At 57.4% G+C, this 57,671-nt stretch carries 54 protein-coding genes and 2 pseudogenes (1 of these 56 running past the window's edge); 16 read left to right on the top strand and 40 right to left on the bottom strand.

What is annotated here, in order from left to right; translation table 11 throughout:
* Positions 1–863, top strand: partial view of a cation:proton antiporter gene (locus KDN35_RS14185; RefSeq protein WP_212133034.1) — the 3' portion only. 304 nt of this gene lie to the left of the window's left edge; 863 of the gene's 1,167 nt are visible here — the last part of the coding sequence; its start codon lies beyond the left edge, outside the window; it ends in the stop codon at positions 861–863.
* Between the two features lie 63 nt (positions 864–926).
* Here KDN35_RS14185 and rpmG read toward each other — a convergent pair whose 3' ends face one another.
* A complete protein-coding gene (gene rpmG / locus KDN35_RS14180; protein ID WP_171566106.1) occupies positions 927–1,076 on the bottom strand; it encodes a 50S ribosomal protein L33 in 150 nt (49 codons plus the stop codon).
* 229 nt (positions 1,077–1,305) lie between these two features.
* Here rpmG and KDN35_RS14175 point away from each other — a divergent pair, with 229 nt between their 5' ends.
* The 4 genes from KDN35_RS14175 to KDN35_RS14160 all read left to right on the top strand — a co-directional run bounded on the left by KDN35_RS14175 (position 1,306) and on the right by KDN35_RS14160 (position 6,041).
* Entirely contained in the window at positions 1,306–2,466 is a 1,161-nt protein-coding gene (locus tag KDN35_RS14175) for a CdaR family transcriptional regulator (protein WP_171566105.1), read from the top strand.
* A gap of 112 nt (positions 2,467–2,578) precedes the next feature.
* Complete coding sequence (locus KDN35_RS20110; RefSeq protein ID WP_283092145.1) at positions 2,579–3,448, top strand: sugar diacid recognition domain-containing protein; 870 nt, start codon at positions 2,579–2,581, stop codon at positions 3,446–3,448.
* Positions 3,445–4,587, top strand: coding sequence for a glycerate kinase (locus KDN35_RS14165; protein ID WP_212133033.1), 1,143 nt, complete (start codon positions 3,445–3,447; stop codon positions 4,585–4,587). Before KDN35_RS20110 ends, KDN35_RS14165 begins: the two co-directional genes overlap by 4 nt.
* A gap of 26 nt (positions 4,588–4,613) precedes the next feature.
* Positions 4,614–6,041 (top strand): GntP family permease, encoded by a 1,428-nt coding sequence (locus KDN35_RS14160; RefSeq protein WP_212133053.1) that lies wholly within the window; start codon positions 4,614–4,616, stop codon positions 6,039–6,041.
* A gap of 87 nt (positions 6,042–6,128) precedes the next feature.
* Here KDN35_RS14160 and KDN35_RS19950 read toward each other — a convergent pair whose 3' ends face one another.
* Positions 6,129–6,320: a hypothetical protein gene (locus tag KDN35_RS19950; RefSeq protein ID WP_249179113.1), complete on the bottom strand. Its 192-nt coding sequence runs from the start codon at positions 6,318–6,320 to the stop codon at positions 6,129–6,131.
* Between the two features lie 12 nt (positions 6,321–6,332).
* Positions 6,333–7,094, bottom strand: coding sequence for a hypothetical protein (locus KDN35_RS14155; protein WP_249179112.1), 762 nt, complete (start codon positions 7,092–7,094; stop codon positions 6,333–6,335).
* A gap of 271 nt (positions 7,095–7,365) precedes the next feature.
* On the opposite strand from KDN35_RS14155, the gene KDN35_RS14150 reads away from it, so the two are divergent.
* From KDN35_RS14150 to KDN35_RS14140, 3 genes are read left to right on the top strand one after another with little or no spacing between them, the layout of a single operon-like run.
* Positions 7,366–8,727: a VCBS repeat-containing protein gene (locus KDN35_RS14150; protein WP_171566100.1), complete on the top strand. Its 1,362-nt coding sequence runs from the start codon at positions 7,366–7,368 to the stop codon at positions 8,725–8,727.
* Positions 8,728–8,764: 37 nt separating this feature from the next.
* A complete protein-coding gene (locus KDN35_RS14145; RefSeq protein ID WP_212133032.1) occupies positions 8,765–9,475 on the top strand; it encodes a response regulator transcription factor in 711 nt (236 codons plus the stop codon).
* Positions 9,462–10,853, top strand: coding sequence for a sensor histidine kinase (locus KDN35_RS14140; RefSeq protein ID WP_171566098.1), 1,392 nt, complete (start codon positions 9,462–9,464; stop codon positions 10,851–10,853). The genes KDN35_RS14145 and KDN35_RS14140 overlap by 14 nt, the downstream gene beginning before the upstream one ends.
* Before the next feature lie 122 nt (positions 10,854–10,975).
* Here KDN35_RS14140 and KDN35_RS14135 read toward each other — a convergent pair whose 3' ends face one another.
* Entirely contained in the window at positions 10,976–11,608 is a 633-nt protein-coding gene (locus KDN35_RS14135) for a nitroreductase family protein (protein ID WP_171566097.1), read from the bottom strand.
* Between the two features lie 169 nt (positions 11,609–11,777).
* Between KDN35_RS14135 and KDN35_RS14130 the strand changes: the two genes are divergently transcribed.
* On the top strand, positions 11,778–12,524 hold the full coding sequence (locus KDN35_RS14130; protein WP_212133031.1) for an SDR family NAD(P)-dependent oxidoreductase: 747 nt from the start codon (positions 11,778–11,780) through the stop codon (positions 12,522–12,524).
* 105 nt (positions 12,525–12,629) lie between these two features.
* Here KDN35_RS14130 and KDN35_RS14125 read toward each other — a convergent pair whose 3' ends face one another.
* The 30 genes and pseudogenes from KDN35_RS14125 to KDN35_RS13985 form a co-directional block, all read right to left on the bottom strand.
* The gene (locus KDN35_RS14125; protein ID WP_171566094.1) at positions 12,630–14,288 is read right to left on the bottom strand and encodes a b(o/a)3-type cytochrome-c oxidase subunit 1; all 1,659 of its coding nucleotides are present in this window, start codon (positions 14,286–14,288) and stop codon (positions 12,630–12,632) included.
* A gap of 14 nt (positions 14,289–14,302) precedes the next feature.
* Complete coding sequence (locus KDN35_RS14120; RefSeq protein ID WP_171566093.1) at positions 14,303–14,770, bottom strand: cytochrome c oxidase subunit II; 468 nt, start codon at positions 14,768–14,770, stop codon at positions 14,303–14,305.
* Between the two features lie 30 nt (positions 14,771–14,800).
* The gene (locus tag KDN35_RS14115; RefSeq protein ID WP_171566091.1) at positions 14,801–14,953 is read right to left on the bottom strand and encodes a cytochrome c oxidase subunit 2A; all 153 of its coding nucleotides are present in this window, start codon (positions 14,951–14,953) and stop codon (positions 14,801–14,803) included.
* Between the two features lie 180 nt (positions 14,954–15,133).
* Positions 15,134–15,790 carry a response regulator gene (locus KDN35_RS14110; protein ID WP_171566090.1) on the bottom strand — a complete coding sequence of 219 codons (657 nt, stop codon included), beginning with the start codon at positions 15,788–15,790 and terminating at the stop codon, positions 15,134–15,136.
* Entirely contained in the window at positions 15,762–16,856 is a 1,095-nt protein-coding gene (locus KDN35_RS14105; RefSeq protein WP_171566089.1) for a PAS domain-containing sensor histidine kinase, read from the bottom strand. Before KDN35_RS14105 ends, KDN35_RS14110 begins: the two co-directional genes overlap by 29 nt.
* A 171-nt stretch (positions 16,857–17,027) precedes the next feature.
* Positions 17,028–18,269, bottom strand: coding sequence for an outer membrane protein assembly factor BamB family protein (locus tag KDN35_RS14100; RefSeq protein WP_171566088.1), 1,242 nt, complete (start codon positions 18,267–18,269; stop codon positions 17,028–17,030).
* A gap of 186 nt (positions 18,270–18,455) precedes the next feature.
* Positions 18,456–18,931, bottom strand: a pseudogene (locus tag KDN35_RS14095) (sporulation protein YunB); the annotation flags it as partial.
* A gap of 165 nt (positions 18,932–19,096) precedes the next feature.
* Complete coding sequence (locus KDN35_RS14090; protein WP_212133029.1) at positions 19,097–20,089, bottom strand: copper amine oxidase N-terminal domain-containing protein; 993 nt, start codon at positions 20,087–20,089, stop codon at positions 19,097–19,099.
* Positions 20,090–20,664: 575 nt separating this feature from the next.
* A complete protein-coding gene (gene yunB / locus KDN35_RS14085) occupies positions 20,665–21,369 on the bottom strand; it encodes a sporulation protein YunB (RefSeq protein ID WP_171566086.1) in 705 nt (234 codons plus the stop codon).
* Positions 21,370–21,399: 30 nt separating this feature from the next.
* A complete protein-coding gene (locus tag KDN35_RS14080) occupies positions 21,400–24,183 on the bottom strand; it encodes a calcium-translocating P-type ATPase, SERCA-type (protein WP_212133028.1) in 2,784 nt (927 codons plus the stop codon).
* A 26-nt stretch (positions 24,184–24,209) separates the two neighbouring features.
* A complete protein-coding gene (locus KDN35_RS20105; RefSeq protein ID WP_256379887.1) occupies positions 24,210–24,344 on the bottom strand; it encodes a hypothetical protein in 135 nt (44 codons plus the stop codon).
* A gap of 48 nt (positions 24,345–24,392) precedes the next feature.
* Complete coding sequence (gene ytaF / locus KDN35_RS14075; RefSeq protein WP_171566084.1) at positions 24,393–25,052, bottom strand: sporulation membrane protein YtaF; 660 nt, start codon at positions 25,050–25,052, stop codon at positions 24,393–24,395.
* Between the two features lie 93 nt (positions 25,053–25,145).
* Positions 25,146–26,162: a galactose/methyl galactoside ABC transporter permease MglC gene (gene mglC / locus KDN35_RS14070; protein ID WP_212133027.1), complete on the bottom strand. Its 1,017-nt coding sequence runs from the start codon at positions 26,160–26,162 to the stop codon at positions 25,146–25,148.
* 15 nt (positions 26,163–26,177) lie between these two features.
* Positions 26,178–27,698 carry a sugar ABC transporter ATP-binding protein gene (locus tag KDN35_RS14065; RefSeq protein WP_171566082.1) on the bottom strand — a complete coding sequence of 507 codons (1,521 nt, stop codon included), beginning with the start codon at positions 27,696–27,698 and terminating at the stop codon, positions 26,178–26,180.
* 83 nt (positions 27,699–27,781) lie between these two features.
* Entirely contained in the window at positions 27,782–28,825 is a 1,044-nt protein-coding gene (locus tag KDN35_RS14060) for a galactose ABC transporter substrate-binding protein (RefSeq protein WP_171566081.1), read from the bottom strand.
* Positions 28,826–28,847: 22 nt separating this feature from the next.
* The gene (locus tag KDN35_RS14055) at positions 28,848–29,147 is read right to left on the bottom strand and encodes a hypothetical protein (RefSeq protein ID WP_212133026.1); all 300 of its coding nucleotides are present in this window, start codon (positions 29,145–29,147) and stop codon (positions 28,848–28,850) included.
* Positions 29,148–29,157: 10 nt separating this feature from the next.
* A complete protein-coding gene (locus tag KDN35_RS14050) occupies positions 29,158–30,054 on the bottom strand; it encodes a Cof-type HAD-IIB family hydrolase (protein ID WP_171566078.1) in 897 nt (298 codons plus the stop codon).
* A gap of 13 nt (positions 30,055–30,067) precedes the next feature.
* Entirely contained in the window at positions 30,068–31,750 is a 1,683-nt protein-coding gene (treC, locus tag KDN35_RS14045) for an alpha,alpha-phosphotrehalase (protein ID WP_171566077.1), read from the bottom strand.
* Positions 31,751–31,845: 95 nt separating this feature from the next.
* Positions 31,846–33,258 (bottom strand): PTS system trehalose-specific EIIBC component, encoded by a 1,413-nt coding sequence (gene treP, locus KDN35_RS14040; RefSeq protein ID WP_171566076.1) that lies wholly within the window; start codon positions 33,256–33,258, stop codon positions 31,846–31,848.
* A 104-nt stretch (positions 33,259–33,362) separates the two neighbouring features.
* Positions 33,363–34,073 (bottom strand): trehalose operon repressor, encoded by a 711-nt coding sequence (gene treR, locus KDN35_RS14035; RefSeq protein ID WP_171566075.1) that lies wholly within the window; start codon positions 34,071–34,073, stop codon positions 33,363–33,365.
* 159 nt (positions 34,074–34,232) lie between these two features.
* Positions 34,233–35,159 carry a substrate-binding domain-containing protein gene (locus KDN35_RS14030; protein ID WP_212133025.1) on the bottom strand — a complete coding sequence of 309 codons (927 nt, stop codon included), beginning with the start codon at positions 35,157–35,159 and terminating at the stop codon, positions 34,233–34,235.
* A 42-nt stretch (positions 35,160–35,201) separates the two neighbouring features.
* A complete protein-coding gene (locus KDN35_RS14025; protein ID WP_249179110.1) occupies positions 35,202–36,959 on the bottom strand; it encodes a cache domain-containing sensor histidine kinase in 1,758 nt (585 codons plus the stop codon).
* Positions 36,956–38,611: a response regulator gene (locus KDN35_RS14020; RefSeq protein ID WP_212133024.1), complete on the bottom strand. Its 1,656-nt coding sequence runs from the start codon at positions 38,609–38,611 to the stop codon at positions 36,956–36,958. The genes KDN35_RS14025 and KDN35_RS14020 overlap by 4 nt, the downstream gene beginning before the upstream one ends.
* Before the next feature lie 186 nt (positions 38,612–38,797).
* Positions 38,798–39,757, bottom strand: a complete 960-nt coding sequence (locus KDN35_RS14015) for a sporulation protein (protein ID WP_171566071.1) — start codon at positions 39,755–39,757, stop codon at positions 38,798–38,800.
* Between the two features lie 37 nt (positions 39,758–39,794).
* Positions 39,795–40,673 (bottom strand): arginase family protein, encoded by an 879-nt coding sequence (locus KDN35_RS14010; protein ID WP_304414798.1) that lies wholly within the window; start codon positions 40,671–40,673, stop codon positions 39,795–39,797.
* A 98-nt stretch (positions 40,674–40,771) separates the two neighbouring features.
* Positions 40,772–40,972, bottom strand: coding sequence for a copper chaperone CopZ (gene copZ / locus KDN35_RS14005; protein WP_029100895.1), 201 nt, complete (start codon positions 40,970–40,972; stop codon positions 40,772–40,774).
* Positions 40,973–41,164: 192 nt separating this feature from the next.
* A complete protein-coding gene (locus KDN35_RS14000; RefSeq protein WP_212133023.1) occupies positions 41,165–41,326 on the bottom strand; it encodes a hypothetical protein in 162 nt (53 codons plus the stop codon).
* A pseudogene (locus tag KDN35_RS13995) lies at positions 41,323–43,620 on the bottom strand (heavy metal translocating P-type ATPase); the annotation flags it as partial. The pseudogene KDN35_RS13995 and the gene KDN35_RS14000, both read right to left, overlap by 4 nt.
* Before the next feature lie 155 nt (positions 43,621–43,775).
* Positions 43,776–44,693: a pseudouridine-5'-phosphate glycosidase gene (locus KDN35_RS13990; protein ID WP_212133021.1), complete on the bottom strand. Its 918-nt coding sequence runs from the start codon at positions 44,691–44,693 to the stop codon at positions 43,776–43,778.
* Between the two features lie 3 nt (positions 44,694–44,696).
* On the bottom strand, positions 44,697–45,797 hold the full coding sequence (locus KDN35_RS13985) for a carbohydrate kinase (RefSeq protein WP_212133020.1): 1,101 nt from the start codon (positions 45,795–45,797) through the stop codon (positions 44,697–44,699).
* A 257-nt stretch (positions 45,798–46,054) separates the two neighbouring features.
* Here KDN35_RS13985 and KDN35_RS13980 point away from each other — a divergent pair, with 257 nt between their 5' ends.
* From KDN35_RS13980 to KDN35_RS20210, 7 genes are all read left to right on the top strand, one after another.
* Positions 46,055–46,210, top strand: coding sequence for a hypothetical protein (locus tag KDN35_RS13980; RefSeq protein ID WP_171566066.1), 156 nt, complete (start codon positions 46,055–46,057; stop codon positions 46,208–46,210).
* 171 nt (positions 46,211–46,381) lie between these two features.
* A complete protein-coding gene (locus KDN35_RS13975; protein WP_171566065.1) occupies positions 46,382–46,828 on the top strand; it encodes a MarR family winged helix-turn-helix transcriptional regulator in 447 nt (148 codons plus the stop codon).
* A 119-nt stretch (positions 46,829–46,947) separates the two neighbouring features.
* Positions 46,948–47,574 carry an FMN-dependent NADH-azoreductase gene (locus KDN35_RS13970; protein WP_171566064.1) on the top strand — a complete coding sequence of 209 codons (627 nt, stop codon included), beginning with the start codon at positions 46,948–46,950 and terminating at the stop codon, positions 47,572–47,574.
* 78 nt (positions 47,575–47,652) lie between these two features.
* Positions 47,653–48,039: a DoxX family protein gene (locus KDN35_RS13965; RefSeq protein WP_171566062.1), complete on the top strand. Its 387-nt coding sequence runs from the start codon at positions 47,653–47,655 to the stop codon at positions 48,037–48,039.
* 62 nt (positions 48,040–48,101) lie between these two features.
* Positions 48,102–48,884 (top strand): pirin family protein, encoded by a 783-nt coding sequence (locus KDN35_RS13960; RefSeq protein WP_171566061.1) that lies wholly within the window; start codon positions 48,102–48,104, stop codon positions 48,882–48,884.
* Positions 48,885–49,159: 275 nt separating this feature from the next.
* Positions 49,160–49,702 (top strand): serine hydrolase domain-containing protein, encoded by a 543-nt coding sequence (locus KDN35_RS20215; RefSeq protein WP_212133019.1) that lies wholly within the window; start codon positions 49,160–49,162, stop codon positions 49,700–49,702.
* 36 nt (positions 49,703–49,738) lie between these two features.
* Positions 49,739–50,197: a serine hydrolase family protein gene (locus KDN35_RS20210; RefSeq protein WP_212133018.1), complete on the top strand. Its 459-nt coding sequence runs from the start codon at positions 49,739–49,741 to the stop codon at positions 50,195–50,197.
* Positions 50,198–50,253: 56 nt separating this feature from the next.
* On the opposite strand, the gene KDN35_RS13945 is transcribed toward KDN35_RS20210, so the two are convergent.
* From KDN35_RS13945 to KDN35_RS13920, 6 genes are all read right to left on the bottom strand, one after another.
* On the bottom strand, positions 50,254–51,771 hold the full coding sequence (locus tag KDN35_RS13945; RefSeq protein WP_212133049.1) for an acetyl-CoA hydrolase/transferase family protein: 1,518 nt from the start codon (positions 51,769–51,771) through the stop codon (positions 50,254–50,256).
* A 163-nt stretch (positions 51,772–51,934) separates the two neighbouring features.
* Positions 51,935–52,606 (bottom strand): LytR/AlgR family response regulator transcription factor, encoded by a 672-nt coding sequence (locus KDN35_RS13940; protein ID WP_212133017.1) that lies wholly within the window; start codon positions 52,604–52,606, stop codon positions 51,935–51,937.
* A gap of 176 nt (positions 52,607–52,782) precedes the next feature.
* On the bottom strand, positions 52,783–54,255 hold the full coding sequence (locus tag KDN35_RS13935; protein WP_212133016.1) for an alanine/glycine:cation symporter family protein: 1,473 nt from the start codon (positions 54,253–54,255) through the stop codon (positions 52,783–52,785).
* Between the two features lie 263 nt (positions 54,256–54,518).
* A complete protein-coding gene (locus KDN35_RS13930; protein WP_171566055.1) occupies positions 54,519–54,839 on the bottom strand; it encodes a hypothetical protein in 321 nt (106 codons plus the stop codon).
* Between the two features lie 155 nt (positions 54,840–54,994).
* Positions 54,995–56,446, bottom strand: coding sequence for a sensor histidine kinase (locus tag KDN35_RS13925; RefSeq protein ID WP_212133015.1), 1,452 nt, complete (start codon positions 56,444–56,446; stop codon positions 54,995–54,997).
* Positions 56,446–57,141, bottom strand: a complete 696-nt coding sequence (locus KDN35_RS13920) for a response regulator transcription factor (protein ID WP_212133014.1) — start codon at positions 57,139–57,141, stop codon at positions 56,446–56,448. Before KDN35_RS13920 ends, KDN35_RS13925 begins: the two co-directional genes overlap by 1 nt.
* Between the last annotated feature and the right edge of the window lie 530 nt (positions 57,142–57,671).

Here is a 57,671-nt window from a genome sequence, read left to right as displayed (position 1 = left end):
GCGCCGCCGTCGGCATGTCTCCGCTGGAAGCGGTCTTCCTCGGCCTGTTGCTTTCCGCCACCAGCGTCAGCATTTCCGTGCAGGCTCTCAAAGAGATGGGCAGGCTGCAGTCAAGAGAAGGAGCAACCATCCTGGGTGCCGCAGTCATTGACGACGTACTGGTCATCCTCGCCCTGGCGTTTGTGATGAGCTTTACCGGCGGCGATGTCAATCTCGGCATGGTGGTTGTGAAAAAAGCGGTGTTTTTTGCCGTCGCCTTGCTGCTCTCCTGGAAAGTGGTGCCTTGGGTGCTGAAGCGGTTTGCTCCGCTGCAGGTAACCGAGTCTGTCGTATCCGCCGGACTGATCATTTGCTTCACGTTCGCCTTCCTGGCCGACTATGCGGGAGTCGCCGCCATCATTGGCTCCTATATCGCCGGCGTGGCCATCAGCATGACCCCGTACAAGCAGAAGATGTGTGAAAAAGTGGAAACGCTCAGCTATTCGGTGTTTGTCCCGGTGTTCTTCACCTCCATCGGGGTCACGGCGTCATTTGCGGGCATTGGCGAACATCTCGGCCTGATTGCCGGCCTCAGCATCCTTGCAATCCTGACCAAACTGGTCGGCGGCGCGCTCGGCGCGAAGCTGTCTGGTTTTACCTGGGGCAGCTCCCTGGGCATCGGCGCGGCGATGGTGTCCCGCGGGGAAGTGGCGCTGATCATCGCCTCCATCGGACTGGAAACCGGGTTGCTGGCCGAAGACATGTTTGCCGCCGTCATCGTCGTCGTTCTCGTGACGACATTGGTGACGCCGCCGCTGATGAAGCTGTTTTTCACCCAACAAAAGCTGGCGGCGGAACGCCCCGTGTTGAGACGAGAAGCGTAATCCGCCGCCGAAAGCCGGGACAGCAGTCCCGGCCAATTTTTTTGGTCAATGACGCGATTCGTTCTACTTCGTTTCCCGATGCACCGTCCGCCGCTTCAGCCGCGGCGAATACTTCATCAGCTCCAGCCGCTCCGGGGTGTTTCGCTTGTTTTTCGTCGTGATGTAGTTGCGGTCTCCCGTCTCCGTGCACTGCAGTGTCACTGTTACGCGCATGGTTTGTTCCTCCCTCTTGTGTTTTTCGGCCTGCCTTGATCAGCCATGTCTTGCAACTCCTTACGCACCTGTAAATCGTAACGAATACGATTTATCCAGTATTCTACCCCAATGGCAAACTGTTCGTCAAAACAAAACGTAATCTTTCCGATCTAAAACGTGTGGGAATCCTTACCCGATACAATGAATAGACCCATACTCTATGTCCAGCGGAAGGAGCCCGCGGAAGATGAAATTGACTCAATCCCTCGCCGACCGGATTGTCAAACGCACAATGGAAGTGACCAACCTGAACATCAATGTCATGGATAAGGACGGCGTCATCATCAGTTCCAGCGATCCATCGCGCATCCAAACCTTTCACCAGGCAGCCCGCCAGGTGATTGCCACCGGGGAGGAAATGCTCCTCGGCGAAGAAGATTGCCAAAAATGGACGGGAACAAAGCCCGGCATCAACATGCCCATTCGCTTTCAGCAGGAGATTGTCGGCGTGATCGGCATATCCGGCGCCCCGCAGGAAGTGGTTCCGTTTGGCAAAGCGGTCAAGATGATGACGGAAATGATGCTGCAGCAGGCGTATCTGACGGAACAGATGGAAATGGCGGAGCGCTCCGTCAATTTTCTGGTGCAGGAGATGATTTCCGGGACGCTGGACCCTGCGCGCGAAGTGGTAATGTCCCGCGGTGCCCTGCTCGGTCTGGATTTGTCCCGTCCCCGCTCGGTCGTGATCATCCAGGCAACCGGCTTGAAGGACGGAGATGAATGGCATGCTGACCGCAGCTTCCCCCGCAAGGTTGCCGCCTGCTTCCGCAATTCCGATCAGGTCTGCGTCTCCGTGACAAAGCGGAACTGCTGGATCGTCGTCACTGACTTGAGCGGTCTCCGCAGCAAAGAGCAGATCAGGCAGTATTTGCACGAGGCCGCCCACAAACTGCTGGAAGCAGCCCCCGCCTCCCTGCGCAGCCGCCTGCTGATCGCAATGGGGCGCGGCTATGAGGACGTCTATGAGCTGGAACTGTCGTTCAAGGAGGCCATGCAGGCCCTGCAGGTGCTGGAACGCTTCCCCGCCAAGGGGGCAATCGGCCATATTGACGACATGACGCTGGAACTGCTGCTGCTCGAAACACCCCCCGCCACCCGGCAGGTGGTGGTCCGTGACGTTCTCAAGGATCTCGTCAAACACGACGAACTGTTGGAAACGCTGCACGCTCTGTTTTCCGCCGATCTCAACCTGACGGCAGCGGCTCAAGCGCTCAACATCCATCGCAACACGCTCCTGTACAGGTTGGACCGGATTGAGGAGATGCTGGGACGCAATCCACGCCGCTTTGCCGAAGCGGCCAAAATCAAGCTGGCGCTGGAACTGCACCGCCTCTCCCAAACTGGATAATTCTCACAGAAATCTGACAGCATTCGACACGCTTTTTTGGTGGTTTTGCAAAATGTAATCGCCTTCCCAATTCTTGTATAGTAAATGGTAACATCAGACAAACATGAGAGGAATGACTATGAATACTGATTCGTTTTTACAGGATGGTTTTTTCGACGAAATTGTACAAATTTTGCACGAGGAGACCGGTCAGCACATCAACATCATGGGTGAGGGAGGTGTGATTCTTTCCTCCACGCGCCCGGAACGCATTGGCACCGTTCACGAGGCCGCCAAAAAGATCATGCTCGGCTTGATTGACGAAGCCCTGGTGACGGAAGAGCAGGCACGCCAACTGGAGGGCGTGCGTCCAGGCTCCAACCTGCCGATCGTGTACAACGGCAAGCGCATCGGCGTGATCGGCATGTCCGGCAATCCGGACGAGATGCTGCCGATCGTCCGCGTCGCCGCCCGGACCGTCGTACTGTGGCTGAAAAACCGCGAACAGATCACGGAACAGCAGAAGGCCTCCCAGCAGGTGTACGAACACCTGCACAACATGGCGGCCACGATTCAACAGATTTCCGCCAGTTCCGAAGACTTTGCCGCAGCCAGCCGAAACGCCCTGCAGGTGGTGACCAATGGCGAAGAACAGATCAAACAGATCACGGACGCGCTAAAGATGATCAAGGAAATCGCCGACCACAGCAACCTGATCGGCTTAAACGCCGCCATCGAAGCCGCGCGGGCCGGCGAAGCGGGCAGAGGCTTTCAGGTCGTCGCCACCGAAGTTCGCAAACTGGCATCTGTCTGCCAAAACACTGTCAAGCAGATTCAGGAGATTCTTCGCCAGGTGCACGTCACATTCGGCAGCATCAGCGAACAGGCCAAAGCAAACGACGACAAGGCACAGGAACAATCCATCGCGCTGCAGGCGCTGGTCAAATACGTGGACGACATTGAACAGATGATGGAAACCCTGGCCAAGGGAGGAACAGCATGAAGATTGTCATCGCACCTGATTCGTTTAAAGGAAGCCTTACCGCCAAACAGGTGGGAGATGCCATCGCGGCAGGCGTGCGCAAAGCGCTGCCGGACAGCGACATCGTCATCAAGCCGATGGCCGACGGCGGTGAAGGCACCCTTCAGTGCCTGGTGGACGCCACCGGCGGCAAGATTTTGCAGGCCACGGTCAAAAATCCCCTCGGTCGACAGATCACGGCGGAGTTCGGGATTCTCGGAGACGGGAAAACGTGCGTCATCGAGATGGCAGCCGCTTCGGGTCTCTACCTGATCGACGCGTCCGAGCGCAATCCGCTCGTGACCACCACCTACGGGTTCGGCCAATTGATCAAGGCCGGGTTGGACCTGGGCTGCCGCCGCTTTATTCTGGGGATCGGCGGCAGCGCTACCAACGACGGCGGGGCCGGCATGCTGCAGGCGCTCGGGTTCGCCCTGCTGGACGGGGACGGCCAGCCGCTCGCCTTTGGAGGAGGTGAACTTCATAAACTGGAGCGAATCGATTCGAGCAGTGCCGATCCACGGCTGTCAGAATGCGTGTTTACCATCGCCTGTGACGTGGACAACCCGTTTGTCGGTCCAAACGGCGCTTCCCATGTATTTGGCCCGCAAAAGGGAGCCACGCCCGAGATGGTCAAACTCCTGGACGACAACCTGCGCCATTTTGCGGATGTAATTGAACAAACCCGCGGCATCGCCATCCACGACCTGCCGGGGACCGGTGCGGCTGGTGGCGTGGCAGGCGCCCTCCTCGCCTTTCTGAACGGCGAGCTGAAGTCCGGCATCCAGATTGTCAGTGAAACCACCCGGCTGGCCGAAGCGATGGAAGGCGCCGATCTGGTGTTTACCGGCGAAGGGCAGGTCGACCATCAGACGGCACAGGGCAAAACACCCTGTGGGGTGGCAAAGTTGGCGCAGCAGCGCGGGATTCCCGTCATCGTCCTGGCGGGTTCCATCGGCACTGGGATCGAGGCGCTGTACAAGCATGGCGTCACCGCAGTAGCCAGCATCATCAACAAGCCAATGACGCTGGAACAGGCAATGGCGCAAACCGCCGGACTGCTGGAACAGGCAGCCGAACAACTCACGCGCATATTCGCAACCAAGGGAGGATTGTCATGAGTCCTGAAGTTATTCAGTTGGGACCAATCATTTTGCTTCTTCTGCTGCTGGCGATTGTCTTCATCGTCTACGCGACCGCCAAGTGGAAGCTCCATCCGTTCTTATCCATCATTTCCAGCACATATCTTTTCGCATTGGCGACCAACTTTGTCGGCTCCCTCAGCGGTGTCGAGGAACCGATTATCGCCGACATCGGCAAAGAGATTGCCGGCGGATTCGGCAGCATCATCACCAGCATCGGTCTGGTCATCATCTTCGGAACAATGATCGGCAAAATCCTGGAAAACTCCGGTGCCGCCGTCAAAATGGCGGAAGTGGTGCTGCGCCTCCTGGGCGACCGCCATCCGGCGTTGGCCATGTCGATCATCGGTTGGATCGTCTCCATCCCGGTCTTTTGCGATTCCGGATACGTCATTTTGTCGTCCCTGAAAAAATCGCTGGCGAAAAAGACAGGCGTTAGCGTCGTTACCCTGGCAGTCGCTCTGTCCACCGGCCTGTACGCCACCCATACACTGGTGCCGCCGACACCGGGTCCCATCGCCGCCGCGACCAACGTCGGCATTGGACCGGACGGCCTGTTCTGGGTAATCGTCATCGGTCTTTTCGTCTCCATCCCGGTCGCGCTCGCCGGACACATCTGGGCCCGCAAAGTGGCGGCCAAGCTCCCGGTGGAACTGGATGAGGCTGTGGAAAGCTTTGAAGAGTTCAAAGCCCGTTTCGGCCAACTGCCATCTGCCTTCGCCTCGTTTGCGCCAATCGTGGTTCCGATTGTCCTGCTGGCCCTCGGTTCGTTTGCCAACTTCCCGGTGGGAGTCGATGCCCAAGGCAACAATGAAGTGCTGATCACCGGCTTTGCCAACACACTTCTCACCTTCCTGGGCGCCCCCGTGAACGCGCTGTTTATCGGTTTGCTCTTCGCTATTTTTGGACTATTGCCACAACGCAATGAGGAAACGCTGACCAAGTGGATGGGCGAGGGCCTGCTGGACGCTGCTGTCATCATCATGATTACCGGTGCGGGCGGATCGCTCGGCGCGGTCATCAAGGCTACTCCCATCGCCGATTACGTGAAGACGCTGATCGACGGCAATGTCGCCTTTGTCGGCGTGGGCGCGCTGATCATCACCTTCCTGATCGCCGCCGTCCTCAAAACGGCTCAGGGCAGCTCAACCGCCTCATTGGTCATTACCTCAACAATCATGCTGCCGCTCCTGCCATCCCTGGGCCTGGATGCGATGATGGGCACTGTTCCCATCGGGCAGATGCTGACGGTCATGGCCATCGGCTGTGGTGCCATGGTGGTCAGCCACGTGAACGACTCCTATTTCTGGGTGGTCACCCAGTTCTCCAAAATGAGCCTGTCCACCGCCTACCGTGCCCAAACCATGGCCACGCTGGTTCAAGGCTTGGTCGGCATCGTGGTGGTATCCATTTTGGGAATCATTTTCCTGTAATCTTTGCCACAACAAACATCCCTCTCTTCTCCCGCAGGAAAGAGAGGGATGTTCGTTTGCAGACACAGCCTCAGGGTGCGCCTGCTGTCATTTCTGTTTCTTCGGCGTCACCTTCTGGAGGCCGATCGCTTCTCCGTAACGACCGATGACAGGCTGGTAGACGGCCGGATTGTTCACCGTCTGCTGGTCGATCAGCGCCGCCGGGCGGTTGTCTTTCCACGTCATCACGCTGTAGACCTTTCCCGTTTCCGTTGGCATGGTGATCAAAATGTCGTTCACGCTGTCCTGATTTTAGCGGCCGATGTGCAGTTTCGGCAGATACGCCCGATCCCATTGGCCTACGGATGCATACGTCTGCTGGTTGGTTTTCCCCTCGCGGACGACGAGACGCAGATTGTCGGCCAGCAGGTTCATGGACGCGCCCATTTTGTGCCCCACCAGCAGCACGTGGTCGCGCACTCCATCCCCCGTCACATCGGCGTACCTGGTGTCCAGCACAAAGGTGCTGTCATTGTCCATGCTAAATCCTGTGTTGACGTCCACTTCGGGGGACGGCAAGTTGTCCCAATCGCCTTTGTCGATGGTGAGTCCGACGAGCTGCGGTTTCTGGTTGACCAGTGTCCAGACGCTGGTGGCCACGGCGATCCGGTCGTACCCGTCCACGCCATACAGGACCTGGCGGCCGAGATAGCGGATACTCCCGTCCGCCTCGTAGTACGGGACCAATTGGACCAGCTTTTCGGCAAAGCCTTTGATCGGTTTGCGCAGCTTGCCGTTGGCCTGGTAGACACCGTACCTCACATATCCGTCCTTGTTGGGACTCACGTCAACGGTGGTGACGCCTTTGAGATGGCTGCTTGTCACCTGTGCCCGAAATCCATCTACAAATGTTATCCCAAACGTAATCGAGTGCTCAGGCTGAATGCGCACCACGGTGGCAAACGCTTGCGGATTCACCGCCTTCGCATGAACCGGCTCCACATTCGGTCCCGGCGCCAAGAGAATCGCACCGCCGCAAAGCACGGCCGATACGGTCTTGCACCACGCTTTCATCACTTCTTCCTCCCTTTGTCATCCCTGCTGATGTGTTTGGCATCCTGCCGTCTGTAAAAACAGATTGCAGAACAGTCAGTTTCTCTAATCCGTCAATGAGCTGACTCTGTTTTCATAAACGGTGGCAGTTGCCAAATTGTTGCAATTCGGCATGTACCTTTTTCACCCTCGGCAGTGGATCAATGTCACCGGTTTGCAACTCTTTTTCCTTCCAATCCGGCTACAATAAGGGCAGATTTGCCAACACTGCATAGAAAGGAACGAAACCACCATGAAAAAATCGTGGCTGTTGCCAACCGCTCTCGCTGTTTTCACTAGTGCCTGCGGCCTGAACGACACGCCAAATGCATTGATGCGGGCGCCGTTGGCAGATGCCAACCAACAATCGATCAACCAAACGGTTATGCAGTTTTTGCCGCCCGGCTCACAGCTGACGGTGCCGCTTCACCCTGAAGAGGCCAGCGCGGTCAACCTGCAGGACCTGACCGGTGACGGCAATCCCGATTTGATCGCGTTTTACAAAACGGAAAAAACGGATTACGAAATTGGCGTGCTTGTCCTCAGTCAAAAAGAGGGAAAATGGAAAAAGACAGCGTCCTTGACCGGAATCGGCAGCGAATTGGACTACGTCCAGTTTGTCGACGTTACGGGCGACAACGTCCCAGAGATGCTGATCGGCTGGGGCGGCGGTGAAGGGCTGAACAAGGAACTGTCCATCTACTCCTGGCAGCAGGAACAGATGCGTGAGCTGTTGAAGCAATCGTACGCAGCCATGGCCGTCGGCGATCTCACCGGTGACAAGAAAGCGGAGCTGGCACTGATCTCGCACGACCACGACAAGCTGACGTCCAAAGCAGAGGTGTACGGTATCAAGGACGGACAGTTGGACAAGCTGGCCGAACTGCCCCTGGAGGGAGGGGTAAACGGCTATGAACAGGCGACGATCGGGAAGGCGACACCGACCCAGTCGGCGATCTTTGTCGACGCGGGCATCGGAGCACACTCCGGCATGACCGAGTTGTTGGTCTGGCAAGACGGCAAGCTGGTGCGTCCGCTGACCAAGGCGGACGGTGACATCTCTATGACCTTTAAACCCTATGTATTGCCCAGTGAAGACATCAACAACGACGGCATTGTTGAAATCGGCATTCACACCCAGCCGCCGGGCACCGACGATCTTGCCATGGTGGAAATTCCGTGGATCGCTTCCTATTACCAGTGGGACGGAGCGGCCGGCCTGCGCCACGTCGAGGACCACTATCAGTCGTACGGCATCGGCACGGATTTCCTCATTCCCGCCAGATGGAAGGACAAGTACACCATTGAAGTAGACCGCGACTCTGCCAATCCTCCCGTGCGCCTGCTCTATTACGGCCAGGGAGGCAAGGAAAAGGCGACGCTGCTCACCCTGCAGGCTGTCCCGCAGAAGGATTGGACAAAGGTCGAAGCGTCCCTGAAGGAAAAGCAAACGCCGTATATCGTGCTGACGGAGCAGGGACAACAGGTGGTAGTGGCGATTCAGCCGCAGGAAGCCAGCGGGTTGAGCGGTGCCGCCCTGCGTGAGTACAATGCCATGCTGCTGACAGCAGACGAAATCCGTCAGTTGTTCCGTCCGCTGAAAATGCCGATGTAACCGATTATCTTACCCGCAGGAGCAAGGAGTAGAGACGATGAAAGTGTTGTTGCTGGAAGACGAGAAGTCGATTCGCGACTTTGTCCGCATTAACCTGAAACGGGCAGGCTGTGAAGTGGTGGAAGCGGCCAGCGGGGAAGAAGCGCTGGAAATCGCCGAAAACCAGCCGGACATCGAGATCGCGATTCTCGACGTGATGCTGCCGGGGATCGACGGCTTTACGGTATGCGGGCACCTGCGCCAGAAGTTCCCCCGGCTCGGCATTATCATGCTGACGGCCAAGAGCCAGGAGCGAGACAAGGTGATGGGCCTGGAGTTTGGGGCGGACGATTACGTGGTAAAACCTTTCAGTCCGGCGGAGTTGCTGGCGCGCGTCAAGGCGCTGCACCGCCGGCTCTACTCCCTCCCCGCTCCTGACGAGGCAAAACGCCTCATCGACATCCATCCGTTCACGCTGCTTCTGGACGAGCGAAAGCTCTTGAAAGGCAGTCAGGAGATCGTGCTGACCCCGAAAGAATTTGCCATCATCAAGCTGCTTGCGGAAAACGCGAACAAGGCGATCAGCCGCGACGAGATTCTCACCAAGGTCTGGGGTCAGTTTTTCGTCGGCGACCTGAAAGTGGTCGACGTGAACATTCGCCGCATCCGCCAAAAAATCGAAGAAGACCCCGCCCACCCCAAATACGTGGAAACGGTTTGGGGCTATGGTTATTTATGGCGAAAGGAAACGAACAATGAGAGGGATTAGGGCCAGACTGATCATCCACTTCGGGTTCATCCTGTTGTTGATCGTGCTGGTGTTGGAAGGGTTGTTCTACTGGGCGGTGCATACCTATTACTTCGGCACCGCCACCGAAACGCTGGTCACGCGGGCCACTACGTTCACCACCTTTATCAACAAGTATGCAGGCACGTACGGGCTGAAAGAAAAGGCCCGCTATATTTTGGAGAATGTTTCAAACGGGGAAACTGCCAAGGTGGAAGTGCTGGACACCGGGGGAAAAGTGCTGCTCAACTCCTACGGATTTCAAACCGCCGAGGTGATTGACACGCCCGACGTGAAGGAAGCCCTGACAAACACGACGGGCATCTACGTCGGCAAGTCACCGCAGACACCGGAGCGGGTCATCGCCGTCTCCAACCGGCTTACCTACCTGGGGGAAACGGTCGGTGTCTTGCGCTACACCATTTCCGCTGAACCGCTGTACGCAGCCGTCTACAAGATTGCGATGTACGGCGCAGGCGTCGGGGCCGTCGTCGTACTGTTTGCCTTTGGCCTGAGCCTGGTGACAGCCAAGCGCATGGTCGACCCGATACTGGAGCTGACCCGAGCGGCTACGCAAATGGCGACGGGCAATTTTTCCGTCCGGGCGGCCAAGCGCTACGACGACGAGGTGGGCACGCTGGCGGAGACGTTTAACTACATGGCCGAGGAGATCGGCAAGAACGAAAAACTGAAAAACGACTTCATCTCCTCCGTCTCCCACGAACTGCGAACGCCGCTCACCTCGATCAAGGGCTGGGGAGAGACGCTCCTTTCCGGCGGGCTGAACGATCCGGAAGAAACAAGGCTTGGCCTGGAAGTGATCGCCAAGGAAACAGATCGACTGATCGGCTTGGTGGAAGAATTGCTGGATTTCTCAAAGTTTCAGTCGGGCGAGCTGAAACTGTCGCGGGAGCGGCTGGACCTGCGCGACGTGCTGGAAGACGTCCGGGTGCAGTTCGCTGTCCGCTCGCACGACAAGGGTGTAGGGCTGCAGGTTGTCGTGCCGGATGCCCCCCTGCCGGTTACAGGTGACGTCAACCGGCTGAAGCAGGTCTTTGTCAACTTGCTGGACAATGCCTTCAAGTTTACCCCCAGTGGCGGGACGATCACCGTAACGGCGGAGGAGACCGGGAGATGGGCGGTCATCGCCGTAACGGACACGGGCGAAGGCATCGACCCGGAAGACCTGCCCCACATCACGGAGAAGTTTTTCAAGGGGCGGTCCAAACAGGCCGGCAGCGGCCTGGGCCTCTCCATCTGCCAGGAAATCGTCCAACTCCACGGCGGCCATTTCCACGTCGACAGCCGGCTCGGTAGCGGAACCACGGTAACTGTCGAACTGCCGCTGACAACGAAATGACGCCCAGCTCCCTCAGGATGACCACTGCAAAAACAGACCACGAACGGCAAATAGCCGGCAGCCCGCTCCACGTGGACGGGCTGCCGGCTTGTTCGTTTTCGCCTGATGGGATGAGAAGCTGATTAGAAGCTGTTTTCGATCACCAGTTGATCCAGGCCAAAGCGTGCGGTCGGACGAGCGGGCACACTGGCCTTGCCCACCGTAATCATCATCACTGGAATGTAGCGCGGCGGGATGTTGAGCGCCTGGATAAGCGCGTTACTATCAAAGCCGAGCATCGGGCACGTGTCGTATCCTTTTGCTTTGGCGGCCAGCATCAACTGCATGGCTGCGAGCGAAGCATTGCGGATCGCCTCGTCGCGCCCAATTTGCGGATTGTTGCGATACGTCTCTTCGATTTGGTTGATCAACGTTTCCCGCACTTGTTCGGTGACGTACCCCTTGGCCAGCGCATCGTCATAGACCGGACGTGCCGATTTGTCCGCCTCCAAATCGCCGAGTACAATAATAGTGGCGTAGGCGTCTACCACCTGCTGCTGCCCGTAGGCGATCGGCAGAAGCTGCTCTTTTTTGGCCCTGTCCGTCACCACGATAAAACGCCAGTGCTGCAGGTTCCAAGAAGACGGGGCAGTCGCGGCCAAACGCAGGATTTCGTTTAATTCCTCGCGGGGAATCTCTGCGTTGGGATCGTATTTGCGCACGCTGTGGCGTGCTTCCATGACTTGTTCAGCCGTCAGTTTTACGTCTGCTTGCATACGGGAAGCCTCCTCTGTCACTCATATGGTAACACTCTTACTTTATATTAGTCGCTTACGTATTGCAACAATACAATATGCCGGAACACCAGTCTTGCTCCTTTACCAGTGTTCCACACCCGTTTCATTCGACGGGCCGGCCCATTTTCGTTGACAGGAGGAATTAATCATGTCGTTTGCAAACAAAATTGTCGTTGTCACCGGAGCCGGGCGGGGGATTGGCTTTGCTGTCGCCTCCCTGTACGCCGCCCGCGGCGCCCACGTGGTAGTCGCCGAACAAAACCGAGAGTCGGGAGAAGCCGCAGTTTCAGCCATCACCGCGGCAGGCGGAACCGCGGTTTTCCATCCGGTCGACGTCAGCGTCCCGGCCGAGATCGAGGCACTTATGCGCATGGTTTCGTCCCGCTGGAACAGGTTGGACATTCTCGTAAACAACGCCGGCATCTCACAGTGGGCCTCACCGTACGAGCTTTCGGTCGAGGAGTGGGACCGCATTCTGAACACAAATCTGCGCAGCGTCTTCCTCTGCTCCCGGGAAGCGGCCAAGCTGATGCGCCAATCCGGAGGCGGCGCGATTATCAACATCGCTTCCACGCGGGCACACATGTCCGAACCGCACTCGGAGGCATACGCCGCCTCCAAAGGGGGCATTCTCGCCTTGACGCACGCCCTGGCCGTTTCTTTGGGACCGGACAACATCCGCGTCAATGCCATCTCGCCCGGCTGGATCGAGACGGGCAATTACGATGCACTGCGGCCGGAGGACCACCACCAGCACCCGGCCGGACGCGTCGGCAAACCGGAAGACATCGCCCGCGCCTGCCTGTTTTTGACCGATGAAGGCAACGATTTCGTCACCGGCGCGGAGCTGGTGATCGACGGCGGCATGACGCGGAAGATGATTTACGTGCCTTAAGCCGCGCCGCCGACTGCGAACAGCGCATCGAAAACATAAAAGGGACGGTTCCGAGCAGATCACGCTGCGTGAACCGTCCCTGTTTCATGTGCCAATCCTTCGTTGCTACCAGGTGCGGATTGGCGGCGAACCCGGCGGATGGTGGTTAAGCTGTTCCAGGATCGGGTAGCCGTACGCCATCACGATCAGGAAGACCAGCACGCCCACCCAGACCGGCCAGCGCTCCAGAATGCGCGGTGTATGTTGTACTGTCTCCGTTTCCGCAATCGGATACTCGGTTTTTCCTTTGGGTGCAAAGAACGTCAGATAACCGAGGATCAGCAGCAGCAGAATCGCCGCCGTAAACAGCAGACCCCCGCCAAAGGCCATGACGCGCTGATAATCCATCCATTCGAGCGCAACCGGGTGATCCATGTAGGTCGTGTAGCTGGTTCGCCGAGGCGATCCCTGCAAGCCCATGTAGTGCATCGCAAACGACATCAGGAACATGCCGACTGCCCAAAAGACCGTCTGCACCATGCCCATGCGGTTGGCTGTACGGGTGAGCGTCCTTCCCGTCAGCGCCGGAATCAGCCAGTAGCTGACACCGAAGAAGGTGAGCGCGACTGCCGCTCCTATGGTAATGTGGAAGTGGCCGGTTACAAAGACTGTGTTGTGGACGACGGCGTTCATCTGGTTGCTGGCGTTGATAATCCCCCCGGCCCCGGCCGGAATGAAGAACAGCATGCCGACAAATGGTGCGAAGAAGCGCACATCCGACCACGGCATTTTTTTCAGCCAGCCAAACAGCCCGACTCCGCCTTTTTTCCGTCCGGTCGTTTCAAATGTGGCAAACATGGAGAACGCGGTCATCAGCGACGGAATCACGACAATCAGCGTCAGGATGACGTGGATCATCTTCCATCCCGGCGAGATGCCCGGTTCCATCAGTTGGTGGTGGAAGCCGACAGGGATGGAGAACAGCAGCAGGCAGATAAATGCCAGCCGGGCCAGCGAGTCGCTGAACACGTGGCCGCCGATGACCCGCGGCACGCATACGTACCAGGCAATGTACGCCGGCATCAGCCAGAAGTAGACCAGCGGATGGCCGAAGAACCAGAACAACGTCCGGCTGAGCATGATGTTGATCGTCGAGGTCCAGCCAAACGACCAGGGAATCAGCTGGAACAGCACCTCCACTGCCACGGGCAGCGTGGCGATGATCCACAGCAGGAAGGTCGTGACCGACATGAACACGAACAGGGGTGACATTTTCCCGCTATTTTCCCGTTTCCATTTGCGATAGCTGCTGAAGATCGCGAATCCGCCCAGCCAGCTCCCGACGACCAGCAGGGCCGCCCCGATGTAAAAGTACGGCGATGCCTTCAGCGGCGCGTAAAAGGTGTAGAGAACGGACGCGTCGTTGGTGATGATCGTCACGAGCGCCATGGCCGTACCGACTGTCATCAGCACCCAGCCGGCCCAGCCCCATCTCAAGGCAGCGGCGTGCAGGGCACCGCCGGTAGTACGCGCTACCCCGGAAAGCAGAAAGCCGATGATGAAGTACGTGGTAAAGATAAGTGCCATCAACACGCCGTGCGCGGTCAAAATCTGATAGTAGTTGGTCCAGCTCGGCAGTTCGATGAGGCCGCCGCGCACCATCCCCTGCAGCATTCCAGCCAGCGCCGCAAGTCCAAACGCGACATACGCCACCCAGATGTACGAAAGACTGAGACGAGCCGTCGAGCGGTCTACAGGCGTCTGACTAAATACAGCGATTTTCATGTTCCGTCACCTCCTTATTTCACCGTGATTGTGGTCGCCATGACCTGATGGCCGGCGCCGCAGTATTCGTTGCACAGAATCAGGTATTCGCCCGGCTTGTCAAAGGTGTACGACGCGGAGTTGATGTGTCCCGGCATCACCATGAAGTTGACGTTGGTTCCGGGAATCTGGAACCCGTGCACTACGTCCGGGCTGGTGACGTGGAAGTTGACCGTGGCTCCCAGCGGCACCTCCATTTTCCCCGGAGCAAATCCGAAGGCAAACGCCGTCATGTACGCGTCGTATTCATTCTCTCCCACCTTTTTCAGCCCCGGGTTGTCAAACGGAGGCGTTTGGGTCACCTGGGCCGGGTCAATCATCTCCATGTTGCTTGGCGGAGCCATTCCCATGGCAAACGCGTTGACGCACAAGAGTGCGATAAACAGCGCCAGCCCTCCCGCTCCCAGCGCAAGCCAGATTTTCTCGTAACGGTGCAAATGCATCGTGTCATCTCCCTTCTGCCTTTCACCTTGCTACGCCCGATTCAAAAACAGGGCAAATACGCCAAACCAACTGAGGAGAATGAACGCCCCTACCAACAGCACGGCGGCAAACGTGCCCTTCAGGTTCTCCTGCTCGGGCTGCGTCGGCTTGGCCTGGTGCTGCGATTCCGTACGCGTCTCCACGGCTCGCTCCTCCTTTCCATGCCGTACCGGCTGCGTTTTACGCTTTCATTCTATCCCCCGGCATGAGGGAAGTAAGTCAGGGAAAACCCCTAAAATGATCCAGGAACCTCCCGATTTTTCCCGATTTCTGTCACATTTTGGCCAAAAAGAAAAGACGGCGGTATGCGCCGTCTGTCTTCTCTATTCAAAATCAAGCCATCCTTTTTTGATCGCGTAGCGGACCAGATCCGGCCGGGTGCGCAGATGAAGCTTTTCCATGATGTGCGCCTTGTGCGACTCGACCGTCTTGACCGAAACGGTCAGCTGCTCCGCAATCTCCCTGTTGCTGAATCCCTTGGCGATCAGGATGAGCACTTCCTTTTCCCGATCCGTCAGTATCTCGTATTTGTTCTGCTCTTCGCCGTTTTTCACCATCTGCAGGAATTCCTCGATCAAGGACTTGGTCGCGGACGGGTATAGGTAGGCCATGCCCTGGTGAACGGTCCGGATGGCAGCAATCAGGTCCAGGTCGGGTGCACTTTTCAAAATGTAGCCGGACGCCCCCGCCTGTAGCACGCGAAACAGGTATTCCTCGTCGTCGTGCATCGTCAAGACCAGCACCTGGATGTCAGGCGCTGCTTCTTTTAACCGGGCGGTGGCTGACAGGCCGTTCTCCCCCGGGGGCATGCTCAGGTCCATCAGCACGACGTCAGGCCGTATCTCCAGCGCTTTGTCAACCGCTTCCTTTCCGTCGGCGGCGTAGCCGACCACTTCGATGTCCGGATGGGCGTTGAGCAGCATGCCCAGCCCTGAGCGGACGATGGCATGGTCATCGGCGATCAGGACGCGAATGGCCATCTTCTGTTTCCTCCTTTGCGAGCGGTATGCGCACGATCACCGTCGTCCCCTCGCCGGGGGCCGAGCGGATGTCGACTGTGCCTCCCAGCAGTTGGGCCCGCTCCTTCATACCAAACAGTCCCAGGCCGGTGCCCTTCTTCTGCGCCCGTTCCACATCAAATCCGATCCCGTCATCCACAACCGTCACCACCAGTTCTTTGTCCCGATCCTCAAACACAATGCCCAACTTGTCCGCCTGGGCGTATTTGGCGGCATTGGTCATCGCCTCCTGCACAATCCGGTAGAGGGCGGTCTCCACCACGGCGGGATAGCGCCGGCGGTCCCCCTGCACGTGCAGGTCGATCAAGAGGCCAAAGCTCTTTTCAAACCGCTTGATCAGCGAGCGGAGGGCGGGCAGCAGTCCCAAATCGTCCAGGGCGGAGGGGCGGAGCTCCAGCGCCATGCGCTTTACTTCCTCCATCGCCTTTGCCGTCATCTGTTGAATGTCGGCCACGTGCTGCCGAAGCGGTTCGCTCAGCTTGCTCTGGCCGACCACGTTGAGCCCGACGAGGATGCTGTACAGCGCCTGTCCCACGCCGTCGTGCAGCTCGCGGGAAATGCGCTTGCGCTCCTCCTCCTGGGCCTGAATGACGTAGTTCGTCAGCTTGTGCTGATACCGCTCCTTTTCAGCCCGCTGCTGATCCGACATGTCCCTCAGGATCAGCACCATTTTGCCGCCGTCTATCTCCGGCAGCTGGGCCGAGCTGGCAGCCACAGGGTAATCCCGTCCGTCCTTTGTCTTCAGCCGCATCTCAAATGACGGCATCTGTTCCTGCTTGAAAAAGCAGTCGGCACAGGTCGCTTCCTCCCGGCAGGTTGCCATGCCCAGGCACAGCTCACATATGTGCCGCTTCCCGATCAGTTCTTCAGTGGCCCAGCCGGACATCTTCTCCAGCGCGGGGTTGGCCGTCACGATCATTCCCTCTTTGTCCACCACCAGAATCGCGTCGCTGACGTTGGCAAAGACGGACGAAAGCAGGGTGAAGGCTTCCTCCGACGAGCCCAGTTTTTTCATCCACGCGTCCATGCGCTCCTCCTCAAGACAAACATCCTTACCGTTATTGTAGAACGCGGACGGGGGAAAGTGTATCGGGGAATTCCCCTACCTCCCTGCTCTTCTCCCTCAAAGGAGCCCGTTTCCCGCAGGGTGATTGTCCTGGGTGTGGCCGGTGTCCTGCCTGTATACCGTGGAAGCCTTTTATTTGGCCTGCAGCTGGGTGACGTAGAACACGTAATCGCCGCCTTTGTACTTTTTCCCCGTTCCAATCGCGAGAAAAGCCTCGTCGGAGATTGGCAGCAGCAGATGCTGTTCCCGCTGCTCAGTGCTGTTGGGCAGCACCTTTTCCCATACCGTTACGCCGTCTTCACCCAGTCTGGCAGCGTATCCGTCCGAACTGGCGTCGTTCATGTTGAACTCTTCGTATTTCACGCAGCCGCTGACCAAAAGATCGCCGTCGTCCGTCACCTGGATGTCGTTGAGTGCGCTGGTCTGGGTCTTCTCCGCAAACCTCTTTTCCCACACGTTTTTTCCGTCTTTATCCACCTTGAGCAGATACCCCAGACCGTATCCGGCCCGGTAGTCGCTGATCGTCCGATCCGTCCCGGCGATGACCAGACTGCCGTCCGGCGTTTCCGCAAAAGCACGGGGAACGGTGTCCAGGCCGGTCTCGTGCCGGCGTTCCCAAACGGTCTTTCCGGACTTGTCCACTTTTGCGAGGAAGAGATCCCGGTTAAGGCGGTACGAGTCATCTTCCTGACCAACCGCCCCGAGCAGCACGATGCCGCCGTCAACGGTCTGGCGTACCGCGGTGACCGCATCGTATGCCGCTCCTTCAAACGTCGTCTCCCATTTTGACTTCCCGTCCTGTTCCAGTTTGGCGAGATACAGTTCGGTGCTGCGGTCCGGCTGTTCAAGCACCGCTGCCAGCACATAGCCGCCGTCGTCCGTCTGCAGGAGGCGAATGTCCATGCCGACGTACTTGGGGTAGGTGTTGGCCCACGCGCTTTCACCGTCGCCGTTCACCTTGATCAGGCGGAGATTCCCTTCTGGATCATTCGACCTGGTTAGTCCTGCCAGCAGAAAGCCGCCGTCTTTCGTCTGAATAAAATGGGACAGACGACCTAATTTCTCGTCAGTCACCGTCTGTGCCACCGTCAGTGTGCCTGATTGCTCCACCCGGACGATTTCGTATGTACGTTTGTCAGCCGCCTGGCGCGAGAAGAAGATCTCGCCATTCGTTCCGCGCTGCACGTTTCCGTAAAAGTCGCCGTATCTGTAGGGATGGGATTTTTCCCAGGTCACTGCCGGTCCTTCGATCGTTCCAACGGCCTGCGCCTGACCGCTCCACAGCAGCGGACCCGTGCCAACCAGGGCCAGCGCCAGCAGGCTCGTCCATTTCCACGCCCGTCCCTTCTGTCCTCCATGCGGTATCAGTCCCATTCGATTCACGCTCCGTCATCAAATATTCTCCTTATTTTTACATGAATTGCCAATTGACGTGAATATGTGAAAGGTAATGTTTTTTCTGGTCTTTTTGGTGGAGTTTTTCCTTCCCGGTCCGGCAGACAAAACAAAGACGGGGCGGCCTTCGCCGCACCGTCTCTGCTGCATACTCCGCCAAGCGTTTCACGGCTGGGTGACGTTGGAATCGTTTCGCGGCAGCGGTACGTCCGGTTTGCCGGCGGGATTGTTGTAGAGATAATCGGGCACCTTGCCGACGATCAACGCTTCCGTTCAGCCCGGTCTCCAACCGGGTTTTGACCGATCCGACCGGCACGAACGAGACGGGAATCTCCGGTCCGAAGTGCTCCAGAAAGACGTTTTTCGTGGCCAGCCCCAGCGGCACCGTCACCACGACGTTCTCTTCCTCAAACTCTTTCAGCCGGGCTTGAATGCGGGAAGTAGTCTCCCCCACAATCCGCGCATACTGCTTGAAGTTGAAATTCACGGCCAGGATGTTTCCGTCACTGTCCTTTTCCAAAATGACAATGTCGTCGAAATCGATCCCTTGCTGTAGCAGCCGCTTGGTCACCGCATCGCTGATGGCCAATTTTGCGATCTGATCCGTTTATTTGCGCGGCAATCAGCATCAGGGTCGGCTCAAAATTGCTGCCCAGACGCTCCCGCTTCATTTTCCAGTCTTTTTCAAAGTCTGATTAATTCTTACAGAAAAACCAGGACAGCAGGTGCCATCCCGGTTCTTTTCCATTCCGTTAATGAGACTTCTCTTATTATCACGTCAGCCAGTCGTTGCTGTTTGGCCTTTTTTATTCAGCGATATCCACAACGATTTTTTCTGCTACACCGATTGGTGGCAGACTGCGTGTCAGCTTTGGCCCGTAGAACGCAAACACGTTCATGTCAGCCTTCAAGTCTTGCGGTTTGAGTGCTTTGTTGTCCTTGGCATTAACGATGATCGTCTTGTCATTAATGATCAGCGCTACTTTTTCCGGAGAGGTCGCTGTCAGACCGCGTCCTTCTACCAGCATTTTATAGGTGCCTTGCTGGTCAGGCTCGATGCTGACTACTTTACCTGTTGTCCCTACTACTTCCGCAGATTCCAGGCTGCTTTTGACAACAATGCTGAGCGCGCCTGTCTGCGGTGGCCGGCTCATCGCCATGAAATTATGGTGTGTCGCTTCTACTTCCATGCCAAGCTTCAAGTCTTCCGGCTTCAGCTCTTTGCCCGCAGCGTCGGTAATTTTGGTTTCCGCGCTGATGTGCAGGATGATTCCTGTCTCATATCCATTCAACGCAATGGAAACTTTGCCATCGTCTGTTTTGTTGATCGTCGTGATCGTGCCAGTACGCACTGGCGCTTTTTCTGCCTCTTCGTCCACTACCGTCACCGCACTGTCTGTCACATTGACTTTTGCTTGCAGGATTTCATCCACGAAAGCGACTGGAACATAGGTGCTGCCGTTTAGGAGAAGCGGCTTTGCTCCGAGTGTCTTGTACATTTTCGCAAACGGGTAGCGGTCCTCCCCGGCTTTGGCGTAGCTCGCGATCGCGCCTTTTTGCACTTCCGCTGCCTTCAGTTCGTTGTTCCAGCTTACTTTGTACCCAAGGGATTCAGCTACCGGACGCAGTGGAACCAAAACGGTTTGTTGCTCTTTATCAAAAATCGCGGCTTGCTCAAGCGCGCTTCCGTTTACATTGACCGACAGTTTTTTTACTGGTTCGGAGGCAGCCGATACGATATTCGTTCCCAGCACGGCCAAAGCCGCCAATGTCATCATGCCTGTACGAATTTTTTTCATGCTGCATTCCTCCAATGCTTGTTTTGTACTTGATTTGTGCTTCTATTCATTTCATTGGACGGAATAGTTTTTGATACGTTTCAACAAACTATTGATTGACGCTTGTCGTTATTTCTTCCCCTTCCAAGAAATAATAAAAAAGACAAAAAAGCTGATCCCGGTTAATAAATGTATTGCGAAATTAAGATATGTCTCGGTGGTCACATTTCTAGAAGGTATAATTCCTACTGTGTTTGGTGGATTTAGTCGAAAATAAAGACTTGCTACAGCAGATATTATAATAAATACGGATAATACTACCCCGAGCAAAAACTTATTCATAAATTACTTCTCCCACTAAAAATTAATGTTCTCGAGTTGAGTCCATATAATTGTGTAAAAACGGAGTCTCTTTGAAAAAAAGAGAGCCATTTCAAAAACCCTCGGGCAGAATGAAGTTGACCACAAAACATTCCAGGAAAGGGGGATTTTGAAAATGGCTCACTATCAGATTACTGTAGATTCGCAACTTTTGCAGCAGCTTTTTCTCGGAATTCGCAGGATTCAGGAGCGGCCAAACTGCCGCCCCTCTTCCATTATGGCTGATGTATCATCTGCTCATTTCTCGGCATCGGTACGTCCGGTTTGCCGGCGGGATTGTTGTAGAGATAATCGGGCACCTTGCCGACGATCAACGCTTCCGTAATCGGGATTTGCGTCGTCACGGTCCGCTGCTCCGTGGCAAACGGGATGACGATCCTGAGGTCCACCTCCACCCAAATGTAGACGGTGATTAGCACCATGTTGATCCCCGCCTGTTTCAGTCCGGTCTCCAACCGGGTTTTGACCGATCCGACCGGCACAAACGAGACGGGAATCTCCGGTCCGAAGTGCTCCAGAAAGACGTTTTTCGTGGCCAGCCCCAGCGGCACCGTCACCACGACGTTCTCTTCCTCAAACTCTTTCAGCCGGGCTTGAATGCGGGAAGTGGTCTCCCCCACAATCCGCGCATACTGCTTGAAGTTGAAATTCACGGCCAGGATGTTTCCGTCACTGTCCTTTTCCAAAATGACAATGTCGTCGAAATCGATCCCTTGCTGTGTCAGCCGCTTGGTCACCGCATCGCTGATGGCCAATTTTGCGATCTGATCCGTTTTTTGCGCGGCAATCAGCATCAGAGTCGGCTCAATCCGCCGTTCGACGATCACAAACAGCACCAAGAGGCCGGCCATCACGGCCAAAAGCGTCGCGATCAGGCGACGGCCCCGTCGGCGCCACCCGCCTTTCCTGTAGCCCCACACGTCGTTCTCTCCCGCTATCCGACATGCTTCTCAGGAACGGACCGCCCTCATCGACCGTTCTGCCGTGCTCCGCGGCCGGCCGCTCCGCAGCGCCCCGCCAATGCCCGCGACAAACGTTGGCACGCCTGCTGCCACGAGGATCAGCGCCCAATCGCGGAAAGACAGATCCGTGGTCTTAAAGATCGGCTGAAGCGCATCAATGTAGACCACGCCCAGCACCAGCAGCACGGATGAAAGGACCGCCCAGACGAGGAACTTGTTCTCAAAGATGTTGCGATGAAACACGCTGTATTGGCTGCGGCAGTCAAACACGTGAATCAGTTGGGCCATCACCAGGGTGACAAACGCGACTGTCTGCGCATGCACCAGATCATCGGGGTTTTCCCGGAGCGTCAACCAGAAAGACAGCAGCGTCATGCCCCCAATCAGGAAGCCGCGGCTGATGATCTTCCACCCGAGTCCCCGGCCAAAAATGTTCTCATGCTTGTGGCGCGGCCGCTGATACATCGTGTCCGCTTCCGGCGGATCGACGCCCAGCGCCATGGCCGGCAGACCGTCGGTGACGAGGTTGACCCACAATATCTGAATCGGCACCAACGGCAAGGGCATTCCGAGCAGCATGGCAAAAAACATGACGAGAATCTCCCCGACGTTGGAGGCGAGCAGATAGCGGATAAATTTGCGGATGTTGTCGTAGATGTTGCGCCCTTCCTCCACGGCGGCGACAATGGTGGCAAAATTGTCGTCCCGCAGCACCAGATCGGCCGCTTCCTTGGTCACATCCGTGCCGGTGATGCCCATGGCGATGCCGATGTCAGCCGTCTTGACAGCCGGTGCGTCGTTTACGCCGTCCCCGGTCATCGCGACGACGTGGCCTTTGCTTTGCAGGGCGCGGACAATCCGCAACTTGTGTTCCGGCGAGACGCGCGCGTACACGGCGACCTGTTCCACGATCTCAGCCAAACGCTCGTCGCTCATGTTGTCCAGTTCGCGCCCTTCCATCACCTGGCCGTACCCGCGCATGAGACCGATCTGCCGGGCGATCGCTTCTGCCGTCACCCTGTGGTCGCCGGTGATCATCACCGTCTTGATCCCCGCCTGATGGCACAGGTCGATGGCCGACTTCACTTCTTCGCGCGGCGGGTCGATCATGCCTGCCAGACCGACAAAGACGAGGCCGCTCTCCAGCACCCCCAACGGATGTCCCGGCCGATACCCCTGCAGTGTTTTGTAGGCGAATGCCAGCACCCGCAGCGCCTGCGACGCCATCTCTTCCGTCTGGTTCAGCACCTGATGGCGAAGCGACGCACTCAGCGGCTGCACCTCTCCGTTCCAGAGGATGTGGCTGCAGCGGGCCAGCACCGCTTCCGCCGCTCCTTTGGTCAAAAGCGTGAAGCCGCCGTCCGCACCTTTTTCCACCACCGACATCATTTTGCGCTCGGAGTCAAACGGCAGCTCCTCCACGCGTGTCTCCTGCTGTCCGCTTTTCACGCGTTCCGCGCCCTGCCCTTTGGCGGCCAGCACCTTGAGCGCTCCCTCCGTCGGGTCGCCCACCACCTGCCACCGGCGCTCCGTTTTGCCGATACCGAGCAGCTTGCGCGTGTCCTCGCAGGACAGCCGGGCGTTGTTGCAGCGATCGGCGATCCGCAGGATGTAGGACAGCCCTGCGTCGCGGGCAGGAGACACCTGCCGACCGCCCAGGAGAAACACCCCCTCCGGTTCGTAGCCGCTGCCTGTCACCTCGTAGACTGTATTGCTGTGCCACACCCGGGTAACGGTCATTTTATTCTGCGTCAGTGTCCCGGTTTTGTCGGAGCAGATGACGGAGGCGCAGCCCAGCGTTTCCACCGACGGCAGCTTGCGAACGATGGCATTGCGCTTGATCATCCGCTGAACGCCCAACGCCAGCGCGATCGTGACGATAGCCGGCAGTCCTTCGGGAATCGCCGCGACTGCCAGGCTGACTCCGGCAAGGAACATGGTAAACAGGTCGTGCCCGTGCCATACGCCTGCCCCAATGACGACCAGTGTCAACAGGACGGCGACCACCACGAGGATTTTTCCCATTTGTTCCAGGCGGTGCTGCAGCGGGGTCCCCATCTCCTCTGCCGCGTTCATCAGATGGGCGATCTTGCCGATTTCCGTTTCCATCCCGGTAGAGACCACCACTCCCCGTCCGGTCCCTCCCGTCACCATCGTGCCCATGAACGCCATGTTTTTCTGATCGCCCAGCGGAATGTTCTCCCCGCCCGCCGGAGACAGCGTTTTGGCCGTCTTGCCGGCCGGCACCGATTCCCCGGTCAGCGCCGACTCTTCGATCTCCAGTCGGTTGGCTTCAAACAGCCGCATGTCTGCCGGCACCCTATCCCCCGCCTCCAGCAGCACCAGATCGCCCGGAACCAGCCGAGATGCGGGAATCATGTGCACCTGACCGTCGCGCACCACCCGTGCCATTGGGGATGCCAGTTCTTTGAGCGCCTGCAGCGAACGCTCCGCCTTGGCTTCCTGGATGAAGCCCAGCAACCCGTTGATGAAAATAATGGCGATGATCGTGATGGCGTCGAGGTACTCGCCCAGCGCGTACGAAATCAGCGTGGCGCCAAACAAGATCAGCACCATGAAATCCTTGAACTGGTCGATCAGGACAGTGAACAGCGGCTTTCGCTTCGTGTCCGCCAACTGGTTGGGGCCATAGCGGGACAGCCGCCGCTTTGCTTCTTCTTGCGACAAACCGCGGTCCGCGTCGCTGTCAAGCACATCTGCCACATTCGCTGACGTCAGCATGTACCATTTTTGATTCGGCTGTGTGTCCACCTGAATCTCCTCCATCCCCTACGCTTTCATCTCATATGTATGCTGACGAGCCTCAAAATAACCCACTCGTCCATCGCCGGCCTGATCGGCCCCTTGAGATGAAGTCTGTCAGCAGGTGTCCACTGCGGCCGGTCACCCATGTCCGCCGTCGTTTTCGCCATAAAAAACCCCGTCCTCCATTTTGGGAAGGACGGGGTGTATCTCCCGGACTATGTGATGCTCTTGGCCAATCCGATACAGATCAACAGGATCGGCGGCAGCCAGGTCAGGCGAGAAAGCCAGCGGGTTTGACCGGCGCGGCGGCCCAGGGCGATGCCCAAGGCGAGCAGCGCGGCGCTCATGACCGCGATGCACAAGGCGACCGACAGCGGCGGATAGCCGAAAAACGCCAGGCTGATGCCGGCGCCAAACGCATCCAGCGACAGCGCCAGGCCCAGCATGACCGCCTCCCAGCCCATGATGTGGCCGGAGCGGTCTGCGTCCGCCCGGGACGGGTCCCGCAAAATCTGGATGATCAATCCAAACGCGCGAAACTGGGAAACCAGCGCCTGCTCGGCTTCCTTTTGACGATGGTCGTCGTCCTGACTGGTGCTGTCGGCACGGGGAGAGAACAGCCGCCACAGCGTGAACAGCCCCAGCCCCACCAACACAGCCGCCCCCACCCGTTTGCCCCACTCCGGGGACAGCCAGAACGTGAGGGTGGACCCGACCGTCATCACCGCGTAGACGACGGAAAACGAACAGCCTGCCACGACGACAAGCGAGAGAAACGGCATCCGCATGTTCCGAAGTCCGTACGTCATCCCGACGCTGACACTGTCCATGCTGATCGCCAGGGAGACAAGAAGGAGCGAAAACCAGCCGCTCAATGGAGTCACCTCTTTTCCCTTGCCTTCTACTTATACGCCACAGGCTTATCCATTGTGCGGGGCTTCGCTCCGCTTCCGATATTGATCGACCGGTTACCGTTTCGCCAGATATTTGCGAATGTCAAAGGCGACTGCGGCCACGATAATCAATCCCTTGATAATCAACTGCCAGTACGGATTGACGCCGATGAAGGTAAGACCGTAGTTGATCACGCCAAAGATGAGCACCCCTGCCAGAACGCCTTGCACTGTCCCGATACCGCCCGACGTGGAGACTCCCCCCACGACGCAGGCAGCAATCGCATCCAACTCGTACATGTTGCCGTAGTTGTTGGTAGCCCCGCCTGTTCTCGCTGCTTCGAGCACCCCTGCCAGACCATACAGCGCCCCGGCGATGGCGTAGATGATGATCAGGTTCAGCCCCACGTTGATGCCCGATACGGTCGCCGCCTGCATGTTGCCGCCGATCGCGTACATGTTTTTACCTAGCCGGGTCTTGTTGAAAATCACCCATACCAGAATGGACACGACGATCGCAATAATGACAATGTAGGGAATCGAGTAGGGTCCGGAACCGATGTACCCGGTGCCGAGTTGGCTGAAATCCTGCCGCAAGCCGCCAATCGGCTGCGATTCGTTTGGCTCCATGTCAAAGTAGATGGAGTTTGCCCCGTAGACGATGACCATGGTGCCCAAGGTGGCGATAAACGGCGGGACGCTGAACTTGGCCACGATCACCCCGTTGATCAGCCCCACGACAAGACCCGCCAAAATCGCCAGGAGCACAGGCACCACCAGCGGCATGTCAGGCAGATCCGGAAAGAAGCGGCGCGGATAATCCTGCATTTGCAGCATGGAGGCAGACAGCACCGCCGTCAGTCCCACTACGCGTCCCGCCGAGAGATCGACGCCCCCCGTGATCAGCACAAACGCCGCGCCCAGGGCAATGATTGCCCGGGTGGAAGACTGCAGCAAAATGTCGCGAATGGTGGTCACAGATAAAAATTGGCTGTCGTAGATGGCAATTCCCACGATTAGCGCCACCAGCACGATGTAGATAGCGTTTTGCGTGCAAAATTCACGTATGGATGTCGCTTTCAGTTTACTCATGGTTTCTCTCCTCCTCTACCCCGCCATGTACGCTGTAGCGAGGCGCATCACCTGTTCCTCTGACGCCTCTTTCCCGTCGAGAAAACCGGAGAGGCGCCCTTCGCACATGACCATGATCCGATCCGACATACCCAGAAGTTCAGGCATTTCGGAAGAGATCATGATAATGCTCTTTCCTGCTTTGGCCAATTCGGCAATAATGGAGTAGATTTCGTACTTGGCTCCGACGTCGATCCCCCGCGTCGGTTCGTCCAGCAGCAGAATGTCCGGCTCGGTCAGCAGCCAGCGGGCCAGCAGCACCTTTTGCTGGTTTCCGCCGGACAGATTTTTGATCTGCTGCTTCAGGGAGGGCGTTTTTACCCGAAGCAGTTCAATGCTTTTGCTCGCTTCTTCCTTCCGCTTTTTCTCGTCAAGCAGCAGATAAGGCTTCTCATACCGGGACAGGTTGGCGATGAGAGCGTTTTCCAGGATGGACAGCACCGGAAAAATGCCGGTGACGCGCCGCTCCTCCGTCAAAAGCGCCATCTTGTGTTTTTTGGCCTCGATTGGCGATTTGATTTTCACCTCTTTGCCGTGGATGAACATCCGTCCCGACGAGACTGCCCGCAGCCCGAACAGCGCCTCGACCAGCTCCGTCCGCTGCGAGCCGACCAGCCCGCCGATCCCCAAAATCTCTCCTTTTCTCAGCTCAAAGGACACGTTCTTGAAGGAATGGGCATGCGGCGATGTCAACCCCTCCACCTTCAGCACCACGTCTCCCGGCACATTCTCCCGCTTGGGGAAACGCTGGGTGAGGTCGCGGCCGACCATGCGCGATATGATCAGGTCGGTGGTCAGCTCCTCTGCCGGCCATGTGCCGATCAGCTTGCCGTCCCGCATGATCGTCACCTCGTCAGAGATGCGCAGGATTTCCTCCATCTTGTGGGAAATGTAAATGATCGCCACGCCCCGGCTCTTCAGCTCGGCGATGATCCGGAACAACTGCTCCACTTCGTTGCCCGTGAGCGATGAGGTCGGTTCATCCATCACGATCACGCGGGAGCGGTAGGAGACCGCTTTGGCAATCTCCAGCGACTGCACCTTGGAGACGGACAGGTTTTTCACAACCTCTCGGGGATCCAGTTCCAGGCCCAGATCGGCAAACAGCGCCTTTGTGTCTTGGTACATCTTTTTCTCGTCGACAAATGCGAACGGGCCGAATTGTTTGACCGGGAACCGACCGAGCCAGATGTTTTCCATTACGTTGCGATACGGAACGGGGTGAAGCTCCTGATGAATCATCGCGATGCCATTCTCCAGCGCATCCTTGGCGTTGTTGATCACCGCCTTTTTGCCGTCAAGCAGAATCTCGCCCCCGTCCGGCTTGTAGATGCCGAACAGGCACTTCATCAGCGTCGATTTTCCCGCACCGTTTTCCCCCATCAGCGCGTGAACAGTGCCGGGCCTTACCCTCAGCGTAACGCCGTCCAGTGCCTTGACCCCCGGGAATTCCTTGGAGATGTTGATCATTTCCAATACATAACCGTTATTCGTCATGGCATGTCCCTCCCCCGCTAGTCTTATATGGAATGTAAAGAAGACTTGGCGATTGCCAAGCCTTCGGGCACCGGCAGAGAGTCTTATTTCGCCTCGTCCATGTTTTCCTTGGTGATTTTCTTGTACGGAATCCAGACGTACTTGCCGTCAGTAATCTCGTACCCGGTGTTTTCTTTGGTCGGCGTTTGACCTTGCGCCAGCACGGCGGCGATGTTGAGGGTGGCTTGCCCCTGGTTTTTCGCGTCGTTCAGGACGGTACCCAGCAGCGTGCCGTTTTCCAGCTCCTTCAAGGCCGGTGCCGTCGCATCCACGCCTACGACAGGGATGTACTTGTTGTCCTTGAAGTACCCGGCCGCCTTCAACGCCTCAATCGCGCCAAGCGCCATGTCGTCGTTGTTGGCAAGTACGGCTTCAATCTTGTCTCCCGCAGAAGCGAGGAACGCCGCCATTTTTTCCTGGCCTTTCACGCGGTCCCACATCGCCGTGTCTTCCGCCACTTTTTCCACCTTGATCCCGGCGTCCTCAATCGCCTTCACCGAGTACTTGGTTCGCAGTTCGGCATCCTGATGCCCCGGTTCTCCCTTCAGCATGACGTACTGCAGGACGCCGTCCTTGTTCTTGTCCGCTTCGGGATGGGCTTTCCAGTAGTCGGCAATGATCTGACCGGCAATGGTACCGGACTCTTCCGCCTTGGCCCCGACGTAGTACACCTTATCCCATTTCTGCATGTCCTCCGGCATCGGTTCCCGGTTGAAAAAGACTACCGGAATGTTGGCCTGCTTGGCTTTGTCAATAATGACGCCGGCAGCAGTGCGGTCAACCGGGTTGATGGCCAGCGCGTTGACCTTTTTGGTGATGAACAGATCCACCTTGTCGTTTTGCGTCGGCTGGGAGTTTTGGCTGTCGACGATGTCGACCTGGGCCTTCCCTTCCGCGCTTTGGGAGATGGCGTTGCGCACGCCTGTCATGAACGTATCGTCAAATTTGTAGATGGCGACACCGATTTTGGGAGTGGAAGCACCTCCTCCTCCCTCGCCTGCTGTCGGCTGGGAGCCGCCTGATCCCGAACATCCGGCAATGGAAAGGGCCAGCACGGCCGCTGTCGCTGTAGAAACAAACTTGTTCATCTGAAATCCCCCTTTTCGAGCTCTATGGTGGTGCCCACTGTTCCAATGTAAGCGATTGCAAACGAAAAATTAATAAAAAATCATGTGATTTTCTATCAAAATTCTCAGGAAACTTTTCGACAAAAAAAAAAAGCGGAGCCGTTCCTCCCGCAGTCACACAGGCAATACTCTGATCAGCTTGCAGCGCAGTTTCTGGAGATCGTGATAATGCCGTCTTTCTGATATTTACATCATCTCCGGCATTGGAATGGAGGGATTCATGTAGATTAAAGTTCGCCTCCCTTTCACCCTCGCCCCCAAGGGCGGGCGGCCAGCGCAGCACGCTGGACCGCCTAGAAAAGCGCCCATTCCCGAATCGCACGAGCGACGCCGTGCTGATCGTTGGTGTCGGTCACGACAGCGCTGGCCCGCTTGATCTCGTCCTCGGCATTTCCCATCGCGACGCCAAGGCCGACGATGCGCAGCATCGACAAGTCGTTGAAGCTGTCACCGATGGCCATCGTCTCCTCCAGGGCAATGCCGAGTCTGTCCGCCAGTTCCCGCAGCGCGATTCCCTTCTGCGCAAGCCTGTGCGTGACTTCCAGGTTGTTTGCTGCCGACGAACTGACGGCCAGCTCGTTCACGGCTGCCAGTCTGCGGGACACACGATCCAGCTTTTGCCCCTCCCTGGAGAAGACCATTAATTTGTAGAGGTGCTCGCCGGATCGGCCGAGCACGGACGCGTACGAGTCCACAGGGGCGAGTTCCCCGGCGGAAAAACGACGCTCATGCGCTGCACGGATCGTCTGTTCATCCGTGCCGGGAAACGCGCTTTGGATAAACGCACGCAGGACGGCAAACGCCTTATCGCGGTCGTTCGTAAACGTCCCCCGATTCGTGTACAGTTCGTAATACATGTCTTCCTGCCGCAGGATAGCCTCCGCTTCCTCATACGTCTGCGGGGGGATCGGCATACTTCGGACGATCTCCCCGGTTTCGCTCCGCACCTCCGCCCCGTTCACGCAGATGACCGGACAGGTGATGCCGGCTGCCGCAAGCGGCGGCAGGGCTTCTTTGTACGATCGGCCGGTCGCTACAACCACTGTGATGCCGCTGCTCTGTGCTTGTTGAACCGCCCGGGCGTTTTCTGCACTCACCTGGTGCTGCCTGTTCAGCAGGGTCCCGTCCATATCGAGCGCGATAAGCTTTACCCGGCAGCGTTTCTCGGCATTGGTCACGGTATTCGTCACCAGTCGTCCCCCCTTAACCGGCGAAGTAAAAGACAGCCGATTCGTACGGCCGCAGAGACAGCGAACGGACGTCAAGCCCCGTGTCCCGGTAGTTGGACAACAGCAGGGTGGGCTCCCCTGCCAGACGAATATCGTCGGGCAGCGCAAAAGACGTCTCGCTGGCGTAGAAGTTGTTTACCACCAGGAGGGTTTCGTTTCCGTACGTCCGCAGATACGCAAAGATTTGCGGATGATCGTCCAGAATCATCCGAAAATCGCCGTACGCGATGACATCATATGTCTTCCGCAGCTGGATCAGCTTTTTGTAGTGGTAAAAAACGGAGTCCTCGTCTTCAAGCGCGCGCTTCACGTTGATCTCCTTGTAGTTCGGTGCCACGTTGATCCAGGGGGTTCCCGACGTGAACCCGGCATGCGGACTGTCATCCCACTGCATGGGCGTGCGCCCGTTGTCCCGTGATTTTTGCTGCAGAATGGCCAGGATTTCCTGCTCCTGCTTCCCTTGCTCCTGAAGCTGGCGGTAGGCGTTGATCGACTCGACATCCCGGTACGCGGAAATCTCGTCAAAATAGGGGTTGGTCATGCCGATTTCCTCCCCCTGGTAGATGTACGGGGTGCCCTGCATGAGGTGAATCGTGGTCGCCAGCATTTTCGCCGATTCCCGGTGATACTCCCGGTCGTTTCCAAATCGGGAGATCGCCCTCGGCTGGTCGTGATTGCACCAGAACAGCGCATTCCAGCCTCCGCCGCTCTGCATGCCGTACTGCCACTCGCCGAGGATTTTTTTCAGTTGGAGAAAGTCAAAGTCGGCCAGCGCCCACTTCTCTCCATTGGGATAATCCACCTTGAGGTGGTGGAAGCTGAACACCATGTTCAGTTCGTGTTCGTCCGGCCGGGTATACTTCACGCAGTTTTCGATCGAGGTGGACGACATCTCGCCCACGGTGAGGAGGTCAGGCTTCCTGGCGAACACGTGACGATTCATCTCTTTCAAAAACTCGTGAATCCGCGGGCCGTCCGTGTAATACTTGCGGCCGTCGTCCATCGGCGTCTCCAGCGTGTCATCGGGAAAACGCTGGTCTTTGGAGATCAGGTTGATCACATCCAGGCGAAACCCGTCCACGCCTTTGTCCAGCCAGAAGTTCATCATTTCGTAGACCTGCTGGCGCAGTTTGGGGTTTTCCCAGTTCAAATCCGCCTGGGTGACGTCGAACAGATGCAAATAGTACTGCCCCGTGGTCTCGTCGTACTGCCAGGCGCTGCCGCCGAACTTGGAGCGCCAGTTGTTGGGCGCACCGCCGTTTTTCCCGTCCTTCCAGATGTAATAGTCGCGGTACGGGCTCTGTTTGGAGCTGGACGCTTCACGAAACCACGGGTGTTCGGTCGAGGTGTGGTTCACGACTATGTCCATGATGACCCGGATGTTCCGGGCATGGGCCTCCTGCAGCAGTCGTTCGAACGTTTCCATCGTACCGTACGCGGGATTGATATCGCAGTAATCGCTGATGTCGTACCCGTTGTCTCTCTGCGGCGACGGGTAGATGGGGGTCAGCCAAATCACGTCGACGCCCAGTTCCTGCAGGTAATCCAGTTTTTCGATGATTCCCTGCAGATCGCCGGTACCGCTGCCGGTGGTATCCATGAAACTTTTCGGATAGATTTGATACACGACCGCCTTTTTCCACCATGGTTTCGCCATTGTTGATCCACTCCTTTTCCATAATGGGCAATAGCAACCAATCTGCCAAAACCCCCTGCAGATCGGTTGCTATGCTCACCATCTCTCTCTTTTTGTTATTGTGTTTTCCTCGTTTTCCCCACCAGGAACGTCAGTGTGAAGGGCACCACCAGCGCGACTGCCATGCCGAGGAAGAATGCTCCCCAGTGTTCAGGAAAGATCGAGAGAAAACCGGGAAGCCCTCCCACGCCGATCGACGCGGCTTTTACCTTGCTCAGCGTGAGAATGACAGCCCCGATGGCCGATCCGATCATCGCGGACACAAACGGGTACCGGTAGCGAATATTGACGCCAAACATGGCGGGTTCGGTGATGCCCAGGAAGGCGGAGACGGCGGAGGTCAGCGACATGCCTCTCAGCTTTTCCTCCCGGGACACGAACATCATTGCCAGGGCTGCAGACCCTTGGGAGATGTTGGACAGCGCGAGCATCGGCCACAGGAATGTGCCGCCGGTGCTGGCGATCAATTGCAAATCTACGGCAAGGAAGGTATGGTGCATGCCGGTTACGACCAGCAGCGCATAGCATCCGCCGTAAAGCAATCCGCCGAGGATGCTGAATGCGTCAAACAACGAGACGAATCCGGACGTGAGCCAATTGGCCACTCCAAACGTCAGCGGTCCGATCACGGTAAAGGACAGGAAGCCCGTCACGAGCAGGCTGATGGGAGCCACCAGCAGCAGCCGAAACATGTCGGGAATCCGCTTGGTCAAAAACGTTTCCACTTTGGCCAGCACGTAGGAAGAGATCAGCACCGGCAGCACCTGTCCCTGGTAGCCGATTTTGGCGATCTCCCAGCCAAACAGATTCCAGTACGGCACTGTTCCATCCGCTACTGCCTGGGCATAACCCCACGCGTTCAACAAATCGGGATGGATCAGCATCAGACCGAGGACGATACCCAGCAGTTCACTTCCGCCGAAACGCTTGACGGCAGACCAGCCAATCAGGCCCGGCAGGAATACAAACGCCGTATTGGCAATAAGATTAATGATGCCCGCAAAATCTTTCCACTGCTGGTGAACGTCGACGAGCGACGCGTCGGGGTAGAAGATTCCCTTCCCGGTCAGCACGTTGTTGATCCCCATGAGCAGACCCGCCGTCACAATGGCAGGAAGGAGGGGAATGAAGATATCGCCCAGCGTTTTCACAGCTCGCTGGAACGGATTCAATTTTTTAACAGCCGCTTCCTTGGTCTCCTGCCTGGTGGCGCCTGTGATGTCAGCGATGTTAAGCAGCGCGTCGTACACCTTGTTGACCAATCCCTGGCCGATGACCACCTGGAATTCACCGTTCGAAGAAAACGAACCTTTGACGATTCCGATTGATTCCAGCAGCGTCTTGTCGACTTGCCCTTCATCCTTCAAGACAAACCGCAACCGGGTGACGCAGTGGGATACAGCTGCGATGTTGTCCCGGCCGCCTACAGCCTGGAGTATCTGCTCTACTTCCCGCTTGTTGATCTCCATGGGTCCCCCTCCTGTAATCGTTTTCATTCAAATCATACACTTGTTTAAACAAGTACGTCAATACTTGTTTAAACAAGTAAGCATGTGCAAAAAAAAAGAACGCCTTATCGGCGTCGGGCAAAATCCGTGAATTCAAACCGGTCCGGCCTGTGCCGGGATTCGGTGTATTCAAACAACGTGCCGTCGTGCAGGTGGACAAAGTTTTTCACCACCGCCACCAGGTTGTACCCTTTTACATCCAGATGGGCTTTGTCGAGGGCGGTAACCGGCTCCACGTGAATAATCCGCCGGGCAAACCCGATTTTTGCGCCCAGCTTGTCTTCCAGGTATTCGTAAATGGACTGTTCCGCAATCTCCCGCGTCAGGTCGCGAACGATATCTTTTCGGAAGTAGTTGATGTCAAAAATAATGCGCTCGTTTTTCAAGCTGCGCACGCGAAACAATCGGTACGCTTCCTGTCCAAGGGGCAATTTGGTTTTCGCCTGCAGCGGCTTGTCTATGGTGACGACCTCAAACAGCGGAACGGTCGTGACAAAGGCTTGCCCGCTGCTTTCACTCGCTTCCTTGAAGCTGACCAGACCGCCAAACGAGAATGTGATCAAATTCGCATCCAGTACAAACACGCCCTTGCCGTGAACGCTGTTGACGAATCCTTCCTTCGCCAGCAGATCAAGCGCCCGCCTTACGGTGCCCCGGCTTGTCCGATATATCCGGCAAAACTCGTTTTCCGAAGGCAGCTTTTCCCCGGGCGGGTAGGTCCCATCCAGTATCTGTTTTTTGATGTCTTCGTATATTTCCGTGTACCTCTTGTTCATCTGCTGCCTCCTGTGCTTTTGCGGTGACCTTTTCTCTCTATTACATCTGATTTCGCCCGCCGACGCAAAGTCCTGCTTTCCCGTCTCCCCTGATTGCGCTTATCCTGCGCGATTGATCGGTCGAGGCTCGTCATCTTCCCGCCAGCGGATCGCGGTCTCTCACTTGACAAACGGAAACAGCAGCTTTTGGTTTTCCGACCAGAACATGTTGTCCATGTCGATGATTTTCGTTCCCGTATCGATACGGGAAGGGACGTGCAAGCCATTCATCGCCTCCACCGCGTGCTTGACGCCCAGGTAGCCCATGCTGAACGGATTCTGCATGATCGTAGCCTGGATCACACCCTCCTGAATGTACGCCAGCACGTCAGGCGGGCTGTCGATGGCTACCACTTTCACCTTTTCCGCCAGTCCTTTACTTTCAATCGCCTGGGCGGCGCCGAGCGCGGCGACGGCGTTAAGCGCAACGATGCCGTCGAGCGAATGGGAGTCGATCATCCTTGCGGCCAGCTCACTGGCCTGGTTTTGATCAGAAGCGCCCTCCCTTGCCACGATCGTTACCCCCGGATAGTGGAAGATCGCCTCCAGCAGTCCCTTTTCCCGCTGGGCGGTGTTTCCCCCGCCCAGGACGGCGATCCTGCCATGTGTTCCGACCAGTTCAATCAGCTTCTCTCCCGCTCGTTTGCCCGAGTCAACATGATCGGTGCCAATCCAGCTGACCACCCCCGGCCCCGTCAGTTCGGAATCGATGATCAACACGGGGATGCGCTGTTCCTTTGCCCTTGACGTGGCTTCGTCCAGGACCTGTTGGCTGTCGGGTGCGATCACCACGGCAGCTGTTCCGTCCGCAAACGCCTGCCGGACCTGCGCCAACTGCCCCTTCACGTCTTCTTCGTAGTCGGGGGCGTAGAAATTGACGTTGACGCCAAACTCTCTGGCGGCCATCTCCGCCCCCCATTTTACCGTCCGCCAATAATCCCCGTGCTTCATCCTGACGATGAGCGCCACGTTCTTCTGTTTGACCTGGTCGGCGGCTGGATCGGCGCAGGCACCCAGGACGGCAGCCGCCGCCAGCAGCAGATACACGAATGTTCGCCATGCCTGTTTGCTTGACTGGTGCATTCCTCTTCACGTCTCTTCCGTTATCATCGGTATTCGTATGGTCACGGTGGTACCGGTCTCCTCATCGCTTTCGATGGAAAGACCGTACGCTTCGCCAAAAAACAGCCGGATGCGCTCATGCACATTTTTGATGCCGACGCCCGACCCATCCTTGCTTTTGATTTGGCCGGAACCGATCTGCTCCAGCACGTGGGGCGGGATGCCCAGCCCGTTGTCCCGCACCCGGAACAGGATGTCACCGTCCGACCGTTCCGCCGACACGGTGATCTTTCCCTGATCCGCCAACGGCTCGATGCCGTGGTAAATCGCGTTTTCCACGATCGGCTGCAGCAGAAGTTTCAGCGTCTTGCAGGGAAGCACCTCGTCCTGGGCTGTGATTTCATAGGTGAATTTGTTTTTGTACCTCATTTTTTGGATGACCAGATAATTCCGCACGTGCTCCAGTTCTTCCTGAACGGTGATGATGTTTTTCCCTTTGCTGAGGCTGATCCGAAACAGTTTGGAAAGCGCGGTAATGGTGGTGATTACGTCTTCGTTTTTGCCGATCCCCACCATGCGCACGACCGAGTTGAGCGTATTGTACAAAAAGTGCGGGTTGATCTGCGCCTGCAGCACTTCCAGCTCGCTTTTCCGCTTGGCTTCCTGCTCCCGGATGATTTGATCCATGAGCTGCCTGATGCGGATCACCATGTGGTTGAAGCGGCGCGAGAGCTGCTCCACCTCGTGACTGCCGCGAACGGCCAGGTTGACCGTAAAATCCCCCTTCTCCACCTGCTGCATGGAGCGTTCCAGATTGCGGATCGGCCGGGAGATGGCAGCGGAGATATAGGTGAGGACAAACACCACCACGGCGATGACGACAACCAGCAGCCAGAAGATAAACCCGCTGATCTCCTTTTTGGTGGTGGCGATCTCGTCCATGTACGAGACGCCGACGATTTTCCAGCCGATGTCATCCAGCGTCTTGATCGTGACCAGCCGCCGCTCCCCGTCGGACTCGTCCACGTAGCTGCCGTACGAGTTTTTCAAGGCAATGGCCCGATTCTCGTTTTTCAATCCGACGTAGATCAGCTGCTGCTGCGGATGGTAGACGATGTTGCCGGCCAGGTCGATGATGTAGACATACCCTTTTTTGCCCAGCTCCACCCGCTGGCAGAGGTCGTCAATTGTTTTGAAATTGACGTCCACGAGCAGGATCGCGTCCTCCCTTTCGCCGTTCTGGGAGACCGAGATGCCCCTGCTCATCGAGACCACCCACTTGTACTCACCTTGAAACAGGTTCTGAATGTGCGGAAGCGAAAAGGAAATGTGGCCGGGGTCTTTCAACGCCGCCTGAAACCAGCTCTGTTCCTGCAGTCTCGTGTTTTTCCGCATCGCCGCCTGCGGATACGCGGCGATCAGTTCGCCCTCCCGTGAAAACACGGCCACCGAGACAAGATCCTCACGGGTTTCCAGAATCGTCCCCAACCGTTCCGTCAGCTTGTCGTCCGGCACGTTCTCGCTTCGGCGGATCTTCTCTGCGGCCAGTTCAAAAATCTCCTTCATGCTGTCCAGGTAGCTGTTCAGATTGAAGCTGACCTGGTCGATCATTTGCTGGGTGTGCAAAAATGCATTTTGTTCCGCTGTTTCGGAAAATTTGCTGTACAGCATGACGCCGACAAAGAGCATGACCGCGACGGTCACCAGCGTAAACGAGGCCGTGATGATAAACTGAATGCTCTTCATCTTCACCATTTGAACCAGCGCGTTAACCGGATTTTTCATCGTACCCCTCTGGCCATGTTTTTGTACTCCTTGGGAGACATGCCCCATTTCTTGCGGAAGCAGAAGCTGAAGTAGTTGGGGTCGGTATACCCGACTCGTTCTGCGATCTCAAAGGTTTTCAGGTCGGTCGTCAGCAGCAGTTCCTGGGCCGCTTCCATTCTCACCTGCAGCAGAAAGTTGACGAACGTCGTATTCATCTCCTTTTTGAAAATGCTGCTGAAATACCCCACGCTGATGTGAAGCTGCCTGCACACTTTGTGGATCGAGATGTCGCTTTCGTGGTAGTGGTTTTTGACGTATTCGACGGCCTGGGCGACGAGCCGTTTGTAGGAGGACTGCCTGACGCTGGCGATGCTGTTCATCATGCCCAAGCAGATGTGCAGCAGCCTGTCCTTCGTCTCCTGCAGCGTTTGGGCCTTGTGGATGTCCGTAATCCAGTGAAGATGTTCGCCAAAGACGCGCTCCGGCTCCAGATTGGCCCCCTTGGCCGCCTTCAGGATGGCGGTCAGAATCTCCAGCAGGTAAATGTGATAATCCTTGATGGACACGCGGGCATCGGCAACTTCGGCAAACAGCTCATCCAGGATGTCCCTCAGTTCCCGTGGCGTCCCCACCTTCAGACAGCGGATCAGCGCATGCTCTTTTTGCTCGTCGAAGCGGACCTTTTCCACGCAGCGCTTTTCCACGTCATCGACGCAGATGACCCGGTTGTTTCCGAGCACGACCCTGTAGTCGAGCGCAGCAACTGCATCCTCGTAGGAAAAGGAAAGGTCAGCCAAGTCGCCGGTGACCGTCCCGATCCCAGCTGTTACTGTGAATTCGCAAAATTTTTCAACGAATTGCCGCGCTTCTTCCAGCACGGCCGTCGTTTTCCGGAGGATCGCCTCCCGCTCGCGCTCCTGGTGAACGGCAATCAGGACTACGTGGTCGTTGTTGGTGAAGACAATCCCCAGACGGTGCTTGTCGACCACTTCCTGCACGATGTTGCGGACGGAGAGCAGCAGCAGTTCCCGATCCGTTCCCCTCGTCTGACGGCTGGGCGGCGGCGCAAAGTGATCAGCCGCATGTTCGTCGACACCGGGCCGGTCGATGCTGACGGCGCCGACCACAAAGCCGTTTCCCTCCAAATCGATCTGGTACGCGTGCGCCTTTTCCCGGATGTCGGCTGCAGGCAGCCGGCGGGTAATCAGCGACGTCAGAAACACTTCCCTTAGCACCGGCAAGCTTTTTTGATAGTGCTCCTTCAACAGGCGAATGTTTTTCTTCTCGGCGGCTTCTTGGTCAAGCCGCGCCCGCACTTTCAAAAGGGCGTCGATCAGTTCACCCGCAGAAAACGGCTTGAGCACGTATTCGTCGATCTGCAGCTTGACCGCTTTCCGCGCGTATTCAAACTCGTCGAAGCCCGTCAGAATCACGATTTTGACGGTGGGATACCGCTCTTTGACGACGGCGGCCAGCTCCAGCCCGTCCATAAACGGCATCTTGATGTCGGTGACGACGATGTCCGGTACGCTTCTCTCCATCTTCTCCAGCGCATCCTGGCCGTTTTCAGCCGTTCCGATGACCGCGAACCCGTAAGCCTGCCAGTCAACCTCGCGGATAACGCCTTCCCTTACGTCTTCTTCGTCGTCAATCAGCAGCAGTGTGTACATGCTTCTTCCCCCCGGTTACATATTTACTCCAGGCGGGCTCGGACTCCTCCCGGGCGGACAAGAAACAGGGCTTTCGACCGAAGCCCTATGCGTATCGTCCATGTCGTTTTCCCCTTCCGTGATTCCGCACGCCAACACGAAAAAACCACCGCCTCCCCGGTAAGGGAAACGGTGGGCGCACTGTAATTACAGTTCGTCAAAGCCGTCAAAATCGAAATCCAATCCCGCTTCTTCAAACATGTCACCGGCCGACTCTCCGATCTCCTCCATGACCTCGCCCAGCAGCATGCCGCCCAGGAAACCGGCCGCCATGCCGCCGATCATGCCGGCCATGCCATGGCCGTGGTGACCGTAGTGTCCCTGGTGACCGTGCGGCGGCTGACCGTAGGACGCCATCGACACGTACGGAATCGCCTGCGGATTTTCCGCATAGGTGCGAAGCGTATCCAACAGGAAACGGGAAAGCTCCTCTTCCCGGTCGGCTGCCAGCAGGTCCTGCGGCACGACGATCTCCGCCTTGCGCTCCATCTCTCCGCCGAACCTGCCGGGAACAGCCAGATCCAGCTCCGTCAACAGGCGCAGCTCACCCGGTGTGGAGAGGAAGACGACCTCCAGTTCCTTGAGCGGGATGTCCAGCGGCCGTCCCGTGAAAAACGAAAACTCCTGACCGTACGGCGTGAGCTTGCCGGAGTCGGGCTTTTGCCGCAGATCGAGGCGGGCCAGTGCATTCAGCACGCGTTCCACCGGTTCCGGCGGCAGCACCTGCACCGGATCCAGGTCGGTCGGGTCAAGCGCCCGTTCCACATCCAGCTTGGTGTGCAGGTAGTACTGAACGGACGGTGTCGACACGGCCAACCCTGCCGGCAGTTCAAAGGCAAACGGAATCTCCTGCACAAAGGGCTTCGGCTGCACGGTGAAGCTGCGGCTGACCGGGTACGTATGCACCGGACGCGTTACCTCCTGCCCCCGCACGTTCACCTTCATCATCAGCAGGACGCTCAGTTCGGAGATGCGCTGTTCCACGCTGCCTCCTTCGATGCGAATCGCGCCCGTGATCGTCTCTCCCAACCGGTAGGCAGGGCGATCCAGCCTAAGATCCACTGTCGCCGCTCCCACTCCCAGTTTGGCCATCAGCTTTTTCAGCAAGACCCTTTCCCCCTTTTATATAAGCAACAGTTTATATTTATATCGTATCAGATCCAGAGGGGGTTTTGCGAGCAGCCAGTGCGCGGCCAAGCAGCCGAACCAGTCGGCTGGCCTGCTCACCTGTCACGTCCCGCAATGCGGAAAATTCCGTCACATTTACCCCGACGACGCGCGGATCGGCCAGCACAGTGCTCAGCAGTTCCTCCGTCTGCGCCAGCGACAGGCCGGTTTCGCTCGGTGAATAGGCGGCTGCCATTGCCTCCTTGTGCATCACGTCGACGTCAAAGTGGACGAGGATATGCGCATCAGAAGGGATCGCCTGCAAGACGTCGGCTGCCAGCGGGCCCGGTCCCCGTTCACACAACTGATCAAGCGTGACGATCTCTACTCCTAAGGTCTCGTCCGGCATCTGCTGGCACCCCAATACGGCGATGCGGTCCGCTGTCCATCCGGTCTCCTCGATCCAGACGCCGCCGCCCTGCAGCAAAAACCACAGGCCCATGCCGGCTGCTCCGACACAGCGGGAGGCTGAGGGCACCCTCGCGTCAACGTGGCCATCCAGCACCAGGAGGTACACCTTGTCTCCATAGACGTCGCGAAACGCTTGCGCCGTCCCGACGATCACGCTGCAGTCGCCGCCGAGAAACAGGGAAAATTGGTCGCGGCCAAAGCAGCCGCGCGCCTCTTCGCGCAGCAGGTCCCAGACCATGCGCGGCGCCGGCCAGTTGCGAACAGGCGGAACGTTGTGCCGCGGCAGATAAGCGGGAAGGACGAGATCTCCCCGGTCGGTTGCCGGTATACCCTGCTCCTGCAGAACGGTCATCAAACCCGCCGCCCGCAAAGCGGCTGGCGCCAGTTCCGTACCGGAGACATAGGCGCCGGAGTAGATGGGAATGCCTGTTATCGTTACATTCACCGCGCTCCCTCCTTAAATCAAGCTGCTTCCATTTTATCACAGCCTGATTTTCCCATCCCGGATCGTGTTCGCCAGCCGAGGGGCACTGCCGCCAGGTGTCAGACTACATCGTATCCCTGGTCTTCGATCGCTTCCTTGATCGCCTCCAGCGTCAGGGCGTTCTCGTCATAGCTGACCTCCACCGTTTTGGCGGCCAGATCCACTTTTCCGGATGCGCCCAATTCCTTCAGTGCCTTTTCAATCGCGTTGACGCAGTGATTGCACGACATTCCTTCCACGCGCAGCGTTACGTTTTGCATGTTGATCGCTCCTTTTTTCCTGTTTTCTGTATGCTTTCTGTCCGCCTGCCGCCGCCTCTGCATTTCACGGGACCGGATGCAGGCGGGGTGGTGAATGCCGGTCGGGCCGCAGACCTACGAGCCGCGATTACGTTTAACCGGCTGACTGTGAGGCGGAATGATCCGCCGCCGCTGGCCGGTCTCAGCTGCGGCTTACTGCGCGGCAGGGACGGCCGGCTGATTCAGGGAGTGGTTCTCCTGCTGCTGATGCGGAGCTTCTCCTGGAGTTGCAACCGCTTCGTACAGCAGGTAGCCGCCGATGACGAGTAAAAGGTACACGACGCCGGAAAGCGCCCATGCAGCTGTGCGGCTCATCTCATCGCCCCTTCGTTTCTTGTGATTCCAGGTTCCAGTTTGACGCGCTGCAGGCGCAGGGCGTTAAGCACGACCGACACCGAGCTGAAGGCCATCGCCGCTCCGGCCAGCCAGGGCGCGAGGAAGCCCAGCGCCGCCACAGGGATGCCCAGCGTGTTGTAGGCAAAGGCCCAGAACAGGTTCTGCTTGATGTTGCGGATGGTTTTGCGGCTCATCAGGATCGCGTCGGCTACGCCGTTTAGATCGCCGCGCATCAGGGTAATGTCTGCCGCCTCCATGGCCACGTCCGTTCCGGTGCCGATCGCCATCCCGATGTCGGCGGTGGCCAGTGCGGGCGCGTCATTGATCCCGTCGCCCACCATCGCTACCCTGCGGCCCTGCTGCTGCAGCTTTTTCACTTCGTCCGCCTTTCCTTCCGGCAGCACTTCCGCGATCACCCGATCGATTCCCGTCTGGCGGGCGATCGCCTCCGCCGTCTGCCGATTGTCGCCGGTGATCATGACGACCTCCAGTCCCATCGCCTTCAAGCGCTGCACCGCCTCGCGGGACGTCGGCTTGATCGTATCGGCCACCGCCACCAGCCCGGCCAGCCGGCCGTCCACGGCCACCAGCATTGCCGTTTTGCCCTCCTGCTCGAGCCGTGCCATTGCCTCCGCCGCCTGGTCAAACGGGATCTGATGCCTGTCCAGGAGACGTCGCGTCCCTACCAGCACCTCCCTGCCGTCTACTGCGGCGCGAATGCCAAACCCGGGAACCGCCTCAAACGTGTCGGCGGCTCCGCTCAGCGTGACGCCCCTGTCGACAACGCCCTTGACGATCGCCTGAGCCAGCGGATGCTCGGAGTGTTTCTCCGCCGCTCCCACCAGCGCCAGCAGCTCCGCTTCCTCCATCCCGTAGGCCAGCACGTCAGTCAGCGCCGGCTCCCCTTTCGTCACCGTGCCCGTTTTGTCCAGCACGATCACATCCAGTTTGTGGGCCGTCTCCAGGTGTTCACCGCCCTTGAACAAAATCCCCAGTTCAGCGGCTCTGCCCGATCCGGCCATGATCGAGGTGGGCGTCGCCAGCCCCAACGCGCACGGGCAGGCGATCACCAGCACGGCAATGCCTTTCTCCAGCGCGGAGGCGAAGTCCCCCGGCGTCACCAGCAGGTACCAGACGGCAAAGGTAACGAGCGCGATGCCGACGACGACCGGCACGAAGATGCCGGAAATGCTGTCAGCCAGCCGCTGAATGGGCGCTTTGGAGCCCTGCGCCTCTTCCACGACCCGGATGATCTGGGCCAAGGCTGTCTCCTTGCCCACTTTGGTCGCCCGCACTTTGAGAAAACCGTGTTTGTTCAGCGTGGCGCCGATGACCTCGTCGCCCGCCGCCTTGTCGACAGGAACGCTTTCACCGGTCAGCATCGATTCATCGACCGCCGACTGTCCCTCCAGCACGATGCCGTCAACAGGCACCTTTTCCCCCGGCTTCACGTGGATGATGTCGCCCGGACGCACGTCTTCCACCGGAATCGTCAGCTCCTCGCCGTCACGGACCACCACGGCCGTCTTCGCTCTCAGACCCATCAGCTTGCGAATCGCCTGTGACGAACGCCCCTTGGCCTTTGCCTCAAACAGCTTGCCGAGCAGAATCAGCGTAATCAGCACGGCGCTCGTCTCAAAATAGAGCTCCGTCATGTGCGCCCCCGACCCGATGGAGCGAACCGCCAGGTAGAGACTGTAAAAGTAGGCGGCCGATGTGCCCAAGGCGACCAGCACATCCATGTTGGCGCTGCCGTTGCGCAGTGCCTTGTAGGCGCCGACGTAAAACTGCCGGCCGACGATGAACTGCACCGGCGTCGCCAGCGCCAACTGCACCCACGGATTCATGAACATCTCCGGCAGCCAGATGAACGAAGTGAAGGAAAAATGGCTGACCATCGCCCACAAAAGGGGGAGGGAGAGGATCAGGGAAAAGAGAAACTTCCCGGTTTGCCGGTCGATTTCCTCCGCCCGGCGGTCAACCGTCTCCGCATCAGTCTGATCGTCCTTGGCAGCCGCTTGATACCCCAGCTTTTCCACCTGACGGATCAGGTCGTCCACGCCGACCTGCCCCGCGTCGTATTCCACGGTGGCTGTCTCCATGGCCAGGTTGACGTTTGCCTCCAGCACCCCGGGCAATTTGTGCAGCCCTTTTTCGATCCGGGCCGCGCACGCCGCGCAGGTCATGCCGGAAATCGAAACCGTCGCTTCTTTTATTTTCGCGCTCATCGCGTCTTCCTCCGCATCAAGATACCCATGAGGGGTATATTTTTGGTAGTATTCCCTCCAAGGCTCCTGTTTATTACATGCCCATTATATAATACCCCGGGTGGGTATATCAAGCACTTGCGCTAACATCTTCTGCCAAAAAAAGGCGCCGTCCGTTTTTGGACAGCGCACAATGGCGGCCGCTGTTATTGCGGGCCGTTTCAGTTTTTCTTGGCGTGATAGGCGACGGCAATCTTCGCCGCCACTTCCGCGTTGTGTTTCACCAGAGCGATGTTGGTCTGCAGGCTCTTGCCGGCCGTCAACTGTTTGACCCGGTCGAGCAGGAATGGTGTCACTTGCTTTCCGGTGATGCCCTTTTCCTTGGCTTCCGCCAGCGCTTGCTGGATGACGGCTTCGATCTCGCGGTGATTCAGCGCATCCGCTTCCGGCACCGGATTGGCGATGACCAGACCGCCGTTCAGTCCCAACTGCCACTTGGTGTCCATCAGCGTCGCCACTTCCTCCGGCGTGTCCAGGCGGAAATCGACACCAAAGCCGCTCTCGCGGGCAAAGAAGGACGGGAACTCGACCGTGCGGTAGCCGACCACCGGCACACCTTGCGTCTCCAGGTATTCCAGCGTGCGGCCCAGGTCGAGAATCGACTTGGCTCCGGCGCAGACGACGGCCACGTTGGTTTGGGCCAGTTCGGTCAGGTCAGCGGACACGTCCCAGGTGATCTCCCCTTCGCGGTGCACCCCGCCGATGCCGCCGGTGGCAAACACGCGGATGCCGGCCAACTGCGCGGCGATCATCGTAGCGGCTACAGTGGTGGCGCCGATTTTGCCGCTCGCCAGAATGTACGGAAAGTCGCGGCGGCTTACTTTTTCCACCGATTTGTTGGTGGCGAATTCCTCCAGTTCGGCCTCGGTCAGCCCGATCTTGATTTTTCCGTTCATGATCCCGATGGTGGCCGGCACGGCGCCGTTGTCGCGGATGATGCGCTCCACTTCTTTGGCCATTTCGATGTTTTGCGGGTACGGCATGCCGTGTGAGATGATCGTCGTCTCCAGCGCCACGACCGGCTGGTTGTTCTCCAGCGCGTGACGCACTTCTTCCGTGCAGGTGAGATATTGTTTCATGGATTATCGCTCCTTTTCATATTGGCTTACTGTTTGTGCGAGCTGTTCCGGCTGCAGCAGCGGCGAGACCGACTGCTCCGTCTGCAGGGTCAGGGCGGATGCGGCCAATCCGAGGCGGCAGGCTTGTCCGAATGGTTCATTGTTGACGATGCCGTATAAAAGTCCGGAGGCAAATGCGTCGCCCGCGCCGGTGACATCCACCACCTCTGTCGGATACGGGGCCAGGTGCTCCGCCTGCTCCGCCGATTGATAGTACACGCCTTGCTCGCCCAGCGTGACGACCACCCGCTTGACGCCCCGCTCCCGGATCTGACGGCACGCCTCGGCGCACTCCTCGATCGACGTGATTGACATGCCGGCCAGCAGTTCCGCCTCTTCCCGATTGGGCAGGATCGCGTCCACGCCGTCCAGTCTCTCCGGCAGTTTCTTCGCTTTCGCGGAAGAGACCGGATCGATATACAGCGGGATGTTTTCCTGTTTGCAGCGCTGGATGATGTACGCCAGGCAATCCGCCGGCAGATTGGTATCGAGAAAAACGGCCCGCGCTGCCGCGATATGGGACCACTTGTCTGCAAACATCTCCGGGGTAAGCGCGTCGTAGATGTCCATGTTGGCCAGCGAGACCACCATCTCCCCGTCGATGTCCAGAAGCGCGGTGTAGGTGCCCGTGCGTTGGGCCGGCAGCCGCCATACCTGGCTGACGTCCACGCCGTGTCTTTTCGTCTCCTGCAAAATCCATTCGCCCTCTTTGTCTTCACCGACGCAGCTGATCAGCGTGACGCTTGTGCCCAGCCGCCCCAGGTTTTCGGCGATGTTGCGCGCAACACCACCGCACGACTCGGTGATGGCCACCGGATTGGACGAATGCAGCCGCACTTTTTGCTTCCCGCGCGCCTTCCGGTCCAGGTTGGCTCCGCCGATGCAGACGATCCGCCCTTCGTCGCGCAGCACATAGGCACGTCCCTTGATCTCGCCCCGTTTGGTGAGCTGGGCGATGTACCCGGCCACCGCCGAGCGGGAAATGCCGATCTTGTCGGCCAGCTCCTGCTGGCTGATAAACGGATTTTCACGAATGTAGCGCAGGATGAGCTGTTCCTTGTCCACGCCCCTCCTCCTTTCTTCCGACATCATTCCCTGTTTCTTATCACATTCTCTTTCTAAACAAAAGTTTATCACATAAACAAATGTTTGAGAAGAAAAAACACACGCCCCTTTCCCCAGACAAGAAACGCGCCTGCCGCCCCGCAACCAATCTTCGGCGCGCATCGGGATTGCTCCCGGCATGGGACAGGCATACCGAGACAAGCTGCATGAGCCGCCCTGTTTCGCGCACACTAAGCGAAAAACAGGTGGGATCTCAATTGGCTGATCAACGAGAAAAGCAAAACCGCGAAGACGAGTATTTTTTCTTTGACCTGTCCGACGAAAGCCACGAAAAACTGCTGGATAAAGAACTGCGGGAAGCAAAGGAAAATCCGCTGGGCCCGCTGGAGGAAGTCACCAAAGTGGAATACTAGGCCGTACTGCCGGCACCCTCTGCCCGCTCGCATCGCAAGCACCAGGGGGTGTCGCCTTTCATGCCGCTATCACCTGTCAGCTCGGCTAATTGACAAGACAATCCCCTCTCGTGTACCATTATCTCAAATTAGAGATATTAAACATCAAAACAAAAAGGAGGGCCATCCTTTATGACAGATACGCAGCAGCGAAACGAGTCACTTGAGCTCCTGATTGCGCTGTCCCGTTCCTACAACTGGGTCACGGCCCATGTCAACCGCGACATCCGCCGCCATGGATTGAACCCGACAGAATTTGGCGTCCTGGAAGTCCTGTTTCATAAAGGCCCCCAACCGTTGCAGCAAATCGGCGAAAAAATCCTGATCTCCAGCGGAAACATTACCTACGTTGTGGATAAACTAGAAAAAAAGAAGCTGCTGGTACGCAAGCCCTGTGCAGAGGATCGGCGCGTCATTTACGCGGAGCTGACCGACCAGGGCAAACAGTTTTTGGCTGATATTTTTCCGTCCCACAAGGAAGCGATCGAAAAGGCTGTGAGCGGCCTTACCGCCGAGGAAAAACAGCAGGCGATCGCGCTGCTGAAAAAGCTGGGGAGGGCCGCGCAGGAACGATTTTAGAAAATGCCTGCTGCCCGCAGCCAATAAAGACCTTGACAAAACAGCGGAGAGATAATAATCTTGAAATCAAGATTTACAAAACAAAGGTTATTGACTTACAAAATGAAAGGAGAAACCGCATGAGCAAAGTTCTGTTTGTGAAAGCCAACAACCGTCCCATTGAACAATCCGTCAGCGTGAAGCTGTACCACGCGTTTCTGGATAGCTACAAAGAATCCCATCCGAACGACGAGGTAGTGGAACTGGACCTGTTTGCGGAAAACCTGCCTTACTACGACGTGACGAAAATCAACGCCATGTACAAATCCGGCCAAGGCATGGAACTGACCGCAGAAGAACAGAAGGCAGCCGATCTGGTGAACAAGTATCTGAATCAGTTCCTGGAGGCAGACAAGGTGGTGTTCGCTTTCCCGCTGTGGAACTTCACCGTGCCTGCCGTGCTGCATACCTACATTGATTACCTGTGCCAGGCCGGCAAAACGTTTAAATACACCCCGGAAGGTCCGGTTGGCCTGCTGAACAACAAAAAAGTGGCCCTGCTGAACGCGCGCGGCGGCATCTACTCCGAAGGTCCGGCTGCGGCGGCGGAAATGGCTGTAAACTTTGTACAAAACGTCCTCGGCTTCCTCGGAGTGAAAGACATCTCCACCGTGATCGTGGAGGGGCACAACCAATTCCCGGACAAAGCCGAAGCGATCGTGCAGGAAGGCTTGGAAAAGGCAGCAAAACTGGCGGAGACCTTCTAAGGCCCGCCGGCCTTTTCGGACAAACATCTTGATTTTGAGATATTTAAAATTAAAATATATGAAGGAGAGATGAACATCATGATGGATCTTGGTTTGTTGATCATTCGTCTGGTCGTGGGATTGACGTTTGCGGGGCACGGCGCCCAAAAACTGTTTGGCTGGTTCGGGGGCCACGGATTGAAAGGAACCGGCGGATGGATGGAGTCCATCGGATTGAAGCCGGGCGTTACCATGGCGCTGTTGGCCGGACTGGGTGAGCTGGTGGGCGGCCTGCTGTTTGCCGCCGGTGTCGGCACGTGGGTCGGTGCGCTGTTGATCGCCCTGACCATGCTGGTGGCAATCGTCAAAGTTCACGGCGCCAACGGCTACTGGGTGACGCAAAACGGATACGAATACAACCTGGTGCTGATTGCGGTGGCAATCGGAGTAGCCCTGATCGGCCCCGGCGCTTACGTCCTGTTCTGATCATCGCACGATAAATGGTAGCTTTCGGAGACCGCATCCCTGTGTTGAAGGAGGAACTGCACATGCACATCGCTGTTTATTCGCCAAACGAACAAGGCAAAGGTCATTTCGGCAGCGGCGAGATCGTGGAGAACAAACCGATCGGTTTTCCGCACGAACACTCGGCTGTCAAGCGCGTCGGCCCGCTGTTTTACTGGGCCTGGGCCAAATCGCTGGCCACGTTTGAGATTCCCCTGCATCCCCACTCCGGTTTTGAAATCATTTCGTACGTCTTGACAGGCACGGTGGGGCATCGCGATACGCTTGGCAACCTGCAGCAGGTCTCGACCGGTGGCGCACAGGTCATGCAGACCGGCTCAGGCGTCTATCACGCGGAAGAACTGCCGGCGGGAACGGAAATGTTTCAGATCTGGTTTGAACCGCATCTGGCCCGCGCCGTCAAGGAAGCGCCCACGTACCATCAATACGACCATGAACAGTTTCCCGTGGAGGAAGCGGACGGCGTCCGGATCAAACATGTGATCGGCCCACAGGCGCCCATCCGGCTCGTGACCGACGCGGAGATGGCCGATATTGAGATCGCGGCAGGACAATCCTGGACCTATTCTCTTCCGGACGGATACGCTCTGGCGGCCGTGGTGGTGAGCGGCCGCGGCACTGCCTGGCCGCAGCGGCAGGCGGACGGGGGCGCTGCGGACAACGCTCCCCTGGAAACAGGCGACTTCACCGTCGTCACAACCAACGGGACGGAATCGGTCGTTTTCCAAGCCGATCCGGGTGAATCGCTGCGCCTCGTCGCCATCCGCGTTCCCGCCGAGGTGGAGTACCCGCTGTATCGCAAATAATCGCAGCGGCAAAAGCGAGGCCGTCACGTAGAAAGTGACGGCCTTTTTATTATGTTCGCGCCTCCTCCGCTAGCTGATCGGCCGGCCGTTTTCTAAGTCTGGCCAGCCCCTTGTTAAACTTTTGTTTGAAAGGAAAAGTGCCGCATTTCCTCCTCCCATTCACGATTTCCCCTTCATTCATCCGTTTTTTCCGGCAGGAATTTCCCCGTTTTCCCGCGAAAAAAGAACGTACATACGTTCGCTCTTTCATTTCCATCGATTCGGAGGAGAGTCACATGCTGCCCTGTAAACCGACTGCCGCCTTTGATTCCTTGTTCGAATACGCCGAGCGGATCAACCGGCTGAACGGCGGTACCGCCTGCGCCATCTACGTCATCCAGCGCGGCCGCATCGTCGCGGAGCACTACAGCGGCCGCCACTCCCACGCAGCCGATGCCCGTCCGGCGGCTGCCGATTCGCAGTTTCACGTCGCTTCCGTCCGCAAAAGCTACATCGGCTTTGCGGTCGCCTGGGCTGTGCACTCCGGCGGCATCGCCTCGCTGGACGAACCGGTCTCCCGCTACCTCTCTACGGATGAGGACAGCCGCCGCCTGCTGGACGGAGTCGCCGTCCGCCATTTGTTGACCCACACGCACGGACTGGATCGCGATGGCGATGGCCGGCTGGTCAGCCGCTTCGCACCGGGCACCGACTGGGCTTACAACAACACGGGCATCCAACTGCTCACCGAGCTGGTTCCCCGGGTGACCGGACTGACCGTCGCCGAATTGCTGGAGGAGAAGATTTTTGCCCCGCTCGGCTGGCGGGAGACCGGCTAGCGTACCGCTCCGGCGGAAACGCTGGTGCCGGTCATCATGGATCAGAAGGATACCGCCAAGCTGCTGGTTCACCCGGACCCGTCCGGTGCGGAACCCAATCTGCACGTTTCCGCGCGGGAGCTTGCCTGGTGGGGGTATCTCCACCTGAAAGCCGGTCAGCTCAACGGCAAGCAAATCGCTCCGGAAGCGGTATTTCGCCTGTCCGTGTCCTGCCAGTCGCCCTCGTCGCTGCCCCCCGGCCTGCCTCAAAACGGCTGTCTCTGGTTCGTCAATTCGGGGCCGTCGCCGCAGTACATCATCGGGGACAGCGTTCCCCGGGGCTCATACAAGATCGTCGGCCATTCCGGACCGCTCCTGCTCGTCGTTCCGGAACTGGACCTGGTGTTGGTCCGTATGGCCAACAAAAACGGCAACTACGAGGATGAGCAGGGCACCTATCTCGATTACCTGAAAGCGTTCAGCGACCGCGCCGTGGCAGCGGCCAAACGGGCGTAACCACCGCCTGGGCCCTGCTGATGGCCAAACTCGAAACGAACAAACGGTCTCCCCCGTCAGCGGGAGGAGACCGTTGTCATATCGAGCATCGTGCCTTCCCTGGCGAACCGCGTGTGCCAGGAGAACGCTTTTTCCAACACATGCGGCGTATGGCCGCCGCGCGCCAGCGCTTCCCGGAAGTAGTCGCGCAGTTGATCACGATAGAGCGGGTGGGCGCAGTTCTCGATGATCAGCCGGGCCCGTTCGCGCGGCGCCAGACCGCGCAGGTCGGCCAATCCCTGCTCCGTGACGACGATATCGACGTCGTGCTCCGTGTGGTCCACGTGGGAGACAAACGGAACGATGCTGGAGATCCTGCCGCCCTTGGCCACCGACTTGGTGACAAATATCCCCAGGCGGGCATTGCGGGCAAAGTCGCCGGACCCGCCGATGCCGTTCATCATACGCGTCCCCAGGACGTTGGTCGAATTGACGTTGCCGTAGATGTCAAACTCCAGGGCAGTGTTGATGGAGATGAGCCCCAGACGGCGGATTATCTCGGGATGGTTGCTGATCTCCTGCGGCCGCAGCACCAGCTTGTCGCGGTACGCGTGGAAGTTGGCTGCCACCTGCTTCATTTTCTCCGCCGTCAGCGTGATCGAACAACCGGACGCAAATGTCACCTTGCCTGCGTCAATCAGCTCAAACACAGCGTCCTGCAGCACCTCGGAATACACCGTCAAACCGGAAAACTCCGACTCCAAAAATCCGTTGAACACCGCATTGGCGACTGAACCGATACCGGACTGCAACGGCATCAGGTTTCGCGGCAGCCGCCCTTTTTTCACTTCATGACGCAAAAACTCGATCAAATGGCCGGCCATCACCGCCGTTTCCTCATCCGGCTCGACGATCGTGGACGGAGAGTCCCACTGCTCAGTGATGACGATGCCCTTCACTTTCTCCGGGTCGACCGGAATGCCCTTTTGCCCGATCCGCTGTTCGGCCGAGGTCAGCGGGATCGGCGCACGTTCCCCCTGCCGGCCTGGCGTGTAGATGTCGTGGATGCCTTCCAGCGCGAGCGGCTGTGCCACGTTCAGCTCGATGATGACGTGCTTGGCATGTTCCACGAAGACGTTGGAATTGCCCACAGAGGTCGACGGAATGATCATCCCGTCTTCCGTTACTGCAACCGCTTCCACGATTGCATAATCAATCGGGTCCATCACTCCCGCGCGGATCAGCTCGGCCGTATGGGACAAATGCTGATCGACAAACAGCAGTTCTCCCTCGTTGATCTTTTGCCGCATCACCGAATCCACCTGAAACGGCAGCCGCTTGCCGACTATTCCCGCTTCCGCCAACACCGTGTCCACGCCGGAGCCCAGGGACGCCCCCGTGTATACGTTGACGGTAAGCGGCCGTCTCCCCTGTTTTGCCTGTTCTGCCAGGGCGACCGGCACGACCTTGGCGTCACCGGCCCGCGTAAACCCGCTCAGCCCGAGGGTCATGCCATCCTCAATCCAGCTTGCCGCTTCCTCTGCCTGGACGATTTTGTCTCGCAGGCGTTGATCGCGTAAGCGCTCCCATACCATGTTAGCCACCTGCCCATTTCGTTCGTCTGTTTGCTACCACAGTAGCACATCCAAACTGAACGAGCACTCGATTTCCCGCAAGCCAGAAAATGCGGCGGCAGGCCAGAAAAAACACCCCTGAACATCAACGGCGCCCAACGACAGGCCCAGGGCTTAACGTCCCTTAAAACCCGAGCCTTTGCCGGAAATGGCTGGCGTAGGACTGGCTGACCGGCACGCGGGTCCGCTGCTTGTCTTTCATCTCCAGCATGAATGTAGAATGAAAATGCGGATGGATAAAGCCAACCGCTTCGATATTGACCAGATAGCTCCGATGGCAGCGCACGAACTGTTCGGGCGGCAGCATTCGTTCCAGTTCGGTCAGGCTGTAGCGGTTGACGTACGAGCCGTTTGCCGTGTGCAGCAGCGTTTTGCCCTCGTGTGAACGGATAAACATGATGTCCGACACGTGGACAGGCAGCCAGCCGTTGTCCGTCTTGCCGGTCAGCACGGTCAGCGCCGGCAGCGGCGCCATATGCGGCATCAACACCCGGGGGTATATCGCAGTGACGCAGCCCTCGAGCCGTGCGCCGCGCACAAGCGGCAGCGAGACACCGTAATAGGGAACGCCAAACACCCGGCTTTCCACGTATTGCGCCACTTTCCGGCGAGCAGTAAGCGCTTTGTGCGTCGCCGAGCCTTCCCGCACTGCGTCGCCCGGTTTGATTTTCAGGTCGATGCTGGCGCTGGGCTGATAGTAAATGTAGCGGGAATCGTCCGAGACGGCGATCGACACGCCCTCCGGGATCACTTCACCGATCATCTGCAATACTTCGGGAACCAGTGTTTTCTCCATGCTTCATCCCTCTGCCATGAAAATGGATGTGTACTTTTATTAAAACACAATTGCGCCTGCTCCGGACGAACTCTCCTCTCTTTTCCACCGGCGGCGCCGATTTCGCAATTTGAACGGCAACGGAAAAAGACCCCGGCGCTGCATGTGCAGTCCGAGGTCTTTTCACCATTACGACATTACGACGTTTTCCTTCTGGACATATCCGACTCGCCCTGGTACTTGTATTCTTTCTCCCAGAAATCCGCGTCGGCAATGCCCACCTTGACCGGATCGAATACCGGGTCTTTCCCTTCTTTCATCTGGCGTTCATAGTCCTTCAACACGGCCAGCGCCGGCTTGGTGAGCAGCAGAATGGCGATGATGTTCAGCCACGCCATGCTGCCGACGCCAATGTCCCCCAAGGTCCAGGCCAGACTTGCCGTCTTCACGCTTCCGTAGAAGGTGACCCCCAGGATGACGATCTTCAAGGCGTACTCCGTCCAGGGCCGCTTCACGTAGCGGTTGAGATAGGCCAGGTTGGTCTCCGCCATGTAGTAGTAGGCCATGATCGTGGTAAAGGCAAAGAACAGGAGCGCAATCGCGACAAACGGTGCGCCGAAGCCGGGAAACACCGACTCGATAGCCTGCTGGGTATAAATCGGACCCGGCTCGACGTTACCCAGGTTGTTCACGATGGGCGCCGCTCCTTCAGGCGTTACGTTGTACATGCCGGTAATCAAAATCATGAAAGCGGTTGCAGAACAGACAAACCACGTATCCACGTAGACGGAGAACGCCTGAACCAGCCCCTGCTTGGCAGGATGGGACACTTCTGCTGCGGCGGCTGCATGCGGCGCGGTCCCCTGCCCCGCTTCGTTGGAATAGATCCCCCGCTTCACACCCCAGGAGATGGCGGCGCCGAGAATGCCGCCGAAGGCAGCGTCCACACCAAACGCACTTTGGAAGATCAGCTTCAACACGCCAGGCAATTGGTTAATGTTCATAATGACAATAATCAAGGCCACCAAAATATAACCCAGCGCCATAAACGGCACGACTACCTGTGCTACATTGGCAATCCGCTTGACGCCGCCGAAGATGATCGCAGCCAACAACACGACCAGGAAAATACCCGTAATGGCAGGGTGGATATTAAAGGCGTTTTCGATCCCCGCCGCGATGCTGTTTGCCTGCACACCCGGCAGCAGCACGCCCGTTGCAATGACGGTCACCACTGCAAACAAGACAGCGTACCATTTCAGCTTCAGCCCTTTTTCAATGTAATAGGCAGGGCCGCCGCGAAACTGGCCATCTTGTTTGGTTTTGTACACCTGACCCAAGGCGGCTTCGACGAACGCCGAACCTGCCCCCAAAAAGGCCATCATCCACATCCAGAAGACCGCACCCGGTCCCCCTGCAGCGATCGCGGTCGCCACGCCGGCGATGTTGCCCGTCCCGACACGGCCGGACAGCGCCATCGACAAGGCTTGGAAAGACGATACCCCTGCCTCGGAGCTCTTTCCTTCAAACATGTGCTTGATCATGGCTTTAAAGTGTCTCAGCTGCAGAAACCGGGTCGCCAACGAGTAAAACAAGCCTGTCCCCAAACAGAGATAAATCATTGCAGGACTCCAAATAAGGTCGTTGATCCACGTAATGATTGCTTCCAAATAAATTGCCCCCTTTCAAAATCTTTCGATATTGTGCAATTATAAAATATTTCGTTTGTTCATACAACTGGAAATAATTTCGACACCGTCCGAAACCAGACCAGCCAATGAATCACCGTCATATTGAATACCCACTGTCTTGCGAGAAAACGTATGGCCGCCAAAACAAAAAAGGACGGTAAAAACCGTCCTGACATATATGGATACATGGAGGGATGCGGGGAAAGAGTGGTGTTGCTCGCCTATGACCGAATGTCTCGCCGTTAGTTCTGGGCGGAATCGGTAGTAGATTCGGAACCTGTCGAACCCGAATCAGTGGAGCCGGTGGTGTCAGAAGCCCCCGTCGAGGCGTCGGACGTGCCGGCATTCGAGTCAGCTACACCAGCATTCGCGTTCGATTGTTCTTGAGAAACCGAGCTGTCGGTCGATTGGTTTTCCGTTTGAGTAGACGTCTCCGGAGTCGTGGCACTTCCGCCGTCCTGCTGTGTTGCCGGTTCCGGCGTGTCCGTTCCATTGGAGCATGCCACCAGGCTACCGGACAGCAGTACAGCCACAGCGGCCAGGGATACCCATGTTTTTTTCATGTTCATTCTCCCCTTTCGTTTCAAGGTTCATGACGACCTCGCCGTCACATTCATAGCGTAACGGGAAAAGATAGCCATTCCGTGAGCGAAGTGGGAAAAAACCATGAACAAACTATGAAAAAATCATGACCGTCCCGAACCGCTTCGACGCCGTATTACTGCGCTTGCGCCTGACGGTACTTTTCCACGGTCGGCAGCCAGACCGTAAACGTGGTTCCCAAGCCCGGCTCGCTTTCCACCGTGATGGTTCCGTCGTGCAGTTCGACCAGCTCTTTGACGATCGCCAGCCCCAACCCCGTGCCCTTGTTTTTCTTGGAACGTCCGCGATCTACCTTGAAAAACCGTTCCCAAATGCGCGGGAGGTCGTCTGCAGCGATGCCAATGCCGCTGTCGGCGACAGACATCCTCACCCACTCGCCATCCGGTTCTGCGGTGATGCGGATCGTCCCTTCGTCGGTAAATTTCACTGCATTTTTGACCAGGTTTTTCACAATTTGGGCGACACGGTCCTTATCGGCGTAGATCTTCGGCAGGTTGCCCGCCAGTGCCACCTCGATCTCCAGCCCTTTCTCCGCCGCTTCAGGGCGAAAGGCAAACGCCGTCTTGTTGATCACCTCGGCCACATCGACCGGGAATCTGGCCAGCGTCACCTCGTTGTTCTCCAATTTCATCAAATCCATCAGGTCGTCTACCAGACGGTTGATTTGCATCGTTTCCGAGTACATCACGGCGTAATACTTTTGCCGCGCTTCCTCCTCTTCCACCAGGCCGTCCTGCAGCGCCTCCAAAAAGCCTTGGATCGCCGTCAGCGGCGTCCGCAGCTCATGCGACACGTTGGCGAGAAAATCGTTGCGCACCCGCTCCAGGTGGTGCCGTTCCTGCTCCACCCGTTCCAGCTTTTCCGCCAACGTATTGATCGTCTGCGCAAGGTCGCTGATCTCGTCCGCCGTGTCTATCTTGACCCGCTCGGCGTAGTTGCCTCGTCCAATTTCCGTGGCCGTGCGCTCGATTTTTTTCAGCGGCCGGGAGATCGACCATGAGAGATAGGAGACCATTGCCGTGGACAGCAGGACGCCGAACAGGGTGGCCCAGAGGATGGTTTCCCGCATTTGGGCAAAGGTGCGCTCGATGCCTTCGATCGGGGCGTGCAGAATGATCCCCCCGTAGATCTCCTCTCCTTCTCCCCAGGGAATGGCGACGGAGAGCATCGGGTCCGCCAAGCCATCGATCTTCAGTTCCGTTACCGCGTTTTCCCCGTTCAGCACCTTGTTGGCGATCGACATCGCGACCGATTTTCCCGTAAACACTTCGTCTTTCATCGAGGTGGCGACAATTTTCCCATCAGCGTCAAACAGCCAGATGCGCACATCGTACGTTTCGTCCAGATTGCGCAGTTGTTCCAGCAGACGTGCATTAACCCGACGGCTGTCATTTATCTGTACGTTCACTTTTTTCGCCTGGCGCAGCAGTTCCTGTTGCTTGGCATTGTAAAAGTATTCCTTGGCGAAAAAGGAGATCAACAGACCGGAGATGCCCAATCCGATCAGCACGGTGGCAAGATAGCTGAACAACAGGCGGCGAAAGATGCTTTTCGACATCCCCAGCATTACTTGTCCACCTCGAATTTGTAGCCGATTCCCCACACCGTGTGGATGCATTCGTAGGGAAGCTTGCTCAGCCGCTGCCTGATCTTTTTGATGTGCACGTCAATCGTGCGGATGTCGCCAAAATAGTCAAAACCCCAGATTTGTTCCAGCAATTGCTCACGCGAAAAGACGCTGCCCGGCGATTTTGCCAGATGGACCAGCAGGTCAAACTCCTTTGGGCGAAAGCTGATTTTTTCACCGGCTGCGATCACTTCCCGCTTGTCCAAATCAATGGACAACTGATCGAATGTGAGCAGGCGCGCCGCGTCTTCCTCCACCTTTTCCCTCGGCTGCATTCTTCTGAGGATGGCCCGAATCCTGGCCACCAGTTCACGCGGACTGAATGGTTTCGTTACATAATCGTCTGCCCCAAGCTCCAAGCCGAGCACACGGTCAAATTCTTCGTCCTTTGCCGTAAGCATGATGATCGGCGTGTCCCATCTTTTGCGGATTTCGCGGCACGCCTCAAAGCCGTCCATCTGCGGCATCATGACGTCGAGAATAATCATGTCCGGCGATTCTTTTTCCACCAGCTCCAGCGCTTGTCTGCCGTCGCTGGCCACTACCAGGTCAATCTGCTGCTTCGCAAAGTACAGGCGAATGATTTCGCATACGTTTGGATCGTCATCGGCTACCAACACCTTTGTACGGCTCATAGCCAACAACCCCCCTTCTCCCATCGGTACTTTTTTGGAGGCAGCCCTATTTGTCACATGTGTTGTAGGAACAGTACCCTGTGTTGATCTTCATTCGGAAACAACAAGACAAGCTTCCGCTGAGAAGAACCTGCTTCTTCGAGAAGCCATGCAGCAAAAGCTTTTCGTAAAGGCTTTCCTTATGGTAACACAGATGGGGATGAATGTGGACCTGTAAAGGCGGGGGAATCATTGTCATTTATGGGGCTGCTGATAGAGAGAGACAAAGACAGGCTCCTTCACCTCATCCTCCAGCACGAAGTCTGGAATCTGACGATTGAGATGCATCTGGATGCGGTGATTAGCCATACCGGTTGAAACCAGATCATGGTATTACGCTCAACACAAAAAACCCCGCCTCTTTCCCGTTGCGAAAAAGAGACGAGGTTTTCGTTTACGTTCATTCCCTGAAAACTGGATATGCATGGCGGCAAAGGATCATGGAGTGGATAAGTCCTCGACCGATTAGTATTCGTCAGCTCCACGCGTTA

Origin of the sequence: Brevibacillus sp. NL20B1 (assembly GCF_018195675.1) — a bacterium.
Lineage (GTDB): Bacteria > Bacillota > Bacilli > Brevibacillales > Brevibacillaceae > Brevibacillus > Brevibacillus aydinogluensis.
Note: the sequence above shows the minus strand (reverse complement) of the source record. Positions and strands in the feature narration are given on the sequence as shown.

Coding starts and splice junctions, on each gene's coding strand:
- KDN35_RS14150 (WP_171566100.1), top strand. CDS start 7,366: ATGAAAAAATCGTGGCTGTTGCCAACCGCTCTCGCTGTTTTCACTAGT.
- KDN35_RS14105 (WP_171566089.1), bottom strand. CDS start 16,856: ATGGACGCGTGGATGAAAAAACTGGGCTCGTCGGAGGAAGCCTTCACC.
- KDN35_RS14175 (WP_171566105.1), top strand. CDS start 1,306: ATGAAATTGACTCAATCCCTCGCCGACCGGATTGTCAAACGCACAATG.
- KDN35_RS14125 (WP_171566094.1), bottom strand. CDS start 14,288: ATGAAAATCGCTGTATTTAGTCAGACGCCTGTAGACCGCTCGACGGCT.
- KDN35_RS14100 (WP_171566088.1), bottom strand. CDS start 18,269: ATGGGACTGATACCGCATGGAGGACAGAAGGGACGGGCGTGGAAATGG.
- KDN35_RS13930 (WP_171566055.1), bottom strand. CDS start 54,839: ATGAAAAAAACATGGGTATCCCTGGCCGCTGTGGCTGTACTGCTGTCC.
- KDN35_RS20110 (WP_283092145.1), top strand. CDS start 2,579: ATGACTATGAATACTGATTCGTTTTTACAGGATGGTTTTTTCGACGAA.
- KDN35_RS14165 (WP_212133033.1), top strand. CDS start 3,445: ATGAAGATTGTCATCGCACCTGATTCGTTTAAAGGAAGCCTTACCGCC.
- KDN35_RS13965 (WP_171566062.1), top strand. CDS start 47,653: ATGATGGATCTTGGTTTGTTGATCATTCGTCTGGTCGTGGGATTGACG.
- KDN35_RS20105 (WP_256379887.1), bottom strand. CDS start 24,344: ATGGCGAAAACGACGGCGGACATGGGTGACCGGCCGCAGTGGACACCT.
- mglC (WP_212133027.1), bottom strand. CDS start 26,162: ATGAGTAAACTGAAAGCGACATCCATACGTGAATTTTGCACGCAAAAC.
- treR (WP_171566075.1), bottom strand. CDS start 34,073: ATGAACAAGAGGTACACGGAAATATACGAAGACATCAAAAAACAGATA.
- KDN35_RS20210 (WP_212133018.1), top strand. CDS start 49,739: ATGGATCAGAAGGATACCGCCAAGCTGCTGGTTCACCCGGACCCGTCC.
- treP (WP_171566076.1), bottom strand. CDS start 33,258: ATGGAGATCAACAAGCGGGAAGTAGAGCAGATACTCCAGGCTGTAGGC.
- KDN35_RS14020 (WP_212133024.1), bottom strand. CDS start 38,611: ATGTACACACTGCTGCTGATTGACGACGAAGAAGACGTAAGGGAAGGC.
- KDN35_RS14000 (WP_212133023.1), bottom strand. CDS start 41,326: ATGAGCCGCACAGCTGCATGGGCGCTTTCCGGCGTCGTGTACCTTTTA.
- KDN35_RS14155 (WP_249179112.1), bottom strand. CDS start 7,094: ATGAAAGCGTGGTGCAAGACCGTATCGGCCGTGCTTTGCGGCGGTGCG.
- copZ (WP_029100895.1), bottom strand. CDS start 40,972: ATGCAAAACGTAACGCTGCGCGTGGAAGGAATGTCGTGCAATCACTGC.
- KDN35_RS14140 (WP_171566098.1), top strand. CDS start 9,462: ATGAGAGGGATTAGGGCCAGACTGATCATCCACTTCGGGTTCATCCTG.
- KDN35_RS13940 (WP_212133017.1), bottom strand. CDS start 52,606: ATGGAGAAAACACTGGTTCCCGAAGTATTGCAGATGATCGGTGAAGTG.
- KDN35_RS14135 (WP_171566097.1), bottom strand. CDS start 11,608: ATGCAAGCAGACGTAAAACTGACGGCTGAACAAGTCATGGAAGCACGC.
- KDN35_RS14025 (WP_249179110.1), bottom strand. CDS start 36,959: ATGAAAAATCCGGTTAACGCGCTGGTTCAAATGGTGAAGATGAAGAGC.
- KDN35_RS13920 (WP_212133014.1), bottom strand. CDS start 57,141: ATGAGCCGTACAAAGGTGTTGGTAGCCGATGACGATCCAAACGTATGC.
- KDN35_RS14060 (WP_171566081.1), bottom strand. CDS start 28,825: ATGAACAAGTTTGTTTCTACAGCGACAGCGGCCGTGCTGGCCCTTTCC.
- KDN35_RS14145 (WP_212133032.1), top strand. CDS start 8,765: ATGAAAGTGTTGTTGCTGGAAGACGAGAAGTCGATTCGCGACTTTGTC.
- KDN35_RS13945 (WP_212133049.1), bottom strand. CDS start 51,771: ATGGTATGGGAGCGCTTACGCGATCAACGCCTGCGAGACAAAATCGTC.
- KDN35_RS13960 (WP_171566061.1), top strand. CDS start 48,102: ATGCACATCGCTGTTTATTCGCCAAACGAACAAGGCAAAGGTCATTTC.
- KDN35_RS14110 (WP_171566090.1), bottom strand. CDS start 15,790: ATGGCCATTCGCGTCCTGATCGCCGATGACCATGCCATCGTCCGCTCA.
- KDN35_RS14090 (WP_212133029.1), bottom strand. CDS start 20,089: ATGAAAAAAATTCGTACAGGCATGATGACATTGGCGGCTTTGGCCGTG.
- KDN35_RS14120 (WP_171566093.1), bottom strand. CDS start 14,770: ATGCATTTGCACCGTTACGAGAAAATCTGGCTTGCGCTGGGAGCGGGA.
- treC (WP_171566077.1), bottom strand. CDS start 31,750: ATGGCGAAACCATGGTGGAAAAAGGCGGTCGTGTATCAAATCTATCCG.
- rpmG (WP_171566106.1), bottom strand. CDS start 1,076: ATGCGCGTAACAGTGACACTGCAGTGCACGGAGACGGGAGACCGCAAC.
- KDN35_RS13970 (WP_171566064.1), top strand. CDS start 46,948: ATGAGCAAAGTTCTGTTTGTGAAAGCCAACAACCGTCCCATTGAACAA.
- KDN35_RS13925 (WP_212133015.1), bottom strand. CDS start 56,446: ATGCTGGGGATGTCGAAAAGCATCTTTCGCCGCCTGTTGTTCAGCTAT.
- KDN35_RS20215 (WP_212133019.1), top strand. CDS start 49,160: ATGCTGCCCTGTAAACCGACTGCCGCCTTTGATTCCTTGTTCGAATAC.
- KDN35_RS13990 (WP_212133021.1), bottom strand. CDS start 44,693: ATGAAACAATATCTCACCTGCACGGAAGAAGTGCGTCACGCGCTGGAG.
- KDN35_RS13975 (WP_171566065.1), top strand. CDS start 46,382: ATGACAGATACGCAGCAGCGAAACGAGTCACTTGAGCTCCTGATTGCG.
- KDN35_RS14065 (WP_171566082.1), bottom strand. CDS start 27,698: ATGACGAATAACGGTTATGTATTGGAAATGATCAACATCTCCAAGGAA.
- KDN35_RS14130 (WP_212133031.1), top strand. CDS start 11,778: ATGTCGTTTGCAAACAAAATTGTCGTTGTCACCGGAGCCGGGCGGGGG.